The organism is Marinobacter flavimaris (genome assembly GCF_002933295.1).
GTDB classification, from domain to species: domain Bacteria; phylum Pseudomonadota; class Gammaproteobacteria; order Pseudomonadales; family Oleiphilaceae; genus Marinobacter; species Marinobacter flavimaris.
Map to the genome: position 1 here is coordinate 336,997 of NZ_PSSW01000002.1, position 57,671 is coordinate 394,667.

The window sequence follows — 57,671 nt, forward strand, 5'->3', positions numbered from 1 at the left end:
AAGGCGCCAATCGCCGCACCTATGAGAAAGCCCGGGAATTTGCCAAAGGCGTAGCCAATCAGACCGCCAATTATGATTGCAAACAGCATTAATAAGTCCTTAACAGGAATGAATCAGCCCATAGAATATACGTGTTTTTCAGCCCGGCTTCATGAACAGGCTTTCATCGACCTGTGAAAAAGCCACGTAAGCTATTAGATTAAATCATTTATGAGGGGGCAGTAGTCATGACCCAAGACCTGTTTTCTAACCTGCCACCGGAACAGACAGTCGAGCCTCTGATGGATGGCGCGGTGGTGCTGCGGCAGTTCGCGCTCCCGAACGCCGAATCACTCATGGCCGGCATTGAAACGGTTACCTCAGAAGCGCCGTTCAGACACATGAAGACCCCTGGTGGCCATGCCATGTCTGCGGCCATGAGCTGCTGCGGGGATCTTGGCTGGGTTACCGATAGCAGGGGTTACCGGTATCAGGCGGAGGATCCGGAATCCGGCCGGCCTTGGCCCGCCATGCCTGCGGCTTTCCGGGAACTGGCCAGAAGCGCCGCCGAAACCGCTGGTTTTGAGGGATTTGAACCGGACGCCTGTCTGATCAATCGATACCAGCCCGGGGCAAGAATGGGGCTGCATCAGGACAAGGACGAGCAGGACTTCACGCAGCCCATCGTGTCGGTTTCTCTGGGCCTGCCGATGGTGTTCCAGTTTGGTGGTCTCAAACGCAGCGAGCGCCCCATCCGGGTGCCACTGGGCCATGGTGACGTGGTGGTCTGGGGCGGCCCTGCCCGAATGCGTTACCACGGAGTGTTAACCCTCAAGGCCGGTGAGCACCCGCAGACGGGCGGGTACCGCTACAACCTGACGTTCCGGCGGGCGAGGTAAGGGGTTATTGCAGCCAGGCGACCAGCAGTCCCGCGCCCAGCGAGAGCACCATGGGGATGCCAACCAGCAACCCGGTCTGGCGGTTGCCGATAAAGCCCGCCAGCGCGGACTTCACCAGATTGTTGGTGGCGGCGGCGATAACAATACCGATCACGGCAGTGCTCGTGGCCAGGTTGTTATTGGACATGCGGGTGAGGGAGAGGGTAATGGCGTCTACGTCAGCAATGCCGGAGGTTGCTGCCAGAACATAGATGCCGGCGTCGCCCAGCCAGTTGCCCAGAAATTCGCCCAGCAGAAGGATCGCGGTCAGCAACACGCCGAATACCAGCGCCGAGGTCAAATCCAGCGGGTTCTGGTTGAGGGTTGGTTGGCTTACCTGAAGCTCTCGGTCATTTTTCCGCCAGATAAAGAGCGCGGGCCCGTAGAGCAGGGCGGTCATCACCAGCACGGGCCAGATCAGACTGGGCAACAGATCGGGATTGATCACCAGGCAATAAACCAGGATACGGGGGAACATAGTGCCGCAGGCAATCAGGATACCGGTGGCGAACTGGGCGTTGAGCTGCGGAGTTTTCGAGGCCTGGCGGGCGAAGTGCAGCGTGAGGGCAGTGGACGAGCTCAACCCGGCGAATAGGCTGGTAAACAGGATGCCTTTGCGGGTACCGGCGACCCTTATGGCGAAATAGCCGACAAAGGAAATGGAGGCGATCATCACCACCATCCACCAGATCTCCCTGGGGTTGAGAACGCCGCCCGGCCCCATCTTTTCGTTCGGCAATAACGGCAGCATGACCACGGAAATCAGCAGCAGTTTGAGAGCGGCATCCAGTTCATGTTCCTTCAGTTTGTTCACCCAGCCATGAATTTCCTGCTTGTTGTCCAGGATGATAGCGGTCACAACAGCGGCTGCTGTGGCGATAACCGGGTCCACAGCCACCGCCACTGCTCCGAAACAGAAGGTTAGAACCATGCCAACCATACCGGTGATACTGAAGTTGCGGATATGCTCCAGGCGTTCGCTGTAGGCCACGATGGCCATGGCGACGACACTGACCAGAAGCACTGGAAACGCCCACTCCGTTATTTCCTGCGCCAGTACCGCCGAAATACCGCCAAGCAGGCCGACCAGAGCAAAGGTGCGGATGCCGGCAATGCGCTCGCCGGATTTCTGCTCTCGCGCGTCCCAGCCCCGCTCAAGGCCGATGATGGCGCCAAGCAGAAGAGCAACGGCGAGATTAAGGGTGGTCTGGTTTCCAGCGAGAAACTGGGCGGCAACGTCGTCCATGGGGCTATGCAAGCTCCTGTAAATCAATGATGTTCTGATAATAGCAGTAGAGGGCGCTGGTCGTTAGACGTCTAAGAACTTACCGCTAGCGACCTTACTTTCCTGTAAGGGGGCTGATAAGCTTCGCGACCTTTGAATTCGTAGCAAGCTGGAACCCCGAAATCATGGTGAATTCCCTTAAAGCCAACTGGCTTTCGAACATTCGTGGCGATGTACTCGCAGGTATCGTTGTGGCGCTGGCACTGATTCCGGAGGCCATTGCCTTCTCGATCATTGCCGGAGTCGATCCCAAAGTGGGGCTGTATGCCTCCTTCTGTATTGCCGTGATCATCGCTTTCGTGGGCGGGCGCCCCGGGATGATTTCTGCCGCAACCGCAGCCATGGCGGTGTTGATGGTGACGCTGGTGAAAGAGCATGGCCTGCAGTACCTGCTGGCCGCAACCCTGATGACAGGCGTGCTGCAGCTGATTGCCGGTTATCTGAAGCTTGGCAGCCTGATGCGCTTCGTGTCTCGCTCGGTGGTGACCGGTTTCGTGAACGCCCTGGCCATTCTCATCTTTATGGCGCAGTTGCCCGAGCTGACCAACGTCACCTGGCACGTTTACGCAATGACAGCCGCGGGTCTGGGAATTATCTATCTGTTTCCCCTGCTACCCGTTGTGGGCAAGGTTCTGCCTTCGCCCCTGGTGTGCATCGTCGTTCTGACGGCCGTTGCCGTGGTTACCGGAATGGACATCCGGACGGTTGGGGACATGGGCGATTTGCCGGATACCCTGCCGGTATTCCTGTGGCCGGATGTGCCTCTGAACCTGGAAACCCTGATGATCATCCTGCCGTACTCGATTCCGCTGGCCATTGTGGGGCTTTTGGAATCCATGATGACGGCCACCATCGTGGACGACCTGACGGACACTACCAGCGACCGTAACCGTGAATGCAAGGGTCAGGGCATTGCCAACATCGGCTCCGGCCTGATCGGTGGTATGGCCGGCTGTGCCATGATCGGCCAGTCCATTATCAACGTGAAATCCGGCGGCCGGACCCGGCTTTCCACCCTCACGGCCGGTCTCTTCCTGCTGGTTATGGTGCTGCTATTGGATAGCGTGTTGGTCCAGATCCCCATGGCGGCCCTCGTAGCGGTGATGATTATGGTGTCGATTGGTACCTTCTCCTGGGATTCGATTCGTAATCTGCGTGAGCATCCGCTTTCCACCAACATCGTGATGCTGGTAACCGTTATTGTCGTGGTTGCCACCCATAACCTGGCCTTCGGTGTTCTGGCCGGCGTGCTGCTGGCGGCGTTGTTCTTTGCCAACAAGGTGGGCCACTACATGCTGGTGACCTCCGAGCTGGATGAAACCACCGACACCCGCACCTACCGCGTTGTGGGTCAGGTGTTCTTCAGCTCCTCGGAAAAATTCATGGAATCCTTTGATTTCAAGGAAGCAGTCGATAATGTGGTGATCGACCTGAGTCGCGCGCATTTCTGGGATATCACCGCAGTGGGTGCCCTGGACAAGGCCGTGATCAAGTTTCGCCGTGAAGGCTCGGAGGTTGAGGTGATCGGGCTGAATGAAGCCAGTGCCACGATCGTTGACCGCTTTGGCGTGCACGACAAGCCGGACGCCGTTGACCAGCTGATGGGGCACTGACATGACACAGACCAGGGAATCCAACAGCGATCGCAGTCAGAATAAAAATCACAAGGATCATGAAGGCGAGGTTGAGATGTTACGAGTAGTTGCCTGTATTGATGGCTCCCAGGCCGCTCCCGCAGTTTGCGATTACGCCAGCTGGGCCAGCAAGCACATGGAAACCCCCATGATGCTGTTGCACGTGCTTGATGAAGAGCGTTATCCGGCAGAGCCGGATCTGGCCGGAAGCATCGGCCTTGGCAGTCGTGAACAGCTGCTGGAGGACCTCGCAGAGCTGGATCGAAAACGTGCCAAGCTGGCCCTCGAACACGGGCATTACATGCTGGATGAAGCCAAAAAGCGGGTTGGCGAAGCGGGCATCTCAGACGTGGTGCAGAGACAGCGACATGGGGACCTGACCGAGTCCCTGCTGGCGCTGGAGAATCAGACCCGGCTGCTGGTCATGGGGCTGCACGGTGAGAGCAGCTCGGAGCGTGACACTCACATTGGCAGCCAGCTGGAGACGGTGATTCGCAGCATGCATCGCCCGATTCTCCTGGTGCCGGATGAGTACACCCAGCCTCGCAGTGCCATGCTGGCATTCGACGGCAGTGCCACGGCCTTCAAGGGTGTGGAATTGTTGGCCGGCAGCCCGGTTCTCAAAGGCATGCCACTGCATCTGGTGATGGTTGGAGCGGATACCAATGACCGTTGGGAGCAGCTCAAAAAAGCCGAGAAAATGCTGGCGGGGCTGGAATCCGAGATCACTCTGGCGATCCGCGCCGGTGATGTGGAACCCACATTGCACGCTTACCAGGAAGAACATGATATCGACATTCTGGTGATGGGCGCCTACGGGCACTCCCGCATCCGTCAGTTCCTGGTGGGCAGTACAACCACCAGGATGCTGGAAACCGCCAGAAAGCCCCTGGTCGTCCTTCGCTAGGCCACTTCCTGGGCCAATTCCGCAAGATAGGCCATCGCGGCGCGGTGGCCTTGCTGATACCCCAGATCCAGTTTGTTGAGGTCGGTCGTTAAACGGCTTACCGGAAAATCTTCCGGTGGCGCAATGATCCGAAGCCGGCAGTCGTCCGGCGGATTTTGAATGAACGACAGCGTCTCATTGTATCGTTCGCCCCGATGGATCAGTGCCTCGGCAAGTCCCGGTTGCTCCCGAAACATACGCCTGGTGAGCGCCGGAAACGCCAACGGCTTTTTCTCATAGCCCAGCGGCCGGGATAGCACGACGGTGATGTCCCGCGAACCCCGGCGGTAGGCCTCTACAACCGGAATGGAATCAGCGATTCCGCCATCACTCATGGGCTCGTTGTCGACGCTCGGATAGTCACGGTAGGCCAGGGGAATGGAGCATGAGGCCGTGAGCACATCGTGGATGTTGTGATCGTCGACGCAAAAATACCGGGCCTCGCCCGTCATGACCGACGTGGTTGCTACCCAGAGTTTTGTGGTGCCAGACAGGTAATGGTCCAGATCAAGTGGCACCTCCTGGTAGGACTGGTGCCAGAGCCAGTTAACATCGCACAAATGCCCGCCCTGGAAGAATCGCCCCCAGTTTATAAACTCCGGCCGACAGGCGTGGTCGGTAATCACCCTGTGATTCCGGCCGTGATGGCCGCAGAGGTAACCAATCAGGTTGGTTGAACCGGCGGAGACGCCCCAGGCTTCGGTGAAAGGCTGGTACCGCTTTTCAAGAAAGGCATCAAGTACACCTGCGGCGAAGATGCCGCGCATGGCGCCGCCTTCGACGACAAGGGCGTTGCTGGTGGTATTATTGGTATTCTGGAGCATCCGTTCCCCCTGTCTGTCGTGTTCTCCGGCAAGGCCAATACATGGACTCAGGTTACCAGTTCTACGGCCGGATTGTGGAGTCGGATGAACGGTCAGGCGCTGCTGCCGGCCGCCACACCCGATGCCCAGGCCCACTGGAAGTTGTGCCCACCGAGGTGTCCGGTGACATCCACTACCTCACCGATAAAATACAGGTTTGGACGTTCCAGCACCGCCATGGTCTTGGATGACAGCTGGCGCGTATCGACGCCGCCAAGGGTAACCTCTGCCGTTCGGTAACCTTCGGTTCCAGCCGGCTTGATCGACCATTGGCCCAGAACGTCGGCAACCTGTTCAATATCGCTGTTCTTGTAGCCCTGCAACGGGCCGGTCCAGCCGTGTAGTTCGTTAAGGGCCTGGGCAAACCGTTTTGGCAGGTGCTGGGCCAGGTAGTGCCCAACGGTGGATTGTGGCCGGGTTTTCCGCAGGTCCAAAAGGTCGTCCTTGATCTGACAGGCCGGCAGCAGGTTGATGGCCAGGCTGTCGCCCGGCTCCCAGAAACTGGAAATCTGGAGCATGGCCGGGCCGCTGAGCCCGCGATGGGTGACCAGCATGGGTTCCCGGAAGTGCTGGTCGTGGCATTGGACATCGACAGGGCAGCTGACACCGGACAATGGTGCGAGCTGTTCTTTCAATTCCGGCTGCAGGGTAAAGGGCACAAGTCCAGGGCGGGTAGGAAGGATTTCCAGGCCGAACTGCTCGGCTACCCGGTAGCCAAACGCTGTGGCGCCCATGGTAGGAATCGACAGGCCTCCGGTGGCGATCACCAGGGATTCACAGGTGAGGTCACCGGAGCCGACGCGCAAGCGGTAGCCGCTGTCGGTTTCGGTGATGCGGTCGACCGCTGTCTTCATTCTCACGTCCGCGCCCGCCCACTCACATTCGGTCAGCAGCATATTGAGAATGTCCTTGGCGCTGTCTTTGCAGAACAACTGACCAGGGGTTTTTTCCTCATGTTCAATGCCGTGGCGGTCTACAAGTTCCAGAAAGTCCTGGGGGGTATAGCGCTTTAGCGCAGAAATGCAGTAGTGCGGGTTATCCGAAAGGAAGTTGGCCGGCGTACTGTTCAGGTTTGTGAAATTGCAGCGTCCGCCGCCGGACATCAGGATTTTCTTGCCGGGTTTATTGGCGTGGTCCAACACCAGCACGCTGCGGCCGCGATAGCCCGCAGTGGCCGCGCACATCAGGCCTGCTGCGCCAGCGCCGATAATAATGACATCGTAGTGTGAAGGCATGGGGTAACCACAAACCGGGTACGAACATTGAGTGGGCGAATTATACGGATATGGGGGGCTGGCGTCTGTGGTGCCGGGGTAACCACGTATGAAGTGGCGGGATGAGAAGGAATCAGAGACCGGGCCCGTGGGGCCCGGTCGCCTTTGCAGTTACCCGTTTTTCAGGGTGTGCATATCGATCACGAAGCGATACTTCACATCGCCTTTTTTCATGCGCTCGTAGGCCTCATTGAGGTTGTTTATATCAAGCATCTCCACGTCGCAGCTGATGTCGTGTTCTGCGCAGAAATCCAGAACTTCCTGGGTTTCCGGCATGCCACCGATCAGCGACCCGGCCAGAACACGGCGCTTGAATACCAGGGCGCCAGCCTCTACGGGTGGCTCTACCGGCTCCAGCAGGCCAACCAGTATGTGAGTGCCATCGTGCTTCAGGCAGTTGAGGTAAGGGTTCAGATCGTGCTGGACCGGAACCGTGTCCAGCATGAAATCAAAGGTTTCAGCGGCTGCGGCCATCTGATCTTCATCGGTGGAGATCACTACATGATCGGCACCCTGCTTTTTCGCTTCCGCAACCTTGCTCTCGGAGCGGGTGAAAATGGTCACCTCCGCGCCAAGTGCCCGGGCGAATTTAACACCCATGTGACCGAGGCCGCCCATGCCGATAACACCGACCTTGTGGCCCGCTTTGACGCCATAATGGCGCAGCGGCGAGTAGGTGGTGATGCCGGCGCAAAGCAGAGGCGCAGCGGCCTTGATATCCAGCTTTTCCGGAATGCGAACGACAAACCGTTCGCTGACGGTGATACGCTCGGAATAGCCGCCAAAGGTGATGGAGTGATCGTGGCGGTCCTGGCCGTTGTAGGTGGAAGTCATGCCTTCGCTGCAGTACTGCTCCAGACCTGCTTCACAAGCTGAGCAGGTACGGCAGGAATCCACCATGCACCCGACGCCGACGACATCGCCTACGTTAAAGCTTTTGACCTCGGGGCCAACGGCCGTGACCCGCCCCACAATTTCGTGGCCGGGGACAACCGGATACTCGGTGATCCCCCAGTCGTTTTGTGCAAAATGAATGTCGGTATGGCAGACCCCGCAGTAGTCGATCTCGATCGCAACGTCATCGGGACGTGGATCCCGGCGGTCTATGGTATGAGGTGCCATGCCGGACGTTGGTGACTGTGCTGCAAATGCTTTGGTTGCTGTCATCACTTCGCCTCTGATTAAGAATTGAGGATAAGTTTACGAAACTGACCGTCAGAGCTATCACCGGCGACCATGTCGGTTTTTTCATTTGCACTCTGCAAGTGTGCCTCACAAATGAATGGCGCCTTCCATAAAGAAGGCTGCCTGGCCGGCAATGTCGACGCGATCCCCCTTTAACTCGCAGCGAAGTACACCGCCCCGGGCAGAAATCTGCCGAGCCTCAAGCTCGGTTTTGCCCAGTTGTTCGGACCAGTAAGGCACCAGCACGCTGTGAATGGAACCGGTAACCGGGTCCTCATCAATGCCGGCGCCAGGCGCGAAATAGCGGCTGACAAAATCGCAGTTGTTGCCAGGTGCGGTGATGATCAGCCCCTGGTTGCCCAGTTGCTTTAATTTGCGCAGATCCGGTTGCGCAGACCGCACAGCGTCTTCGTCCTTCAGGACCACCATGTAATTGGTGTCGTTTGGAACAAAAAACGCTGTATCAGGCGCGCTTTCCAGAGCTTCCCGAATCAGGGCCGGCGTGGGCTGTTTCTCGTAGGCCAGATTCGGGAAATCGAGTACCAGCCAGCCGTCGTCGGATTGCCGGACGGAGAGTGGGCCGCTTTTGGAGCGTAAACGGATTTGCTCTCTGTCCCAGCCGAGTTTGTTGAAGATGATCCAGGCGCTGGCCAGGGTGGCATGGCCGCACAGTGGTACCTCTGTGCCCGGAGTAAACCAGCGGATATGGAAATCCGCGTCCTCGCCGGCCGGAAGAGGCACGAAAAAGGCTGTTTCGGAGAGGTTGTTCTCCGCGGCAAGCGAGAGCATGAGGTTATCTGGCAGCCACTGGTCCAGCGGCATGACCGCGGCCGGGTTGCCACCGAACACCTCGCTGGTGAACGCATCAACCTGATAGATGGGTAAAGTCACGGTCTCTTCTCCTATTTTAAAGCGCTGGCCTGTTTGGAAATATCATCTGATTTCGAGCCTATTGTAGGAAAAGATCTGACTGCCATAACAGATTCAGATAATCTGGTTTTGAACCGGTACAGAATGCATTTGGTGAGATCTGTACTGGTCATATCGGAAGCAATCTGTACTGCACCGAACAGCTCGGGTTCTGGTGCAATAGATCATTATCACGATGAAGCTTCGCAGGCGAGGGCGGGCAATGGGCATTCTCTACAACCAGGTCGCGGATCAGCTTCAGGGGCTGATTCATGAAGGCGTGTACCGGGACGGCGAACGGCTACCGGGCGTGCGACAGTTGAGCCGGCAGTTCGGGGTTAGCATCTCGACCATCCTCCAGGCACACCAGACGCTGGAGGCGCGGGGTTTTCTGCAGGCCCGTGAACGTAGCGGCTACTTCGTACGGCTGCCCACTGTGGACGCCCCCGAGCCTGTTATGCGCCGGCACCGAAGCCGTCCGGTTCCAGTCAGTGCCAGGGAGATGGCCCTGGACCTGTGCGCGGACGAACAGAAGCGCATGGTACCGCTGGCCACGGCGATCCCCCACCCGGATTACCTGCCGCTCCGCCAGATCCAGCACAGCACGCTCTGGGCGGCACGCCGGGGTCTGGAAACCCTGGACTATGCCTTTCCCGGCAAGGAATCGTTCCGCCGGCAGATCGCCCAGCGGATGGCCACCCTCGGTGTGCCGGTGACGCCAGACGACGTACTTGCCACCAATGGCGCCCAGGAGGCGATCATACTGGCGCTGAGAGCGGTAACCCAGCCCGGAGATATTGTGGCCGTAGAATCGCCGTCTTTCCCGGGCATTCTTCAGGCTCTGGAAGTGGTCGGGCTGAAGGTCATTGAAATTCCAACGCATCCTTCCGAGGGTCTGAGCCTTGAAGGCCTGCAACTGGCCCTGGAACAGTGGCCCCTCAAAGCCTGTGTGGTCGTGACCAATCACAGCAACCCCATGGGTGCGCAAATGTCCGACGAGCGCAAGAAGCAGCTGGTCTCCATGCTGGCGGCAGCGGCTGTTCCGCTGATCGAGGACGACATCTACGGCGACCTTCATCACACCGGGGACCGGCCGAAACCGGCCAAGGCCTTTGATCGGGCGGACAATGTGATTTATTGCAGTTCGTTTTCGAAGACTATTTCACCGGGCCTCCGGCTGGGCTGGATGGTGCCGGGGCGGCATATGGCCAGCGCCAGGCAGCACAAGTATTTCGTCAATCTGGCCACGTCATCGATTCCACAGATGGCGGTAGCGCATTTTCTGGAGCAGGGCGGCTATGATCGCTACCTCCGTTCAGCCCGGCAGCACTATCGCGAAGCCACCGAACGGATGCGGACTGCTGTGGCCAGGGCCTTCCCGGAAGGTACGGCTGTGAGCCGTCCCCAGGGTGGGTTTGTGCTATGGGTCCAGTTGCCCGACGGCGTTTCCGGCACCGAGGTTTACCACAGGGCCAGGGCGGAGGATATCAACGTGGCGCCGGGGCTGATGTTCTCAACCGCCGACAAATACGACAATTGCCTGAGACTGAACAGCGCCAACCCCTGGAGTGAGCGCATCGAGCATGCCGTGGCCAGGCTGGGTGTGCTGGCGCACGACGTCCAGTCTGCGGCGCGTTAGTGCCGTTCAGGTTTTCTCGCCACGCATGTCCAGCGGATCGAGAAGGCCGGCGGCAATGGCGGTGCCGGTCACATCCGGCAAGCGATCGGCGCCCAGGCGTTTCATGACTCGTGCCCGGTAGAGATCAATCGTCTTGACACTGACATCCAGCTGTTCTGCGATTTCCCGGCTCGTGTAGCCCTGGGCCAGTGGCAGGAACACGTCCCGTTCACGGCGGGTGAGGGTGGCCAGCAGGGCTTCGGTTGCCTCATCACCCTGCAACTCTGGAGCGGACTGCTGATGTTCCTGCAGCGCCTGTTGGACGCTGTCCAGGAGCAGTTGTTCATTGAACGGCTTCTCGATGAAATCGAAGGCCCCGGACTTGAACGCCCTCACCACAATGGGAACGTCGGCGTGCCCGGAGACAAAGATGATCGGCAGGTCCAGCCCCCGCTTCTGAAGCTCCTCCTGAACGTTCAGGCCGCCCAGCCCGGGCATCCGCACATCCAGAACCACGCAGCCCGCTTTCTTGTTGCCAACCGCATCCAGGAATTTCCGGCCGTCGCTGTAGGCTTCCACGTTCAACCCGACCGATTCCAGCAACCACTGGGTGGATTCCAGCATGCCGGCGTCGTCGTCAACCACATAGACGGTGGTGGCTTCCGGTGTCGCTTGATCACTCATCTGGCTGCATCTCCGTGTTCGAGGTTCTGTTCTTGTGGCCCGGGCTGGCCGGGAAACGGCAGATCAGGGAGAGTCCGCCCGTTGCTGCCGGCCTGGCGTCCAGGAAGCCTCCAAAGCCTTCGATAATCGAACGGCTCATCGAGAGCCCCAGGCCAAGCCCCTGGGGCTTGCTGGTATAGAACGGCTGGAACATCTGGCGAATGCCCTGCGCGTCGAGCCCCGGGCCTTCGTCGATGACCTCAATCAGGGTTTCGTTCTGATCGTTGATGCAGGTCGTTATGGCGATCTGCGAGTGTGGGCCCGGGTTGTCCTCACCGCGAGCCTCAACAGTGGCTTCGATACCGTTGCGGATCAGATTGATCAGCACCTGTTCCAGCAGCACCGGGTCGGCGGTGATGACGGGCGCACAACAGGCCAGATTCTCTCGGATCTGCACCTTGTTTTTCTCGGCCTCCCATTGGCAAAGACGGGCGACATTGCTGACGACTTCGTTCAGTGCGATTGGTGCGGTCCGCTTCTGGCCCTTGCGCAGGAAAGCTCGCAAACGTTTGATGACCTCCGAGGCCCGGTTGGCGTGGTGAACAATCTTCTGGAGGCCGTCGTCCACTCGATCGAGGCATTCGGGATTGGTTCGGGCGCCTTTGAGATAGCGCTGGCTGGCGCTGGCAAAGTTCACGATGGTGGCCAATGGCTGGTTCATCTCGTGGGCAATGCTTGAGGCAAGCTCCCCCAGAGTGGCGAGCCTGGCGGTGTGGGCGAGTTCGTCGGCCAGCCTGCGGTTGTTCTCCTCGGACTCTACCCGGGCGGTGATATCCCGGGATACGCTGATGACCTCAATCACAGCGCCAGTGTAGGTTTCCCGAATGGCCCTGCTGGCAATCTCGAACCAGCGGCGGGAACCGTCCCGGTGAATAATCTCCAGAGTCATGGTGGCGTAGCCGTCGTCCCGTAGCTGGTTGCGGGTTTCAGCCAGCTTCTGAACCACCTGATCGCCCCGGAAAATTTCTTCCAGGGGCTTACCCCTCAGTTCTTCCGGCCAGTAGCCCAGCAGCCGCCAGGATGCGGGCGTGGCATCGATAAACCGTCCGTCCGGGGCATGGCGGGAAATGAGGTCGGTGGTGTTCTCGGTAATCAGCCGGTAAAGACGGTTGGAGCGGGTCGCTTCTTCCCGGTTGATGATTTCGTCTGTAGCGTCTCTGGCCCGCGCCAGAACCGTCGAGCTCCCGATATCGGGGACGAACGTCCACACCAGGAAACGCTCGGTGGTGTCTGCCGGAATTCTGGCTTCCACATTCTCGATCGATCGTTCCTGCTCCAGGGACGACTTCACAAGCGCCTGAACGTTGACCGGCAGCAGATGGAACAGCGAGGTCAGGTTGGCGTTCTGGCAAAGATGATGGCTGGCCAGGTTGCCCTCCAGAACGCTGCCTGTCGCATCCAGGATCAATCCGGGTTGCGGGTCGGCGTCGTGCAAACTAAATACACTTGGAGTGGAAGAATCGTTCATGGCTTATCGTTATAGTAAATTAACTATAATACGTTGGTATAGTTTCTAGTATTTATGCTATCCAATACTATTCTGGCCAGCCCGAAGTATAGCTAGTTTAGCGATATTCCTGAATACGCCATAAGAACAACAGTACTCAAGAGGACCACGCAATGACCTCGATATTTGATCAAGGCCTGGCGCCCGTTGACGCCAACTACGCCGTTCAATCCCCCATCGATTTTATCGAACGTTCCGCCACGGTTTACCCGGAGTATCCCGCCGTTATTCACGGGGCGATCCGTTACACCTGGGCGCAGACTTACGAGCGTTGCCGCCGTCTGGCCTCGGCCCTCAAAGGGCGCGGCATCGGCCGTGGTGATACCGTTGCCGTCATGCTGCCGAACATTCCCGCCATGGTGGAGGCCCATTTCGGGGTGCCCATGATCGGTGCGGTGTTAAACACCCTGAATGTTCGCCTCGATGCCGAGGCCATTGCCTTCATGCTGGAACACGGTGAGGCCAAGGTTGTAATTGCCGACCGGGAATTCGGAGAGGTGATCAAAGACGCCGTAAGCCGGCTGGACACCAAGCCACTGGTGATTGATGTGGACGATCCCGAGTACGGCGAGGGCGTTCAGGTCAGCGATCTGGATTACGATGCCTTCCTGCAGGAGGGGGATCCGGCGTTCCAATGGAGCTTCCCCGACAACGAGTGGGATGCCATCTCCCTGAACTACACATCCGGCACGACCGGGAACCCGAAGGGCGTGGTTTACCACCATCGTGGCGCCTACATCAATGCCATCGGCAACCAGGCAGTCTGGTCCATGGACATGCACCCGGTGTACCTGTGGACCTTGCCGATGTTCCACTGCAACGGCTGGTGCTTCCCCTGGACCATCACCGCCATGGCAGGAACCCACGTCTGCCTGCGCCGGGTTGATCCCGAGAAGATTCTGCAGCTGATCCGGGATCATCAGGTTACCCACATGTGTGGCGCCCCGATTGTGCTTAACGCATTGCTGAACGTGCCGGAATCCGCCAAGGCCGGCATTGATCACGACGTGAAGTCCATGACAGCAGGCGCGGCACCCCCCGCCCAGGTCATTGGTGCCATCGAGGAAATGGGCATCCAGGTGACTCACGTTTACGGTCTGACCGAAGTCTATGGCCCGGTAACCGTTTGTGCCTGGAAATCCGAGTGGGATGCGCTGCCACTGCATGATCGTGCCCGGAAAAAGGCCCGTCAGGGCGTTCGTTATCACACTCTGGCAGGCACGATGGTCGGCGACCCGAACACCATGGAGCCAGTGCCCAAAGACGGCAAAACCATCGGTGAGATTTTCCTGCGCGGCAATACGGTGATGAAGGGCTATCTGAAGAACCCCAAAGCCACCGAAGAGGCCTTCCGGGGTGGCTGGTTCCACACCGGGGACCTGGCTGTATGGCACGAAGACGGCTACATGGAGATCAAGGACCGGCTGAAGGACATTATCATCTCCGGTGGTGAGAACATTTCCACCATTGAGGTTGAGGATACCCTTTACCGCCACCCGGCTGTGCTTGAGGCAGCTGTGGTTGCCCGGCCGGACGAAAAGTGGGGCGAAACCCCCTGCGCCTTTGTGACCCTGAAGCCGGAAGCCGGTCAAGTCAGCGAGGAAGACATCATCAACTTCTGCCGCGAGCACCTGGCCCGGTTCAAGGTACCCAAGACCATCGTCTTCTCGGAGCTGCCCAAAACCTCCACGGGTAAGATCCAGAAGTTCGTGCTGAGGGATCAGGCCAAAGAACTGGACTGATTCCCCGATCGGCTGCGCCGGCCCCGGCGCAGCCGAATTAAACCAGAAAAAACAACGCTGTCAGGCACACGCGCCGCGTGAGCCCGGAGACCTTTTTATGCAAATGTTTCACCGAAAGAACGGGGAAGAGCAGCCGTTCTGGCCGGCCGGTCCCTTCAAGGTTCGTCTGCCGTTCGTTCATTACCGCTGGGAGTTCGCGGAGATGGTGCAGGCTCTGATCATGTTCGTGGTCAGCCTGGCCATGATTCCCCTTCTTGAGAAATACCTGGGTGTGCCCTACGACGTGGCTCTGGCTTACGTGGTGATCTGTGGCATCGGTTTCATGCTGCCGGCACTGCTGGGTGTTCCCCTGGTGCCGGGCTGGATTACGCCAGGGATTCCTGTGGTTCTGCTGTTCCTGAGCGACTACGAGCCGGGCCCCGAGGCGATTCAGGCGCTGTTCGCGCTGCAGTTCCTGGTGTTCATTATCTTCCTGGTTCTGGGTATTACACGCCTGGGCAGCAAACTGGTGGAGCTGATTCCCCGTTCCATGAAAGGCGGGATTATCATCGGTGCCGGTATCGCCGCCCTGATGGGTGAGATTGAGGCAGGCGGCCGTCTCGCCAACACGCCGATCTCCCTGATCATCGGTGGCCTGGTGTGCCTCTACCTGATGTTCTCGGTATCGTTCAAAGGTTTTGTGGAAAGCAATTCAATCGCCCGCAAGATTGCCAACTACGGCATGGTGCCGGGTATGGTGGTTGCGATCCTGGTTGGCTTTGCAACTGGCGAATACGAGGTGCCCAATGTGGAGTGGGGCATCACCAAACCCGCGTTTGATGAGCTGTGGAACTACCTGCCGTTCGCCGTCGGATTCCCGGATGCCAACGTCTTCCTGTACGCCATTCCCACGGCGGTGATCGCCTACGTGATTGCCTTCGGCGATATCGTGGTCGGCCAGTCATTGATGAACCGCGTTGATCATCTGCGCAAAGACGAAGATATCGATAACAGCATCGACCGGGTGCATCTGGTAACCGCTATCCGCAATGGTGGCCACGCGTTCTTCGCACCCTATCCGGGGCTGGCGGGCCCGATCTGGACGGCTGTCACTGCCACCATGGCCGAGCGCTACAAGTACGGTCGTAACGCCATGGACTCCATCTACAGTGGCGGCGGTACTTTCTGGATTACGGGTTTTATTGCCCTTTTCGTTCTGCCGCTGGTGAGCTTCTTCCAACCGGTGCTGCCGATTGCCCTGTCACTGACACTGCTGCTGACCGGCTATATCTGCCTGATGGTAGGGCTGGAGCAGCTGGAGAATAACACCGAGCGTGGCATTGCCGGCACCATGGGTGTTGTTCTGGCCGTCTATGGCGCTGGCTGGGGCCTGGCCACCGGCGCCGTCCTCTATTTCCTGATTGAACGTACCAAATTGCTTGGCTTTACCGCCGACCCGGAAGCGCCGGGCGTGAAAGCCGCGGAAGAGCACTAAACCTGCGTCTTCCGGCTCTGCACCGGAAGGCGTTGACCCCCTGTGTGTCCTTGGGAGGCCTCGTGCCTCCCTTTTTTATGCCTGAATGTTTCCCTGAGCATGGGCGTTGACAGAATGTCATTTCGTGACAATTTGTCTAATTTTTCCTCCTGAAGTATTCCTTCCGCGCGGTTTCCGGGTTTAAACTGCCAGAACTGATGAAATTTTGTCCGCTGTTCAATACTGATAACAACACTACAAAAACAGGAGGCAGTCATGACCATCAGCTCCACGCCCGAGGGGGTGTCCGTTGAGCCGAGACATCTGCGGTTCGATGTCAGCGAGGATCTGAAAACGCTCTGGCATGGCAACGATGCTTTCCGGACCGCGTTCTTCAACGCCCTTTCCCTGCAATTTCCCGATGGCGAGCAGCAGTTTATCAATGCCGTAAGGCTCTATCGGGACAAGATCGAGGATCCAAAGCTTAAAGCGGAGATCCGCGGATTTATTGGCCAGGAAGCCCTGCACAGCAGGGAGCACAAGGATTACAACGAGGCCCTGAAGGCCCGGGGCTACGATATTGATGCCCTGGACCAACGGTTCCGCAAGCATATGGAGTGGGTGGGTAAACTGCCACCAAGCCGCCAACTGGCAGGTACCTGTGGCGCCGAGCACTACACCGCCGTCCTGGCCAATGCCATCCTGAGCCACCCGGAGTGGATGGAAGGCGCCACGCCGACCATGGCAAAGCTCTGGAGATGGCATGCGATTGAGGAAACCGAACACAAATCCGTCGCCTTTGATGTTTACCGGGAATGTGTCGGCAATGAACAGCTTCGCCGGATCGTCTTCCTCTTTGTTACCTGGAATTTCTTCAAGTACACCTTTTTGAATACCTGTAGCCTGCTGAAGGCCGATGGCAAACTCTGGAGCCTGCGCACCTGGGTTGGCGGGTTTAATTTTCTCTGGGGCAAGCCCGGAGTGCTCCGCAAGTGTCTGCCGGAATTCCTGGCGTATTTCCGTAAAGGCTTTCACCCCTGGCAGCAGGATAACCGCGAACTGCTCGAGCAGAATCTCCGTGAGCTGGATATGACATCGGCAGCACGATAGGGCCGGGTTGCTGAAATTCTGATCGCGGTGTGTAAAACTGTGCGGCACAAAGAATAACGACAATAAAGGGGGCTTCCGTTCGAGAAGCTACCCGGAGCTGGAGGCCCACCATGCGAGTTGGTTTGATCGTCGATTCTGCGTGCGACTTACCCTATGAGTTCAGCCGCAAGCACGACCTGTTCGTGCTGCCGGTAACCGCTGTAATCGATGGCCAGACCTACATAGACAAGCATGATCCGGTTCGGACCCAGGAGTTCTATCAGAGCGGCCTGTTGCAGAAAGGACATCAGGCGGAAACCCGCGCCTTCACCGCAGAGCAGATACACGATCTGTTCATGGAGAAGATCGTCACCCAGTTCGATATTGCTATCTGCGAGACGGTCACGAAATCCCGAAGCCTGATTTTCCAGAATGCCACCGAGGCTATGAACAGTGTCCTGGCGAATTACGAAGGTGCGCGGGAAGCCGCCGGTCGTGATGGCCGGTTCTTTATGCGTGTGATCGACAGTAAACAGATTTTTGCCGGCCAGGGCCTGCTGGCAGCCCACACGCTCAAGCTGATCGGCCAGAATGTGTCCAAGAATGCCCTGCGCCATGAGGTGGAAACCTTCAGCGACAAGATCTACACCTGCGTCATTCCGAGGGATCTGCACTACATCCGTGAACGGGCACGGCGGCGTGGCGACAAGAGTGTATCGGCGCTGGTTGCCTTCCTGGGCAAAGCACTGAACATTACGCCGGTTATCTTCGGGCAAGGGGCCGAGGGCCAGCCCGCGGCCAAAACCCGGAGTTTCGACGTGGCCGTGGAAAAGGTGATGAACTATGCCGCTGCCCGTGTCGAAGCCGGGCTTCTGACACCCTATGTAAGCCTGTCCTGTGGTCTTACCTGGACGGAGATCGAGGATTTGCCCGGGCTCAACCGACTGCGCGATGCTTGCGAACGCAATGGTGTGGAACTGCTGCTCTCCCAGATGGGGATTACCAGCAGCATCTACGTTGGCCCCGGCAGTCTTTGCCTCGCACTTGCTGCGGAACCCCACACCTTCAACGATTTTCAGTAACTCCTTCTCAGAGTGCGTGACTGAATCATACTGGCCCGGCCGCGCCTCTCCACCTGTAGTTTTGGCAAACCTGCCAGCGTTTCGTTCGTGTTAGCCTCTGGCCTGTGTGTTTCATTTCTTCAACAGGACAACTGACGCCATGACCAAAGGCAAAACGGATCTCGCCAACCAACTGCTTGAGCAGCATGTGAAACATGAGCTGGCTTCTCTAAAGGGCGCAAAGCTGCGCAAGTTCCTGGAGCAGGAGCTCGATGAGCTCTGGCATTATGCCGGCGAGATAACCCTTGGCCGGATAACCTCGGAAGAGCAGGTGATGGGCGTTATCCAGCGTATCGTTATGGACATGGAACTGGATGCAGGCATTCCGGAACTGGCTGCGGAGATGGCCACCGAGGTGCTCAATGCCGATGTGCAGTCAAAGACCACCCTGGGCGAGATCATCACCCGCGAACAGGCCACGGGCTTTCTGGAGGAAGCTCTGGAGCTCCGGCAGCAACGTGAACGGGTGATCAGCGAGATCATGGCGCACCCGGTCTATCAGGAGCTGGTGTCCAATGTGGTGTACCACGGCCTGGTGAACTACCTGTACGAGGATAACCTGATCACCAAGTCTGTGCCGGGCGTTGGTTCGATGATGAAATTTGGCAAGCGGATGGCCAACCGGGCGGTGCCGGGGCTGGATGAAACCTTTGAGCGTCGACTGAAAGCCTGGTTGTCTGACAGCCTGCCCGGTTTGATCAGCCGCAGTGAGCAATTCCTGCACAGTGCCCTGTCTGATGAGGAGCTGCGCGACAGTGTGATGGCCGCCTGGGTGTCTTTGGAGGATCGCACCATTGCCGAGCTTCACGAGGGGCTCGGAGACGTGCAGCTGCAGGAGTTTGTGGTGCTTGGCTATGAGTTCTGGCTGCAGTTTCGCAAGACCGGATACTTTGAGAACTGTGCCCGGGCCGTGGTTTCCCACCTGTTCGACAAATATGGCGAGCGCCCGCTTACAGACCTGCTGGGCGATATGGGGGTAAGCCGTGAGGTTGTTATGGCGGAGATAGATGCCTACGCAATTCCGGTTATAGACGTGTTACGTGAAGAGGGCTATGTTGAGGCCCTGGTTCGTCGGCGGCTTGCGCCATTTTACAAGTCCGCCGCTGCGCGTAAGATTCTCCAGCAGGAGGCCTGAGTCTGAGATTGTCGGCAGGGCCCCGGGGAAGGTTTCGTTCAGGATTTTGAGAGGGCATGACGTTGATATCGGATCTGTTCTGGGCCTATCTGGTTGCCATTACATTGCTCACCATCACGCCCGGTGTGGATACCCTGCTGGTGATGCGTAATACCGGCCGGGGCGGTTTGCGGGATGGGTGCGTGACCAGTGTCGGCATCTGTAGCGGCCTGTTCATTCATGCCACGCTCTCGGCGCTGGGCATCTCCCTCCTGTTGGTGGAAACCGCCTGGGCATTTTCTGCATTGAAGTGGGCCGGCGCTTGCTACCTGGTCTGGCTCGGCATCGGTTCGTTGCGCCAGGCCCTTCGCCGGGGTGACGCGCCTGCGGCAAAGGACGTAGCGGTCGCCCGCCGGAAGGTTGGCTTGGCGGTGTCCTTTCGTGAGGGCCTGCTATCCAACGTTCTTAATCCCAAAACCGCCCTGTTCTACATGGCTTTGCTGCCACAGTTTGTGGATCCGGCAGGCAACGCCTTTCAGCAATCGCTGATGCTGGCCGGTGTGCATTTTCTGCTGGCAATGCTCTGGCAGTGTGGTCTGGCCTGGGTGGTGGTTACGTTTCGGAGTCTTGGTGTAAACGCGCGTGTAAAGCGAACGCTGAACGGCCTGACGGGAGGGTTTTTCGTGGCCATGGGCGCCAAGCTGGCCAGCACCTGACGCAATCACGGAACTTCAGGCAAAGAAAAAGGGAAGCCTCGGCTTCCCTTTTTTGTTCCAGTTCCGGATGATTACTTTTCCAGATACTGAAGCTTGTTCGGCTTGCCATCCCACTCTTCAGCGTCTGGCAGTGGATCTTTCTTTTCGGTGATGTTCGGCCATTTGGCGGCCAGATCGGCATTCAGCTCAACAAACTGGACCTGATCGGCCGGCAGTTCGTCTTCCGAGAAAATGGCTTCGGCCGGGCACTCTGGCTCGCACAGGGCGCAGTCGATACATTCGTCCGGGTCGATTACCAGAAAGTTCGGTCCCTCGTAGAAGCAGTCTACCGGACAGACTTCCACGCAGTCTGTGTACTTACACTTGATGCAGTTATCAGTAACGATAAACGCCATAGTCAGATCCCTGGTCCAGTGGTCGGTCAGTCTCATCAGGAGCGCCGTCGGGCGCTGCCGTTATATTTTGGTGCGCGATATTGTAGGGAGCGACCCGCACAGCCGCAAGCGTTCGACTGCTATAACCTTATTACACAGATCAATTCTTCGCTATTTCTTCATCAACGCCTTCAGTTCGTAAAGCTGATTCATGGCATCCCGGGGGGTTAGTCCGTCGAGGTCCATGTCTTTAAGTGCCTCTTCCACGGCGCTGGGCTCCAGGCTGGCGAACATGTCGCCCTGGTAAACGGATTCATTTACCTTTGCTGCCGGCTTGGCCAGGGATGCGTTGTTGCCCTGTTCGGCGGCCGAGGCTGCCGGCGCCGCTGGCGAAGCGCTGCCCTCCAGGTGGGAGAGCTGGGTTTTGGCGTTACGGATCACATCCTGTGGCACGCCTGCCAGCTTTGCTACCTGCAGACCGTAGCTCTGGCTTGCCGGGCCATCATGCACGTTGTGCAGGAACACGATGCTGTCATCGTGTTCGGTGGCCGTCAGATGGACGTTTACGGCATGTTGCAGCTCATCGGCCAGCTGGGTCAGCTCGAAATAGTGGGTGGCAAACAGCGTGTAGCAGCGTATCTCCCGGGCAAGGTGTTCGGCAGTAGCCCAGGCCAGGGACAGGCCATCAAAGGTGCTGGTGCCACGACCAACCTCGTCCATCAACACCAGACTGTGCTCGGTGGCGTTGTGCAGGATGTTGGCGGTTTCGGTCATTTCCACCATGAAGGTGGAGCGGCCGCCGGCGATATCGTCCGAGGAACCCATGCGGGTAAAAATCCGGTCCACGGGGCCGATCACTGCCCGGTTGGCGGGCACGAAACTGCCGGTGTAGGCGAGCAGCGCAATCAGCGCGGCCTGACGCATATAGGTGGATTTACCGCCCATGTTCGGGCCGGTTATCACCAGCATGCGGCGCTGGGTGTCCATTAGCAGATCGTTCGGTACGAAGGGCTCGTCCAGCAACTGTTCAACCACCGGATGGCGCCCTTCCTCAATGTCAAAACCCGGGGATTCGCTGAACTCCGGCGCGGAAAAGCGCAGAGAGGTGGCGCGCTCGGCAAAATTACTCAGCACATCCAGTTCTGCCAGTGCCTGCGCGGCATCCTGAAGTGGCGCAAGTTGCCCGGCGACGGTTTCCAGTACGTCATCGTAAAGGCCTTTCTCACGGGCCAGGGCCCGGCTCTTGGCACTCAGGGCCTTGTCCTCGAACTCCTTGAGTTCCGGCGTGATGAATCGCTCGGCGTTTTTCAGGGTCTGCCGGCGAATATAATCCACCGGCGCCTGATCGGACTGGGCCCGGCTTATTTCGATGTAGTAGCCGTGGACCCGGTTGTAACCTACTTTGAGGGTGCTGATACCGGTGCGATCCCGCTCCCGGGTTTCGACATCCAGCAGATACTGGCCGGCGTTTTCGCTGATGTTGCGCAGCTCGTCCAGCTCCTCGTCGAAGCCTTCCCGGATGACCCCGCCTTCACGGATCACGACCGGGGGATTGTCGATGATGGCGCGCTCCAGCAGATCCGCCAGTTCCGGGTATTCCCCAATGATGGTCGCCAGCCTGACGACGTGGTGGGAATTGACCGGTTTCAGGGTTTCCTGCAGGTCCGGCAGGGCCTGGAAGGCATCCCGAAGCCGCGCCAGGTCTCTTGGGCGGGCCGAACGAAGGGCGACCCGTGCGAGCACGCGCTCAATGTCGCCAACAGCTTTCAGCAGATCGTGCACCGGCTCATAGTGGAACCCGTCCAGCAGTGCCGATACCGCCTGCTGACGCTGGCGGACGATTTCCACATCCCGAAGCGGCCGATTCAGCCAGCGCCGGAGTTCCCGTCCACCCATGGATGTGGCGGTGCGGTCCATGACCCAGGCGAGGGTATACTGGTGGCCGCCCATGAGATTGGTGTCAATTTCCAGATTGCGACGGCTGGCCGCGTCCAGGATGACTGCTTCATCGCGCCGTTCGCGGGTCAGCTTGCGAATATGGGGCAGGGCGGTACGCTGGGTTTCCTTGGCATACTGCAGCAGGCAGCCCGCGGCACAGACGGCGAGATTGAGTTCCTCGCAGCCGAAACCTGTCAGGTCCCTGACCTGAAGCTGATGGGTAATAACCCTGCGGGCCGTATCGGATTCGAAGAGCCAGGGCCCCTGACGGCGTATTCCGGTGAAACCCTCCAGAACGTCCTCGTAGGGAAAATCCTCGCTGATCAGGATTTCCGCCGGACGCAGGCGCTGCAGTTCGCCCTGCAGGGCCTCCAGGTTTTCCAGCTCCGACACGGCAAAACGGCCGCTGGAAATATCGAGCGAGGCAAAACCGAACTGCTCCCGATGGTTATAGATAGCCACCAGTAGATTGTCCCGTCGATCCTCCAGGTAGGCGTCGTCGCTCAGGGTCCCCGGTGTGACGATCCTCACCACCTGTCGCTCAACCGGACCCTTGCTGGTGGCAGGATCTCCGATCTGTTCGCAGATGGCGATGGATTGACCTGCCCGAACCAGCCGGGCAATGTAGCCCTCAGAAGAGTGATAGGGGATGCCGGCCATGGGGATCGGATTGCCGCCAGATTGGCCCCGGGCGGTGAGGGTAATACCCATCAGCTCGGCCGCTTTCTTGGCATCTTCGTAGAACAGTTCGTAAAAGTCCCCCATGCGGTAAAAAACCAGTTCATTGGGGTGCTGGCCCTTGATCTTCAGGTACTGCTGCATCATTGGGGTGTGCTTGGAAAGATCGGTCTGAGCTGCTGACATGAACGGGTCCGGTAGCCTTGCTTTGGATGAAGGCGTGAATTGTAAGAAAATAACCGCCGTGATGAAACGAAGGAGGTCATTATGCTGGCCAGCGATCAGGAATTGGAAGATGCAGGCAACCGCCTTGGTGAACGACTGCTGACAACCGGCCGTACCGTTGCGACGGCGGAGAGTTGCACCGGCGGCTGGGTTGCGAAGGTACTGACCGATCGTGCCGGTTCTTCGGCCTACGTGCTGGGTGGCCTGGTCACGTACAGCAATGAGGCCAAGCAGGGGCTTCTGGGCGTAACCCGGAAATCGCTGGATGAACACGGTGCGGTCAGCGAACCGGTGGTGCGGGAAATGGTTGCCGGTGCCCTGGTGGCGACAGATGCTGACGTTGCCGTGGCTATCAGTGGTGTTGCCGGGCCCGGCGGTGGCAGCGATGACAAGCCTGTGGGCACCGTCTGGTTTGCCTGGGGTAGCAGCCCGGCCTCCACCGTGGCCGTGGTAAAACACTTTGAGGGTGATCGTGATCAGGTCCGCAGGCAGGCCGTTCTCTTTGCCCTTCAAGGGGTTAACAATTTTGTGGACGAAGTCTGACGGCTTTCACATCCGGAGGGGTTGGTCTCCTCTGCGGGTTATGTTTTAATACTGTTCAAATATACAGGGAATGGGCTGTTCGAGCTGTACAGATTCCCGATTCACTATTTCGCTGCCAGCCTTTTCCTGAGGGTGGCGGCCCAGGCGACAGAGGGTTTGCACTGATGGAAGACAACCGCAAGAAAGCATTGAGCGCAGCACTTGGGCAGATTGAGCGCCAGTTCGGCAAGGGCGCCGTGATGAAAATGGGCGATCAGCCCCGCGAAGCCATTCCTGCGGTCTCCACCGGTTCCCTTGGCCTGGACGTTGCCCTGGGTATTGGCGGTCTTCCATATGGTCGAATTTGCGAAATCTACGGTCCGGAAAGTTCCGGTAAGACGACGCTCACCCTCCAGGTAATTGCCGAAGCACAAAAAGCCGGCAAAACCTGTGCATTCGTGGATGCCGAGCACGCGCTCGATCCGGTTTACGCCGAAAAGCTGGGCGTCAATGTGGACGACCTTCTGGTGTCCCAGCCGGATACCGGTGAGCAGGCCCTGGAAATTGCCGACATGCTGGTTCGTTCCAATGCGGTAGACGTGATCATCGTGGACTCCGTGGCGGCCCTGACCCCGAAAGCGGAAATCGAGGGTGAAATGGGCGACAGCCACGTGGGTCTGCAGGCGCGACTGATGTCCCAGGCGCTTCGCAAGCTGACCGGTAATGTCAAACACGCTAACTGCCTGATGATTTTCATCAACCAGATCCGTATGAAAATCGGGGTTATGTTTGGCTCGCCCGAAACCACCACCGGTGGTAACGCGCTGAAATTCTACTCCTCCGTTCGCCTTGATATCCGCCGCATTGGTGCCGTGAAAGATGGTGACGAAGTGGTCGGTAACGAGACCCGCGTGAAAGTAGTCAAGAACAAAGTATCGCCGCCGTTCAAGCAGGCCGAGTTCCAGATTATGTACGGTAAGGGCATTTACCACATGGCGGAAGTGCTGGATATGGGCGTCAAGGAAGGCTTTGTCGACAAGTCCGGAGCCTGGTACGCCTACAATGGCGACAAGATCGGTCAGGGCAAGGCCAACGCCTGCAAGTTCCTGGAAGAAAACATGGACATTGCCAACGAGATCGAAGCCAAGGTTCGGGACAAGTTGATGCCCAAGCCTGAACCCAAGAAAGACGCAAAAGAAGAGCCCGCAGAAGCCAACGGCGAGCTGCTCTAAACCTTACCAGGCGAAGACGATAGGGGCGGCAGGCGTAAATTAAGGCCTGTCGCGCCCTTGCTACCTTCGCTTTTCTTTTCAGGTATGAACTTTTCTTCCAACTCCCGCCGAAAGTGACCCGGTTCAGCGCCAATATCGACCTCGAGCCGCTCCAGGTAATCTGCTCCGCCTGCCTGCTGCAACTGGCTTTTGATCCAGCTCCTGTATCTTAGTCGACGATAGAGTGCCTTTAGTTTTTTTCCGTTGAGATAACGCATCGACTTCTCCTCCTTTCGCGGTTCACCTTCTAATCCATGGTAAGCAGAAGTCTTTGCAAGGTATCGGTTCAGATCGTTTAAAAGTCCTAGTAACAGATCGACTATTTTTGCCTCCGTGGTGCTCAAATAATGAGCATCTGTGCTTGCTGCGTCTTCCTCCGGTTTGAGCTGGCCTAAGAATGAATCCATACTCTCCAGGTGCCCAAATTCTTTGCTCTTCAGCTACAAATCAGGGTCGGTATGGAAGCAAGAAAGAGATTATTGATAGTCGCTCATGCACCTTCCCCAAATACTCTCAAGCTTCGGGAGGCGGCCGAGCAGGGGGCGCACCATGAAGACATCGAAAGCGTAGAGGTAAAGGTGCTGGCGCCCCTGGACGCCGGTCCCGAAGACGTTCTTGCCTGCGACGCCATTATTCTGGGCACCACTGAGAATCTCGGGTATATGAGTGGTGCTTTAAAAGACTTCTTCGATCGCAGCTACTATCCCTGCCTCGAGAAAACCCAGGGGCTGCCTTTTGCCTATTACATTCGCGCCGGCCATGACGGCACGGGCACCAAGCGGGCAATAGAAAGCATTACTACCGGGCTACGCTGGAAGCTGGTCCAGGAGCCTTTGATCTGCCGGGGTGAATACCGGGAAGAGTTTGAAGATCAGTGTCGGGAGCTGGGGATGTATGTTGCGGCCAGCCTTGACGCCGGGCTGGTTTGATTCCGAAGGCCTGGCTCAGCTGGCAAACCGGTTGTAGAAGCCTTCAATCCGCGACAGGGCATTGTCGACAGTTCGTGAATAGCCCTTCTTGTCCAGGCAATAGCTGAACTGGACACTGACGCGATAGCCGGTCTGGAAGGGCTGGCATTCCACCACCCGGGCACAAACCCGCGATTCGCTGATGTACTTGCCGTCAAAATCCATGAACAGACGGGCGCCCGGCTCTACTGGTCGGGGGCATAGCACTGCCATTCCGTACCGGTTGAGGTCCAGGCAGGTAACCGGCGTGGGGTGTTTGCCACGACCAAGGAAGCTACGCTCCCGGAGCTGGACCTTCAGGCAGGAGGCGGGGTAACGATCCTTGATTCTGCGCTCTGCGGAATCATTGGTCATACGCTGGCGTCCGTTGCGTGCATTGTTTTTATGGTTGGGACATGAAGTGTAGTTCCGGAAAGGCTGGCTGAAAAATGAGCGGCGGCGGAATTGTGAACTGCCTAACAAAATCCCGCGCACTGTGCGCGACTCCAGAAATCTTCGTGCTGAACGCGACAGAGCCGACCGCAGAATCTACAATGACCGGCCAATGTGTTAACCGTTACAGGACCAAACCTTGAAGTCACTGCCTCTGCACCAGCTTTACAAAGCCTGTGTTCTGAAAGATCTGCCGTTCAAAACCACCAAGCAACTGGAGCCCCTGGCTGAAATCGTTGGCCAGAACCGTGCCCAGGAGGCTGTGCGTTTTGCTCTGGCAATGCCCCATGGCGGTTACAACGTCTATGCCGTTGGCCGTAATGGCCTGGGTAAGCGCACCATGATGCTGCGTTACCTTGAGCATCATGTGGATACGGATCAGCAGAGCCATGACTGGTGCTACGTGGCCAACTTCGAGGAGCCGCGCATTCCGAAGCTGTTGCAGCTCCCGGCCGGGAAGGGTACCCAGCTCAAACAGGATATGGAAAAGCTGATGAGTCGCCTGGTCAAGGTTATTCCCCAGACCTTTGACAGCGACAGCTTTCTTGAGCGCTCGGAACAGTTGAAAAACGAATACGGCAAAAAGCAGGAAGACGAGCTGGAGAAGGTGGCGGCCCAGGCCAAGCGCAAAAAAGTCAGCCTCACTGTGACAACCCCGGGCGGTTATCGGTTGGTGGCCATGAATGGCGACGAACCCCACACTGCGGAATCTTTCCAGGCTCTGACTGATGAGCAGCGCGACAAGTTCGAAGATGCCATCAACAAGCTTGAGAAAAAGCTCAGGCAGGCGCTCCGCAAACTGGCGGACTGGGAACAGGAATACGCTGATAAACAGCAAGCCCTGAACCAGGAGACCCTCGAGAGTATCTCAGGCCATCAGATCGATGAGCTGATCGAGAAATACAAGGATCTGCCGGACGTGGTCGCCTTCTTTGAGGCGGTTCGGGCGGACCTGGTTGAAAATCTCGAGATTTTCCTCGATGACAACGAGGAACAGGCAGCGATTGCGTATGCGTCCCTCGACAAGAAGATGCCCCGCCGTTACCTCGTCAATGTTCTGGTGCACCAGAAAACCAACGAAGTACCAATGGTGGTGGAGGATAACCCCACCTACCACAACCTGTTCGGTTACGTTGAGAACGTCACCTTCAAGGGCACCGTGTTCACGGATTTCTCCCTGATTCGCCCTGGCAGCCTGCACAGGGCCAACGGTGGCTATCTGTTGATGGACGCCATCAAGGTTCTGGAGCAACCGTTCGTATGGGATGGCCTCAAGCGTGCGCTGCGTTCGAAGTCCATACAGATAAATTCCCTGGAACGGGAACTGACGCTGTCCGGAACCATCTCAATTGAACCGGAATCGGTGCCCCTGGACGTCAAGATTGTTCTGTTCGGCGACCGTGAAACCTGGATGTTGCTGCAGGAATACGATTCTGAATTCGCCGAGCTGTTTCGAGTCACGGCGGATTTCGAGAACGAAATGTACCGTTCCGATGACAGTCAGCTGCTATATGCCAAGTTCATCGCCAGCCTGGTGAGCGAGAAGAAGCTACTGCACTGTTCGAACAAGGCGGTTGCCCGGGTGATTGAACACAGTGCCCGTATGGCCGAGCATCAGGATCGACTGTCCCTGCACGCGGCCGATATTGCCAACCTGCTGCGGGAATCCGATTTCTGGGCCCGTCAGGCCGGTGCCAAGCTGATCCAGGACCTGCACGTTGAGCGCGCGCTGGAAAGCGCGAAATACCGCAGCAGCCGGATCCGGGATCAGTTCTATGATTCCATCCGTGACGGCACAACGCTCGTAACTACAAGTGGCACGTGTGTTGGCCAGGTTAATGCACTCTCGGTGCTGTCCACGGGTGGATTTGAGTTCGGTCTTTCCAACCGTGTCACCGCTACCTGCTATTATGGAGATGGCGCGGTCATGGATATTGAGCGAGATGTAAAGCTTGGTGGCAATCTGCACTCCAAGGGCGTGATGATCCTGAGCTCCTGGCTAGCCTCCCATTTTGCGGTCAACGATCCGATGCACCTGTCGGCCAGTCTGACCTTCGAGCAGAACTACGGTGAAGTGGACGGAGACAGTGCGTCTCTGGCAGAGCTGTGCGCGCTGATTTCGTCCCTTTCCGGTATACCGGTTCGGCAGGATCTTGCGATTACGGGGTCGGTCAACCAGTTTGGTGAGGTTCAGCCCATTGGCGGTGTCAACGAAAAAGTGGAAGGCTTTTTTACCACCTGCCAGCTCAAGGGTGGGCTTTCAGGCAGCCAGGGTGTCATCGTGCCATCCACCAATGTGCAGAACCTGATGCTTGACAGCGAAGTGGTGCAGGCAGTGCGCGGGGGGCAGTTTGCGGTGTACGCGGTCGCCCGTGTTGAAGAGGCCATCACGCTGCTGCTTGGAAAGCCTGCGGGCAAGGCCGATGACAAAGGCAGGTACCCGAAGCAGAGCGTTTTTGGCATTATCCAGCAACGGCTAGAAAAAATGCGGGAACACGAGCGTCAGGAACATGCCCGTGACGACCATAAAGACCCGTCAATTCACTGACCGGCGATCATAAGAAAACGGACAGGAGAGAACACACCCATGACTGATATCCAGCAAACCGTGTACGTTGTTGAGGACGATGAAGCAGTCCGCGATTCCCTGGAGCTGCTGCTGAAATCCGACGGCAAGCCGGTAAAGACCTATGAGAGTGCAACCGCTTTCCTGAAGGACTACTCCGACAAGATGGCAGGCTGCATTGTGCTGGATATTCGCATGCCGGGCATGGACGGTATGGAGCTCCAGAAAAAGCTCAATGAAAAACACTCCATATTGCCGATTATCTTTGTGACGGGTCACGGTGACGTCCCCATGGCCGTCGACGCCATGAAAGAGGGCGCTGTGGACTTCATTCAGAAGCCCTACCGTGAGGAGGCACTGCTGGAGAAAATTGAGGCAGCCCTCAAACAGGATCTTGAGCAGCGCAAGTCTCTGGACGAGAAGCAGGAGATCATTCGCCGCATCAAGAGCCTGACCCCCCGGGAACACGAGATCATGGACCGTATGATTGCCGGTCAGGCCAACAAGGTGATTGCCATTGAGCTGGAAATCAGCCAGCGCACGGTCGAGATCCACCGTTCCCGCGTTATGCACAAGATGGGGACCCATTCCCTGGCACATCTCGTTCGTATGGTCCTGTCCGTAAAGGACCTTATCGACGCAGGGTGATCCCGGCGGCATCATACGGTTACTTTTCTAACCGGCCCGACATTTATGACTGAAGCTGTCAGCGAGAACTCGGAGGTGACGGTTCTGCTCGTGGATGACAATCCGCAGAACCTCAAAGTCCTCTATGAGACCCTGAAAGACAAAGGTTACCGGCTACTCATTGCCAACGAGGGCGAAAAGGCCCTCGACCTTGCCCACCGCCATCAGCCCGAAGTGATTCTCCTCGATATCATGATGCCGGAGATGGACGGCTATGAAGTCTGCGAGCGCCTCAAGGCCGCCCCGCAGACGGCCGACTGTGCCGTCGTCTTTCTGTCTGCGCTGGACGACCTGCAGGCAAAGGTGAAGGGCTTTTCACTCGGCGGTGCCGACTACATCTCCAAGCCGTTCCAGTCCCAGGAAGTGATCGCTCGCGTGAAAACCCACGCCAGCGTTATTCGTCTTGAAAGAGAGTTGCAGGCCCGCAACCGGGAGCTGCAAAGTGACCAGGCCCGGATTCTGAACTCCATCAGCGAAGGCATCTACGGCCTCGATGAGAACGGCATTATTGAATTTGCCAATCCGGCGGCGGCATCAATTGTTGGCTGCCCGGTGGAAGAGCTGATTGGTCGTGATTTCTTCGAAACCCACTTCGCGACTGCCGGTGACAATCTGGACGGACTGCCGGTGAAGGCGACCTGTCAGCAGGGTGTGGCCGAGAACCAGCGGGATATCCGAATGCTAAGGGCCGACGGAACCGGCTTTCCGGCGGAGTACCGCTCAACCCCGAAACTGGACTCTGACGAGCTCCACGGTGCCGTTGTTGTATTCCGGGATATCACCGCCGAACTGGACAATGAAAAGGCGCTGGAGGATGCCCGGCAACTGGTTCAGGAACAGCGCGATCAGCTTGCCCATACCTCGCGCCTGACCACCATGGGTGAAATGGCCGCCGGCGTTGCCCATGAAGTGAACCAGCCGCTGACCGCCATCACCAATTATGCTCGGGTCGCCAAGCGGATGATGGCAAAGGAAAGCCCTGATATGGGGCTGCTCCAGGAGACCCTCGACAAGATCGAGGCACAGTCCCACCGCGCCAGTGAAATCATCCGACGCATTCGTCGATTCATGAAAAAACCGGCGACGGGCAAGGAAGTACTGTCGGTGCCTGCGTTGCTGGAAGACACCCGGCAGTTTGCCGAGGTGGATATGCGTAATAACAAGGGCGCTATTGAGCTGTCCGTGCCTGAGGATATGCCTGAGGTTCTGGCCGATCCGGTTCAGGTACAGCAGGTCGCCCTGAATCTGATTCGCAACGCTCTGGAAGCGACCAGCAGTATTGATTCCAGCGCGCCGGTAGAAGTGAGTGCCAGTGTGCAGGGTGGCACCTGTGTTCGAATCCAGGTGCGGGATCACGGCATCGGCCTCTCGGAAGATGCCGAAGACAAACTGTTCCTGCCGTTCTTCACGACCAAGGATGAAGGGATGGGGATTGGTCTTTCAACCTGCCGTTCCCTCATACAGGCGCAGGGTGGCGACATCGGTTTCGAGCGGCCGGAAGGCGGTGGTGCCTGTTTCTATTTCACGTTGCCCGTTGCCGGCGCCCAGGGTTCCCCCTGCGCACCGGATGGCAAGCCTGCCTAAAACCAGTCGACGCGCCCGGTCAGATGGGGCGCATCGCCTTTGGCATTCAGCACCTGGTAGTCCCACCCCGTTTCTCCGGTGTTCCAGTTCAGCTGGGCTGTACCAGGCAGAAGCAGCGGTTTCTTGAACTGGCAGCTGATGCTGAGGGCACTGGCTTGCCAGCCTTCCTGTTGTTCCAGTAGCGCCAGTGCGTGGGCTTTGGTCCACATACCGTGGGCGATTGCCCGTGGAAAGCCGAACGCTTTGGCGCTCAGGGCATGCATGTGGATCGGGTTGCTGTCGCCGGATACCCGGGCGTATTGCCGGCCAATCGATTCGGGCGCCTTGAAATTTTCGGTGTTTGGATAACGTTCCAGCTCTGGCGGTGTTTTTTTGCCGGACGACTTGCTCTCGCCATCCGGTTGTCGGAACAACGTCGTGCTCGCTTCTTCCCAGACCAATTTGCCAGCCGAGCGAGCCTCGGTGATGAGATCAAACTCCACGCCCCGGTCACTTTTTACGGTATTCCCCAGTCGTACAGATAAATCCAGGTTCTCCCCGGTGCCGATCGGCCGGTGCTGGGTAATGGTGTTTCGCAGGTGCACCAGGCCCAGCAGCGGCAGGGGAAAGGCCTTCTCGGTGAGCAGTTTCAGGTGCAGTGGAAAAGCCAGCACATGGGGCCAGGTAACGGGCAGATGACTACCCGCCGCGAAGCCACAGACCTGCTGGTAGCGCTTGAGGTTCTTGCCGGCAGTACTGACGCCAAGCAGGCTGGCAGACAACTCCGGGATGCTGACGTCACCGCCGGTTTGCTTTTGTTTCGGCAGCAGTGTTCTGCCATACATGGGCAATAAGGCGGGTGGTGTCGTGTGGTAAACGAGGGTCTCTGGCATGGATGTTCTCCTTTATAGCCTCGACCGGAAATGCCGGCGCTGCCTGAGTAAAAGCGTAGTAGCAGAGGATATGCTTTTTTTTACATTTTGGTACAACTCGGCGTTCGTGGCCTGATATGCTCTAATATAAGACGATTGTCTAACAGGGTGCCTTTTCTGGGCCCTCTGGATCTGACAAACCTCTGGAGTGTGGCAAACCCTGCCAGATCAGGCATTGACCTGGCGAGCCCCGGCGACTGTCCGGCCGGCCAAAGTAGAAGTCAACAAATAAGAAAACGGGATCTTATGCAGGAACTTCGTGACGCGGGAGTGATGTTGCGCCTGATTTATGAGGCGATGAAAAAGAAGGGAATCGATACCAATGCGATTTTCAGCCGTCTGGGTGTGGATGAAAATTACGTTTATACCGAACAGCTTCGAACTCCCCACAGTGCGCAGATGTACTTCTGGCAGGCTGTTGAGGATGTTTCCGGCGATCCGGATGTTGGCCTGCATCTGGGACAGTTGCTGCCAGCGTATAAGGGGCAGGTGCTGGAATACCTCTTTCTGAGCAGCCCAACCTTCGGCGAGGGCCTGCGTCGGGCCCAGAACTATCAGCGTCTGCTGAGTGATGCTGCTAACACCGATTTCTTCATTGAGGGCGACGATGCCTGCATGGTTCTGGATGCAGCGTCTGATGATGTACGTCGTTTACGGCATTTCAATGAATGTTTCGTGCTGGGACTGATTACCTTTTTCCGCTCCATCACCGATGGCAACTTTTACCCGTCACGCATCGAGTTCGAGCATGAGCGTGCCGAGGGCCAGGATCATGTTCGCGAGGTGCTGGGGTGCGACGTCACCTTCGGTGCGCCGGAAAACCGGCTGTATTTCCCGGCCAAGCTGCTTTCCCATGCCTCGCCGCATGCCGAGCCGGAGCTGCTGGATCTGCACGAGCGGTTTGCCAGCGAACAGGTTGCCCGGTTGGAGAAGAAAGACATCGTTGGTCAGGTGGAGCGGATTGTCGCAGAGCTCCTCGATAGTGGAGAGGTCACCCTCGATGCCGTGGCCGAGCGGCTCGGCATCAAGCCGAGGACCCTGCGTACCCGGTTGACAGAGGCCGAGACCAGTTTCAATCAGGTACTCGCGGATTTTCGCTATCGCCTGGCCCGTCAGTTGCTGGCAACCACCGATGAATCCATTGATGAGATTGTCTACCTGACCGGCTTTTCTGAGCCCAGCACTTTTTATCGCGCATTCAAACGCTGGTCCGGAATGACACCTATCGAATACCGCAAAACCGCCCAGGGCAAGGACGCCATGGTCGATGCCATGTAACAGAACGCTTTTTCTGAAAATATTTTAGGAAAAGCGTTGACATAACAGGGCGCCTCTTTATAATGCGCCCTCGTTGTCACAGAGCAATCACACCCTTGATTGCCAAGCCTTTTCGAGGCGAGCTGTGATGACCCGCACGGAGCGGTAGTTCAGTTGGTTAGAATACCGGCCTGTCACGCCGGGGGTCGCGGGTTCGAGTCCCGTCCGCTCCGCCATTTTTTCCCCTCGTTTTACCTTTCACGTTATCCGACTTCTCCAGTTGCATTACATTCAACGCCAAGCTTCATTGTCATCGTTCTGTCATTGAGAACTTCTAGGCTATTTCTGAAAATTCAGGAATCAGGAAGGCTGTGATGCGGGATTACGAAGAAGAGTTGATTGAAAACCAGTTCGAAGAATATGAAGACGATGATGGCTGGGACGACGCCATGGAGTTATAGGCAAGGGATGAAACCATCACCGATGTCATCCATGCCTGATCTGCTTTCGGTGCTCCCCGGGGCTTAGATTGAACCAGCGCCGGTAGGCCTTGTGGAAGGCCGCAGGATTGGCAAAACCCAGAAGCCAGGCAATCTCTGCCAGTGATGTCTCTGTCTCCCGAATATAATCCCGCGCTAACTGTTTTCGCGTTTCATCCACCAGTTCCCTGAATCCGGTTCCCTCGGCGGCCAGTTGTCTCTGGAGCGTCCATGGCGCAATCCCCAGTTTAACTGCAATGGTTTCCAGGCTGGGTGTCTCGCCCCGAAACAGGGGTGTGAGAAGGTTTTTTACGCGGTCGCCTGTGGTCCACCCCCGTCGTATCTGCTGCAGTTCCCGTTCGCAGAGATCCGAAAGCTTTTCATGCATGGCGGGCTGAGCCTGCTGGCTGGCGCTTTCCCAAATGTCCTGACGAACGGTAAGGCTGTTGCTCGAAGCTCCAAACTGCACGGGGCAGCGGAACCAGCTCTCGAACAAATCATCCTGGCCGATTGATCGGTATTCGATAGTGACCTTCTCCAGAACGTCATAACGGCCCGTAACGGTCCTGAGAAACTGGGTCCACGCGGCAAGAACAGAATCCACCACGAAGTAGTTGAAGCCGTTATAGGGACGAATCGAGTAGAACTTTGCTTGCCGGGTTTCCGGTTGGACCGTTGGAACGCCACGGCTATTGCGGCTGGTTAGCAGAGCGTATCGAATCAGCGTGGCGAGTGCTGCGCCAGCGGTGCCGGCGGTTTCTCCGGCCAGCCCTGCAATACCCGCGTCGACAGGGCGTGATAGCGCACCCATCCTCAGCCCGAGAGCCGGGTTGCCGGTCTCGTTGATCGCGGCATGCCCCAGACGCATAAACCGCGGGATGCTGATGCGCGCTTCCGGTGATGTCAGGGTCTGATGGTCAAGCTGGAAACGGGATGCCAGTTCTGCGCTGCTGGCGCCTTCGGCTTCGGCGGCCCGCAAAAGAGCCGACACATAGAGAACACTGATGTCCCCGAGTGAGTTTCGGTTTTTTGACGGGCTGGAGAGGTGGGCGTTCATTGAAGCCTTTGTCTGACATGTTATGCAAAGATAATAAAATGTTATCCCTGGATATTGTCGATGGCAAGATGCGCGGGTAGTTTAAGGCTCAACAATGAACGGAGCCCTGTCATTTACAGGCGTTCCGCCCGAGATCACGATGAGGAGAGCAAACATGACCGCGAGCACGACGCCAGGCGTTGCCAAGTACCCGAACCTGCTTGAGCCACTGGACCTTGGTTTTACCAAACTGCGTAACCGCACCCTGATGGGCTCCATGCACACCGGCCTGGAAGAGGCCAAAAATGGCTTCGAACGCCTTGCGGCATTCTATGCAGAGCGTGCCAGAGGCGGTGCCGGCCTGATCGTGACTGGCGGTATTGCTCCGAATGTGGAGGGGGGCGTTTTCCAGCACGCCGCCAAGATGACCACCGAAGAGGAAGTCGAGAAGCACAGGGTCATTACCGATGCGGTGCATGGAGCTGATGGCAAGATCTGCATGCAGATCCTCCACGCTGGCCGCTACGCCTATTCTCCGGAGCTGGTGGCACCCTCGGCCATTCAGGCGCCAATCAATCCGTTCAAGCCCCGGGAGCTGGATGAAGACGGCATCGAGAAGCAGATCCAGGACTATGCGGAGTGCGCCGCACTGGCACAAAGCGCCGGTTATGACGGCGTTGAAGTGATGGGGTCAGAGGGTTACTTCATTAACCAGTTCATTGTGTCTCACACTAACCATCGGACTGACCGTTGGGGTGGCAGTTACGAAAACCGCATTCGTCTGCCCATCGAAATCGTTCGCCGGGTTCGTGAACGAGTGGGCGAGAACTTTATCCTGATCTACCGCCTGTCCATGCTGGATCTGATTGAAGACGGCAGTACCTGGGAAGAGGTGGTGCATCTGGCCAAGGAAATCGAGAAGGCGGGTGCAACCATCATCAATACGGGTATTGGCTGGCATGAGGCCCGCGTACCTACCATTGCCACCTCAGTTCCCCGGGGCGCATTTACCAAGGTGACCGCGCGCTTGAAAGGTGAAGTGAGCATTCCTCTGGTCACCACCAACCGGATTAACATGCCGGACGTGGCCGAGAAGATTCTGGCCGAGGGCGATGCCGATATGGTGTCCATGGCCCGGCCGTTCCTCGCAGACGCCGATCTGGTTCTGAAGGCGGCGGAAGATCGCGCGGAGGAGATCAACACTTGCATCGGCTGTAATCAGGCCTGCCTTGATCACACCTTCAGTGGCAAGCTGACGTCCTGCCTGGTCAATCCCCGCGCCTGTCATGAAACCGAGCTGACCTACGTGAAGACCGCGAAGCCCAAATCCATCGCGGTGGTTGGTGCCGGCCCGGCAGGACTGGCTTTTGCTTCCGTGGCGGCAGAGCGTGGCCATAAGGTGACACTGTTTGACGCCGGCAGCGAGATTGGTGGCCAGTTCAACGTTGCCAAGCTGATTCCTGGCAAGGAAGAGTTTTACGAGACGTTGCGTTATTTCCGGGTGATGCTCGACAAGCATCAGGTCGATGTACGCCTGAACACCCGGGTTAGCGCTGACGACCTGAAAGCCGGTGGCTTTGACGAAGTGATTCTGGCCACGGGCGTAAAGCCGCGTACGCCGGAAATCGAGGGTATCGATCATCCCAAAGTGATCGGTTATCTGGACGCGCTGCTGGAGCGCAAGCCGGTTGGCCAGAAAGTGGCCGTGATCGGCGCCGGCGGTATCGGTTTCGATGTCTCCGAGTTTATCGTCCACAAGGGCACGTCAGCTGCTTTGGATACCGATCACTTCATGCGTGAGTGGGGTGTGGATCTCAGTGTTGAGCATCGTGGTGGCATCCAGGGCGTTGAGCCCCAGGTACCGGAGCCGGCCCGGGAAGTCTACCTGCTTCAGCGCAAGGCCTCGAAAGTGGGCAAGAACCTGGGCAAGACCACCGGCTGGATTCACCGGACTTCCCTGAAAAACCGTCAGGTTCAGATGGTGCCCGGTGTGACCTATCGTAAAATCGATGATGAGGGGCTGCATATAACGGTCACGCCGAAAGGCGCAGAGCAGGGCGAAGATCGTGTGCTGCCCGTGGATACCATTATCGTCTGCGCGGGCCAGGAGCCGCTGCGCGAACTGCAAAGCGAACTCCAGGCAGCGGGCCTGCCAGTTCACCTGATTGGTGGCTCGGATGTGGCGGCTGAACTCGATGCCAAGCGAGCGATCAACCAGGGCAGTCGCCTGGCAGCAGAGCTTTAAGCGCAAACACGATCACAAATCGTTGCACTTTTTCCCTGTGCAGAAACGATTGTCTGGCTAGACTAATAGCTTTGAGTCTGTCAGCTTGCGTCTTCGCCCCGGCTCCGGGAGGCTGGGGTTGAAGAGGCCGGCACCACGATCGGATGGAACATCTCTCAGTGTTCTGTCGTGTGGTGTCGAGTCGTTGAACTTTGGAGAACGTGCAATGGTGTCTGCCGACCAGGCAACCGATGGTTATTCGGCGGTATTTTTTGTGGAAGGAAGCCAGGTGGCTCGCGAAATGCGGGCCACGGAATTCGGCGCTTTCCTGGATGGCTATGTTGGGCTGTCCGATCTTGCCGAAACCGATGTCAGGGCTGTTCTGGTTGAGTTGAGTCCCGATCTTCGGGTTCAGGCACTCGTGTTCTTCCGAATCTGGTTTGATGAGGAGGGCAGGGCAGACAGTCACTGGAACCTGCCGATTGAAGAGCTCGCCAGGCAAGGCGCCAAGGGGCCGGACATGGGCGGTGGTCCGATCCGGCTGGTTTGCCGAAGCCAATGCCCCGATCCCAAGTTCAAGGAGGATCTTTGGGACCCGGACATGACCCCGGGTAATAATCATTTCCAGGCCATTCGCAAGGCCGTAGAGGCCAATAGCCTTAAATTCCGCAAAGTTGAGCCGGTACAGGAAGAGAATATTCCGGTTCTGAGTGAGCAGGCAGAAGATTCTTCGGAGCGCGAAGAGGCCGCAGCCGCCGCCGACCGTTCCCGCCTGGCGCAGTTGATTCGTGAGCAACGCCTGCGGATCAAGACCCTCCAGAGTGTCCACCGCGATGCGCTTTCGGATATCCAGCGAGAGCACCGGCTGGAGGTCCAGGGGTTACGCAGTGATATTGCGGATCTCGAGCAGAAATACGAACGCCAGCGCCTCAGTAATGAGCAGCTCAAGAAGCGACTTTCCGAAAGAAACGAGCAGTACCTCGCCATGCAGGAGCAGATGGCCGCGGTAGGTGAGGAGAAACAGCGGGAGGATTCAAACGCGGGTGCCGAGCTCCTGCTCCTCAGGGAGCAGCTGGAGCGGCGTCAGCGTGAACTCGAGCTGAGAGACGAGAAGATTGTCGCTCTCGAGGAAGAGAACCACGAGCTGAGAAACCGCGAACCTCCGGAAGACTCCATCATGGACCACCTGCAGCGCCAGACGGTGTTCCTGGTGGCCTACCAGCCAGGCGTCGGTCACGTAACGCTGCCCTTCAAGGACATTGAGACCTACTTCAGCAACCCCACCGCCTATGCCGCGGAACGCTGCGGCATGAATGAACCCGCCTATCGTGAATGGCTGGATCACTATGAAAATCCTGTGTGCACCCACAAGGGCAACGATGGCAAACCCTGTGGTGAGCCGATCCTGCGGGTAAGCCAGCCCTCGGAATTCCGCCCGGGCGTTGACGATCGGTGTGAGAAACACCAGGCCTGAGGTTCGAACTTTTTCAGTATCGGGGTGACTTTCGTTAAACTGTACGCCAGATTGTCACCGGGGTAACGGTTTCGTTGGTCCCCGCCGCAACCCGACATCACAGGAAACTTCATGGATCAGTTCAGGAACATTGGTGTAATTGGCCGAATGGGCAGTGTGAAAGTGGTTGAATCACTGCGCCAGCTCAAACAGTACCTGATCACCAACAATTACCACGTCATTCTTGAAGAAGACACAGCCAGCATGCTGCCAGGGCATGGCCTGCAGGTGGCCAGCAAAAAGCTTCTGGGCGAAATCTGTGATCTGGTCATCGTGGTTGGCGGGGATGGCAGCCTTCTGGGCGCCGCCCGGGAGTTGGCCAAGTCCAAGATTCCCCTGCTTGGGGTGAACCGTGGGCGGTTGGGCTTCCTGACTGACATTTCGCCGTCCGATCTTGAGGAGCGCCTCGGCAAGGTTCTGGAAGGCGAGTACATGGAGGAGACGCGGTTCCTGCTGGATGGCAATGTTGAGCGCAACGGCCAGCCCCTGGGGTTTGGTACGGCCCTGAACGATGTCGTACTGCATCCCGGTAAATCCACCCGGATGATTGGCTTTGACCTCTTCATCGACGGCCATTTCGTCTACAGCCAGCGTTCGGATGGCCTGATTGTCTCTACGCCGACAGGGTCTACCGCCTATTCGCTGTCTGCCGGTGGTCCGATTATGCACCCGAAGCTGGACGCCATTGTTCTGGTGCCCATGTTTCCCCACACTCTCAGTAGCCGGCCGATCGTTGTCGATGGCAAGAGTGAAATCAAACTGGTGATCGGGGAGACCAATGAAACCTATCCGCAAATCAGCTTTGACGGCCAGATGAACATTGCCTGCGCGCCAGGCGATATCATTCGCATTACCAAAAAGCCGTTCAAGATCCGGTTGATTCACCCCACAGACCATAATTTCTACGCCACCTGCCGTGACAAGCTTGGCTGGGCTAGTGAAATATCAGCGAGTTGATCATGGCTGCTACAAAACCGACCGCAAACCGCGGTTACGACATCATTGGCGACATTCACGGCTGTGCCAATACCCTGGCCCGATTGCTGGACCAGATGGGCTATCGGAAGATCAACGGGGTCTACCAGCACCCCCGTCGTCAGGCGATCTTCATCGGCGATATCATTGATCGTGGCCCACGCATCCGTGAAGCCCTGCACCTTGTGCGCGATATGGTGGAACATGGTTCGGCCCGAATTGTCATGGGCAACCATGAGTACAATGCCCTCGGTTACTGTACGCGGGCGCGCCCGGGCAGCGGCAAAACCTTCCTGCGCGAGCACAACGCGCGTCACGACCGCCTGATCCGCGAGACTCTCGAGCAGTTCGAAGCGCACCCCTACGAGTGGAATGAGTTTCTCGAGTGGTTCTACACCATACCGCTGTTCATCGACGACGAGGATTTCCGCGTTGTGCACGCGTGTTGGGATGGCGACCTGATCGAGAAATTCAAGCAGTCGCAGGGTGGTGCGTGCATTGATGAGGATTTCCTGCACGCCTCTGCCGCCATCGAGTCTTTTGCCGGGCAGGTTATGGATACCCTTTTGAGGGGGACGGATCTGCGGCTCCCCCGGGGAATGACCATCACCGGTCGGGATGGCTATGTGCGCGAGTTTTTCCGAACCAAGTTCTGGGCCGACGATCCTCATACCTATGCCGATGTTGTCTTCCAGCCGGACCCGTTGCCACCGGAAGTGGCAAGCCGCGTATTGACGGAAAGCGAGCGAAAGCAGCTGATCAGTTATCCTCTCGATGCGCCCCCGGTTTTTGTCGGGCATTACTGGATGGAAGGAGAGCCGGCGCCGCTCAAATCCAATGTCGCGTGCATCGACTACAGTGCCGTGAAGTACGGGCGGTTGGTCGCTTACCGAATGGATGGTGAGCGGGCACTTTCCCGGGACAAATTTGTCTGGGTTGATGTGGAAAGACCGGAGCAAGCGGATTATCCCAATAGCGAGGACAGTCTTGCACGCTAGACCGAGCGTTGTGGCTGAATCATTTCCGGAGGCGGAGTAAGCGGTGTACCGAGTCAAGCAATTGGATACCACGGTAAACCTGGCGGGTTTCAGCCGTTGGCTGAACGGCCAGGGTGTGACCCACCGCATCACGGAAGAGGGCGGGTTCCAGGTGCTCTGGCTGGAAGATCCCGCCCATGCGGAACCCGTGCTCTCGGCCCTTGACCGTTTTATGGCGGAACCGGAAATCAGGGAAGCGGTGGATCGTCAGAACCGCTCACCGGTGTTTGTTGGTGGCCGCTGGCAACCTTCTCCACGTCATGCGCCGCTGGTGCTGGGGATTATCGTGTTTGCCGTAACCATGGTCTGGCTCACGGCCATGGGGCAGAATGAGCTGGCGGCCAGCCTGATGGTGATCGACCCCCGGGATTACGACTGGAGCACCATGGCCGGCCGCATTGAAGCGCTGACAGCGACGCTGGCAAGCGGCCAGGTCTGGCGGCTGCTGACGCCGGATTTTCTGCACTTCAGCTGGACCCACATCATTTTCAATTCGGTCATGCTCTGGTTTCTGGGTAGCCAGATCGAGTGGTTTGATGGTCGCGCCCGGCTAATCATGCTGTTTGTGATCACCAGCCTGATTTCCAACGGCCTGCAGTATTTTGTCTCGGGTCCGCTGTTCGGTGGGCTATCGGGAGTGGTTTATGGGATTCTGGGTTATTGCTGGCTCAGCCAGCGATCGGCACCGAGGTTTCAGTTTCCACCTGCGTTGGTAACCTTTGCCGTTGCGTGGATGGTCATCGGATTTACCCCGCTGCCCGAAATGATCGGGCTCGGGCGTATGGCCAACGAGGCGCACCTGGGCGGGTTTGTTGCCGGCCTGGCCCTTGCGGTGGTTTTGCCCGTAAAAGGCAGAAGGGGCGGATAAAAAAGCCCCGCCAGAGGCGGGGCGTTAAAAGAGCTTTTAGCTCCTGATGAGAGAGACCAAATGATACGACCGTCGTCATTTGGTGAAGTAATGATAATCATTATCGTTTGATGCTGTCAAACGGTTCCGCCATATTTTTAATGAACGTTTTTTCAGGAGAGCGGGATGACTTACGAAGAACTGATCGAGCGACTGGATCCCAATGTCTACCGGAGCCTCCGGCAGTCAATTGAACTCGGCAAATGGCCTGATGGCCGAAAACTGACGCCCGAACAGCGTGAAATCAGCCTGGAAGCGGTGATCTACTACGAGAACCTTCACAACATTCCTGAAGAAGAGCGTACTGGCTACCTGGATCGGGGCAGCAAAGCCGGTACCGCCTGCGATCCTTCGGTGCAGCGCAAGCAGGATAAAGACGATATGGACCCCAGCCAGTTTGTCGAGGTCAAGTCTTGAGCGAACTGATTGATGTCACCGGCCGGCTCCGGAAAATGCCGGCGGAGGCCGGAAACCCGGTGGCCTATTCCATTGCCGTTGGCGATACCCGTATCCCTCTGAATGATCTGATCGGCAGGCCTTTGCGCCTGGATTTTGATGGCGTGATTCGCTGTATCCATTGCGACAGGAAAACCAACAAAAGCTTTAATCAGGGCTTTTGTTACCCCTGTTTCCGCAAGCTTGCCGCTTGTGACAGCTGCATCATGAGTCCGGAGAAGTGCCACTATCATCTTGGTACCTGCCGTGAGCCCGAGTGGGGTGAAACCCATTGCATGGTGGAGCATGTGGTGTACCTTGCGAACTCGTCGGGTCTCAAGGTTGGTATTACCCGGGCGTCCCAGGTGCCAACACGGTGGATTGATCAGGGGGCTGTTGACGCTATCCCGATGGTGCGAGTTGCAACGCGATACCTCGCAGGCCTTGTGGAAGTTGCCTGTAAGGCTCACGTCGCCGATCGGACCAACTGGCGGGCCATGCTCAAGGGCGATGTCCCGGAACTCGATCTGGTGGATGAGCGGCAGCGGATGCTTGGGCTGATATCCGACGACCTTGAGTCGCTCAGGCAGGCCCACGGCCAGGACTCCATTCGGGAAGTTGACGAGCAGGGGCTTGGCCTGAGCTATCCTGTCCAGGTCTGGCCAGCCAAGATCAAAACCCATAACCTCGACAAATCGCCGGAGGTCGAAGGCGTACTTGAGGGCATCAAGGGGCAGTACCTTATTCTGGATACCGGTGTGATCAATATTCGGAAGTTCACCGGTTATGAAGTCCGCTTCCGGGTCATGGAAGGCTGATAGCGCCTTTCCCGGCAAATCTTGTCATGCCTGTGGGTACTGTACGCCAGTGCCCACAGGCCGCGAATTCTGGAGAAAACCCATGCGTACCAGCCAGCCACAAACCATTTATCTGAGCGATTACAAGGTACCTGCGTATCTGGTCGACACTGTAGACCTGCGATTCGAGCTTTTTGAGGATGGCGCACGGGTGCACAGCACCCTCGAACTCCGCCGGAACCCGGAATCGGATGAGACGGCGGCGCCTCTGGAGCTCGATGGTGATAGCCTGACGCTCGAGTCTGTCGCTCTGAACGGCGCTGAGCTGGCCGCGGGTGATTATGAAGATCGGGGCGATCAATTGGTGGTTCGCTCGGTGCCGGAACAGTTCACTTTGACGGTCGTCACCTGGATCGAGCCGCAGAACAATACCCGTCTGGAAGGGCTTTACAAGTCCTCGGGCATGTTCTGCACCCAGTGCGAGGCTGAAGGGTTCCGCTGCATCACATTCTTCCCGGACCGCCCGGACGTGATGGCGCGTTTCCGCACTCGCATAGAAGCCAACAAGGACGCCTATCCGGTTCTCCTCTCCAACGGTAATGACGTTGAAAAAGGCGAGCTGGAAAACGGCCGTCATTTTGTTACCTGGGAAGATCCGTTCCCCAAGCCCTGTTACCTCTTCGCCCTGGTGGCCGGAGATCTGGTTGAGAAACGGGACACGTTTTCCACGTGCTCTGGCCGCGACATCGATCTGCGCATGTATGTGGAGCCCCGCAACGCCGAGAAATGCGATCACGCCATGGACTCGCTGAAGCGTTCCATGCGCTGGGATGAGGAAGTCTATGGTCGAGAATACGACCTCGATATTTTCATGATTGTGGCGGTAGACGACTTCAACATGGGCGCCATGGAGAACAAGGGGCTCAACATCTTCAACTCGTCCTGTGTTCTGGCCAGCCAGGAAACCGCTACGGACTTGGCGTTCCAGCGCATTGAGGCCATCGTCGCCCACGAATATTTCCACAACTGGTCAGGTAACCGGGTCACCTGCCGCGACTGGTTTCAGCTCAGCCTGAAAGAGGGCTTTACCGTTTTCCGGGATTCCCAGTTCTCGGCAGACATGGGTTCGCCGACTGTGAAGCGGATTGAGGATGTCACGCTGCTGCGTACCGCCCAGTTTGCTGAAGACGGAGGCCCGATGTCGCATCCGGTGCGGCCGGCTTCCTATATGGAAATCTCTAACTTCTACACCCTGACCATTTATGAGAAAGGTGCAGAGGTCGTACGCATGATCCATACCCTGCTGGGGCCGGACATGTTCCGCAAGGGCAGTGACCTGTATTTCAAGCGCCACGATGGCCAGGCCGTCACAACCGATGATTTTGTAAAAGCCATGGAGGATGCCTCCGGCCGTGATCTGAGCCAGTTCCGTCTGTGGTACGAGCAGGCCGGCACGCCGGTGTTGGCCATTTCGGACGACTTTGACGCGGAGACAGGTGTGTACCGCCTGACTATTGAGCAAAGCATTCCGGATACCCCGGGCCAGACCAACAAAAAACCCCAGCACATCCCGTTTGCGCTGGGTCTGCTTGGACAGGATGGCCAGCCCCTGCCGTTGCAGCTTGAATCCGGAGATTCGGGTGCGCCGACGGAGCGGGTGCTTGAGCTGACCGAAGCTGTCCACACGTTCGAATTCCATGGCGTCGAGTCCAGACCCGTGCCATCACTTTTGCGGCACTTCTCCGCGCCGGTTCGGGTTCGCTACAACTGGACCCGCGAGCAACTGCTGTTCCTGATGAGCCATGATCCGGACGGGTTCAATCGTTGGGATGCGGGTCAGAGACTGGCGGTCGATGTTATTCAATCGCTGGTTAATGCGCCCGATGATGCCGAGATTGACCCGAGACTGGTTGAGGCCTATCGCAAGCTGATTTCCGACGCCGATCTTGACCAGGCACTGGTTGCGAAAATGCTGCAGTTGCCATCTGAAGCCTACCTGATTGAACTGACAGACAAGGCCGATGTACCGGCGATCCATCGTGCTCGCGAGGCCGTGCTTCGGCATCTGGCAGGTGCCCTGAAAGGCGAGTTGCTGGGCTGTTACCAGCGGCATCAGGGCAGTGGCCCTTACGAGGTGACACCGGAGGCCATTGCCCGTCGTAGTCTGCGCAATACTGCTTTGGCCTGGTTGCTGATGATTGATGACGAGGAGGGTCGGGGCCTGGCTGTGAGCCAGTTGAACGCTGCTGACAATATGACCGATCGCATGGGTGCCTTGCGTGCGCTCGTCAATTCGGGCTATGAGGCTGATCGCCAGAAGGCGCTTGATCACTTCTACGATCGGTTCCAGGACGATCCGCAGGTTGTTGAACAGTGGTTCTCTGTGCAGGCGTCCAGTGATCAGGCCGGGCAGTTGGCGGACATCCGTAAGCTTCTGGAGCATCCGGCGTTCGACTGGAAAAACCCCAACAAGATTCGCTCTGTGGTGGGTGCGTTTGCGGGTCAGAATCTGGCTGCTTTCCACAAGCCTGACGGTTCGGGTTACGAATTCCTGGCGGATCAGGTCTGCCGCCTGGACGACAGTAACCCGCAGATTGCTGCGCGCCTGGCGACGCCGCTCACCCGATGGAGAAAGTTTGCGCCCGCGTACAGCGCTCAGATGAAATCTGCCCTGGAGCGTATTCGCGACAAATCCGGATTGTCCCGGGATGTTTATGAGGTGGTGCACAAGAGCCTTGCGGAGTGAAGCCAGATACAAAATCGCACTTTCGGTCGATAGACTTTAGTCTGGGATCGGGTAATCTGGAATAAGGTCTGTAATTCCATCAGACGACAATAAAAAAGCCTCCGCAGAGGCTTCCAGACGCACTTAAGGTTTCACAATGATGTATAACAAAAATGCGATTCTCGGCGGCCTGCTGGCTCTCTCCGTGGCATCAGCGCCTGCGTGGGCGGCGGTCTCCGCCAGTGAAGCGGCCCGTCTGGGCCAAGAGTTGACACCCTTTGGCTCGCCCAAGGCCGGCAACAGTGCCGGCACCATCCCGGCCTGGACCGGAGGGCTGACAGAACCGCCTCCCGGCTATGAGGGCAGCGGACAGCACCACATTAATCCGTTCCCGGATGATGAAGTCCTTTTTACCATTACGCCTGCCAACATGGATCAGTATGAGGAGTACCTCACTGACGGTGTGAAGGCGATGCTCGAAACCTACCCGACCACATTCCGTGTGCCCGTTTACCAGTCCCGTCGTACCCATGCGGTCCCTGATTGGGTGGCTGAGAATACCCGTGAAAACGCGGTAAGCGCGGAGATTGTTGGCCAGGGCGAGGGCCTGGACGGAGCCTTTGGCGGTTACCCGTTCCCGATCCTGCACGGCAATGACGAGCAGAAGGCCTGGCAGGCGGTCTGGAACCACCTGACCCGCTGGCGGGGCGTGAATATAACCCGTCGTTCCAGTGAGGTGGCAGTCCAGACCAACGGTGACTACTCGCTGGTTACCTCTCAACAGGAAGCCTTCTTCAACTACTACAACCCGGAAGGCGGTGAAGAAGATCTGGATAACGTGATCTTCTACTACCTGTCGTTTACCCAGTCACCACCCCGCCTTGCCGGTGGCGCCATTCTGATTCATGAGACCCTGAATCAGATCATCAATCCCCGGAATGGTTGGGGCTACAACGCCGGCCAGCGTCGGGTACGTCGGGCGCCAAACCTGGGGTACGACTCCCCGATTGCAGCGGCTGACAACCTCCGGACCGCAGATGATACCGATATCTTCAACGGGGCCCTGGATCGCTATAACTGGAATTACGAAGGCAAGCGGGAAATCTACATCCCCTACAACAATTACCGAATTGGGGAAAAAGGTCTTCCTTACGAGGAAATCCTCGGTATCTCCCATCTAAATCCGGACCTCACCCGCTGGGAGCTTCACCGTGTGCACGTGGTAGAAGCCACACTGAAAGACGGTGAGCGCCATATCTATGGCAAGCGCCGCTTCTATATCGACGAGGACAGCTGGAACACGGTTCTGCTGGATCAATACGACGGTCGGGGCGAACTCTGGCGTGTCACGATGGGGCTGCCGAAAAATTATTATGAACTTCCGGGTGTGTGGACGGTTCTTGACGTCTATCATGACCTTCAGGCCCGTCGTTATCATGTACTCGGTTTGGACACAGAAGAGGCCAATACCCGCGTGTTCACCAATGAGGTCCCGAACAAGCGTTACTTCTCGCCGGCTTCCCTGCGCCGCAGGAGTGTTCGCTAACGCACTGTTGGCCGAGGGATGCGTCCCCCCGCCCACAGGAAGTGGCGACCCGACATACCGGCAATCGTAAGGTTGCCGGTATGTTTACAGTTATTCCCGGCTTTGCCGGTCAGAGACACAGTTCAATACAACATAATAGGCAATCTGAATGGCTAAAAGGTTGATGTGCAAGACTCTGGGCGCTGCCTGCCTTGGACTTTCCATGGTCTGGTCTGCCCCTGCAGCGTTTGCGCTTGCAGATATCATCGAAACCCCGGCCCGGCCGACGGATCTGGCCCCGGAAAATCTTCTCACCGATGCGACCCGGGTTGGGGATCGCATTGTGGCCGTGGGAGAACGCGGCCATATCATCTACTCGGATGATGAGGGGAAAACCTGGGTTCAGGGTGAGGTACCTGTTTCTGTGACCCTGACAGGGATCGATTTTGGCTCCGACAGCCATGGCTGGGCCGTGGGCCACAGCGGCGTTGTCCTCCATACCAGCGACGCCGGGGCCACCTGGGACCTTCAGATTGACGGTATCCGCGCCATGGAACTGGCCATTGAGAGCCGGGAAGAGCAGATTGCCGCCATGGAGGAGCGCATCGAAGAAGCGCCCGAAGAAGAGAAAGAGGATCTCGAGTGGGCACTGGACGACCTTTACTTTGCCCTCGAGAACATTCAGGCGGATATGGACATTGGTCCAGTTAACCCGCTGCTGGATGTCTGGTTTGAAAACGAGAACCGCGGTTTTGTGGTAGGCGCTTACGGTATGTTCCTGCGCACCATGGACGGTGGTGAGACCTGGAAAGACTGGGCGCCAAGAATTGATAACCGGCAGAACTTCCATCTCAATGGCATTACCCGGATCACGGGTGGTGCACTGGTGGTCGTTGGTGAAGCCGGTCAGATACATGTCTCTGTAGACGGTGGTGAGACCTTTGAGCGCCGTGAGGCGCCTTATGAAGGCTCCCTGTTCGGTGTCATCGGTACAGGCCAGGTGAACGAGATGCTCGCCTTCGGCCTTCGTGGCAACATGCTGTTCTCTTCAGACCTCGGCAGAAGCTGGCGGATGGTCCCCAATTCAGCTGGGGCTACGCTCAACGACGGCGTCGTTTCGGAAGATGGTCGTATCACCCTGGTAGGTAATAGTGGTGCGGTACTGATGAGCACCAATGGCGCCGAAACCTTCCGCGAGCATTTCAGAAGTGATCGTGAAGGTGTCATGAGCGCGGTGCCTATCTCAGGAACAGACCTGCTGATTGTCGGCGAAGGTGGCGTAAAAATCACAGACGCCCGTGGAAGAAACCTTCAATAACGCCCTGATGTGGCAACAACCGAACGAATAATAGAGGGGCTTTTGAATGTCCAACCCTAAGCATGACAAGGGCGAGCACTATCTGACCACGCCCAAGGCGGAACCCTTTCTCGAGAGGCTGATCTTCAATAATCGGCCAATCATTCTTGTCGTCTTCGCCGTGTTGACGCTGTTTCTGGGGTATAACGCCGTCAAGATCCAGCCGGATGCCAGCTTCGAGCGAATGATTCCGCTTGAGCATCCCTACATTGTAAATATGCTTGAGCACCGGGATGATCTTGAAAACCTCGGTAACTTCGTTCGTATCGCCGTCGAGGTAGAAGAGGGCGATATTTTCACCCAAGAGTACATGGAAACCCTGAAGCAGATCACCGACGAGGTTTTTTATCTCAACGGCGTGGATCGTTCGGGTCTCAAATCCCTCTGGACGTCGAATGTCCGCTGGGTTGAGGTTACCGAACAGGGTTTTCAGGGTGGCACTGTCATACCGGACGGCTATGACGGCTCCCGGGACAGTCTGGAGAAGCTTCGCCAGAACGTTCTTCGTTCCAACGAAGTCGGGCGCCTGATCTCTGATAACTTCCAATCAACGATCGTTTACGCGCCGCTGTACGAGAAGAATCCGGAGACCGGTGAGGCTCTGGACTACGGCGAATTTTCCCGTCAGCTTGAAGAAAAGATTCGTGAAAAGTACGAAGAACAGAACCCGAACATCAAGATTCATATAGTCGGTTTCGCCAAGAAGGTCGGCGATCTGATTGAGGGGATTGGTTCTATTGCCTGGTTTGCAGGGATTACCATTCTGCTGACCACGCTGCTTCTGTTCTGGTACTCGCGGGCTATTGCCGGCACCCTGGTTCCTGTCTTTACCTCAATCATTGCAGTGTTCCTGCAGTTGGGTACGCTTCGGCTGCTGGGCTACGGGCTGGATCCTTATTCGGTGCTGGTGCCATTCCTGGTGTTTGCGATTGGTATCAGTCACGGCGTTCAGATTGTGAATGCCATGGCGGTTGAAGCTGCCAAGGGCTTTGATGCGGTGACCGCTGCGCGCCTGGCTTTCCGTGCTCTTTACATTCCGGGCATGCTGGCTCTGATTTCGGATGCCTTTGGTTTCCTGACCCTGTTCTTTATCGAGATCGACGTTATCCGGGACCTGGCTGTTGCCGCAGGTATTGGTGTGGCGTTCGTGATCTTCACCAACCTGGTTTTGCATGTATTGATTATGTCCTATGTCGGTATCTCCAAAGGGGGTATTCGTCACGTGCAGAATCACGGCGAAAAACAGGATCGGAAATGGCGTGTTTTGTCCTACTTCTCCCATCCGGGCGTTGCGCCAATTTCGTTGTTGATTGCTGTAATTGGTCTCGGTCTTGGTCTTTATTACAAGCAGGACCTGAAGATTGGCGACCTGGATCAGGGTGCGCCTGAGCTTCGTGCGGACTCCCGCTACAACAAGGACAATGCCTACATCATCAATAATTACTCGACCAGTGCGGATGTATTGGTGGTGATGGTCAAAACACCGGAAGAGCAGTGCACGCAGTATAATGTGCTGCGGGCCATGGATACTCTGCAGTGGGAGCTTCAGAACACGCCGGGCGTTCAGTCTTCGGTATCACTTGCAGATGTTTCCAAGATGGTGACCAAGGCTCTGAACGAGGGCAACTGGAAGTGGTATGAGATCTCCCGCAACCAGACCATTATCAATGCGTCCATTCGTGAGGCGCCTGCCGGGTTGATCAACACTGATTGCAGCCTGACGCCAGTACTGGTCTTCCTTGAGGACCACAAGGCAGAAACTCTGGAAACCGTCGTTGAGCGCGTCGAACAGTTTGCCGGGAACAACAGCACTGATGAGCACAGGTTCCTGCTAGCGGCGGGTAACGCCGGTGTCGAGGCCGCTACTAACGAGGTTATCTCCGGCGCCAAGGATAAGATGCTGATCCTCGTTTACAGTGTGGTGAGTTTGCTGTGCTTCGCGACCTTCCGTTCGATCCGTGCGGTGCTGTGTATCGTGATACCTCTGGGACTGACTTCGATCCTCTGTGAGGCAATCATGGCGGTATCCGGCATTGGTATCAAAGTGGCGACCCTGCCGGTTATTGCCCTGGGTGTCGGTATAGGTGTCGACTACGGCATTTATATCTACAGCAAGCTGGAGAAATACCTGCTTGAAGGCAAAACGCTTCAGGAGGCTTACTACGAGACCCTGCGCTCCACTGGTAAGGCGGTTATGTTTACCGGTGTGACTCTGGGTCTGGGTGTTGTCACCTGGATATTCTCGCCAATCAAGTTCCAGGCCGACATGGGCTTCCTGCTGTTCTTCATGTTCCTCTGGAACATGGTTGGAGCCATCTGGCTGTTGCCGGCCCTGGCCCGGTTCCTGCTGCGGCCGGATCAGATGCTTGCCAAGGCTCGAGCTGCGAAATAACATTCGCACCGACCTGCAAAAAAGCCCGCTTTGCGGGCTTTTTTGTTGTCTGGTCAACCGGTTAGCGAGCTAATCCATACTTTATTTATGGTGTGAAGTGGTCTATGTTTTATGGTGATCGTACGTCTTGCCCGCTCCCGAAGCGGGCGCCGAATTACAATGAACAGAAAAAAGGAAGAACTCACATGACACTGAAACTTAAAGCCTCCGCATTCGCTGTCGCTGCCGCAGTCAGCCTGGGCGCTGCTTCAACCTCCGTTTCCGCCCAGGAGCAGCGCTTCGTGACCATCGGCACCGGCGGTGTAACCGGCGTTTATTACCCGGCTGGCGGTGCTATCTGTCGTCTGGTGAACATGGACCGTAAAGAGCACGGTATTCGCTGCTCTGTGGAGAGTACCGGTGGTTCCGTCTACAACCTGAATGCCATCCGCCAGGGCGAGCTCGATCTGGCAGTTGCCCAGTCCGACTGGCAGTACCATGCCTACAATGGCACCAGCCAGTTCAAGGATGATGGTGCTAACAAAGATCTCCGCGCGGTCTTTTCTCTGCATCCGGAACCGTTCACTGTTGTTGCCAGCAAGGGCTCAGGCATCAAAACCTTTGAAGACCTGGAAGGCAAGCGGGTATCTGTCGGCAACCCCGGTTCAGGGCAGCGCGCCACTGCTGAAGTCCTGATGGATGAGATGGGCTGGACGCTGGACAAGTTCTCACTGGCTGCCGAAATCAAGGCCGCGGAGCAGTCCCAGGCCCTGTGTGACGGTAACATTGATGCCTTCTTCTACACGGTTGGCCACCCCTCTGGTGCAATCAAGGAAGCGACCACCTCCTGTGACAGTGTACTGGTTAACGTTGATAACGCTGCCACACAGAAGCTGATCGACGAAAACCCGTACTATCGTAAGGCAGTCATCCCTGGTGGCATGTATCGTGGCAGTGACGATGACGTTACCACCTTCGGCGTTGCGGCAACCTTTGTGTCATCCACTGATGTGCCCGATGACGTTGTTTACGCGGTTGTGAAGGCTGTTTTCGAGAACTTCGACAGCTTCAAGCGCCTGCATCCTGCATTTGCCAACCTGAACAAGGAAGAAATGGTCTCTGATGCCCTGAGTGCGCCTCTGCACCCGGGTGCTGCCAAGTACTACAAAGAAGCTGGTCTGATCGACTGATCTGCCTGCACTCCGTCACAGCGGGCTCAAGCCCGCTGTGACGCCCTTTCAGAGATTGATTTTTACGTACGGGACTAATTTATGGCGACGAGCGATCCGGCTAACGGAGCTGGTGCTGGTGGTAGCAGTAATGTAGACCAGATCCTGCAGACTGAAACCGGGGGCAGGGCGACCAGCGGATATGCTGCGGTTATTCTTTTTATCGTTCCCCTGGTGTGGTCGTTGTTTCAGCTCTGGATTGCGTCACCGCTGCCCTATATCTTCAATTTCGCAATCTTTAATTCCACGGAAGCGCGCTCGATCCATCTTGCGTTTGCCGTTTTCCTGGCGTTTTCTGCCTTCCCGATGATCAAGGGGCGGCATGTAAATATCGTCCCCATCTATGACTGGATTCTGGCGCTTGTTGCCGCTTTCTGCGCCTCATACCTCTACGTTTTTTACGAAGAGCTTTCAACGCGGCCCGGCGCGCCGATCACCCAGGATCTGTGGGTTGCGCTTATCGGTCTCGTGCTTTTGCTGGAAGCCACGCGTAGGTCGCTCGGGCTCCCGCTGACTATCGTTGCTGCGGTCTTCATCACATACTCGATTGCCGGCCCCTATATGCCGGATGTGATTGCCCATAAAGGCGTGAGCCTCAGTAAGCTGGCGTCGCACCAGTGGTTGGGCACTGAGGGCGTGTTTGGCGTTGCACTTGGGGTTTCCACGAGCTTCGTCTTTCTGTTCGTGTTGTTTGGCGCGCTGCTTGAGAGAGCAGGCGCCGGTAATTACTTTATTAAAGTCGCCTATGCCATGTTGGGGCATATGCGTGGTGGTCCCGCCAAAGCTGCGGTGGTTTCCAGTGGTTTAAGCGGCGTTATTTCCGGTTCGTCTATTGCCAACGTCGTCACTACCGGCACGTTCACCATTCCGCTGATGAAGCGGGTTGGTTTTCCGGCTACCAAGGCCGGCGCAGTGGAAGTGGCCGCATCAACCAACGGCCAGCTGACACCTCCCATCATGGGCGCGGCCGCTTTCCTGATGGTCGAATATGTGGGTATCTCCTACCTGGAGGTCATCAAGCACGCCATCCTCCCTGCGATGATTTCCTATGTGGCACTGATTTATATCGTGCACCTTGAGGCCTGCAAGCTGAACATGCAGGGCATTGAGCGTCTCAACAAGCCGACTCTTGCCCAGCGGATGCTGAATTGGGTCGTTATCCTCATCGGCCTGAGTGTGCTGACCCTGGTGGTGTATTACGGGATCGGCTGGACGAAAACGCTTTTCGGTGAAGCGGCGATGTGGGTGTTGGCACCTTTGCTGGTGCTGATCTATATCGGCCTGGTTGGCTATGCCACCCGATTTCCGGAACTCGAGGAAGACGATCCGGATAAGGACATGGGCGAATTGCCGCCGGTTGGCCCAACTGTAAAGACCGGGCTGTACTTTCTTCTGCCCGTTGTAGTGCTGGTCTGGTGCCTTACTGTTGAGCGTTTCTCGCCACAGCTGTCGGCGTTCTGGGCCACGCTGTTCATGATTTTCATTGTTGTTACACAGCGACCGTTGAAGGCCTTTTTCTACAAGCACGGCAACTTCCTCACTGCGTTCAAGGATGGCGTGTTTGATCTTGCGCATTCGCTCGCCACCGGTGCCCGAAACATGGTGGGTATTGGCGTGGCAACTGCCACCGCCGGTATCGTGGTGGGTACGGTTACCCTGACCGGTATTGGCCTGGTGATGACCGAATTTGTCGAGTTCCTGTCTGGCGGCAACCTGCTGCTGATGCTGATCTTCACGGCCATTATCAGCCTGATCCTCGGCATGGGTTTGCCGACCACTGCCAACTACATCGTTGTGTCCACGCTGATGGCGCCGGTAATCGTCACTCTGGGCGCCCAGAATGGGCTGATCGTGCCGCTGATTGCGGTGCATCTGTTTGTGTTCTACTTTGGCATTCTGGCGGACGATACGCCGCCCGTGGGGTTGGCGGCTTATGCCGCCGCTGCCATATCCGGCGCCGATCCCATACGAACGGGTATCCAGGGCTTCACCTACGACATCCGTACGGCGATCCTCCCGTTCATGTTTATTTTCAATACCCAGTTGTTGCTCATTGGGTTGACCGGATGGTTTGACCTGCTGGTTACGATCTTCAGTGCAGTCACTGCGATGCTGGTCTTTTCCGCGGCCACGCAGGGGTTCTGGTTTACCAAGAGCTATAAGTGGGAATCGCTGTTATTGCTGCTGATTACGTTCACCATGTTCCGGCCCGGCTTCTGGTGGGATATGGTTTACCCGCCCACGGCAGATCGGCCCGGCGCCGAGATCATGGAGTATGTTGAGGATGTGCCAGCAGACAAACCGATTGTCCTGAAGGCTTCCGGGATGACGATTGACGGCGACGAGGTGACCACCTATGTGCGGCTTGAGATTCCCGCTGGCGACACGCCCGAGCAACGTCTGATGGACGCCGGCCTTGAACTCAGCCCGGATGGCGAAAAGATGGCGGTAGACTTCGTTGGTTTCGGTAGCCCGGCGGAGGATGCTGGCATCCAGTTTGGCTGGACCATCGATGCCGTGCAGGTTGACCTGGAACGGCCGCCAAAAGAGCTGATGTTCATTCCTGCTCTGGTGTTACTCGGCCTTCTGGCGTTTGGTCAGTTGCGTCGGCGGGCCAGGGAGGAAGCCGCCGGCCAGCCAGCCTGACGCCACACCTGTCCGTGCAAACCCGGCATTAACCTGCCGGGTTTTTTTCTGTTAGACTTCGCCTCGAAGCGGCCCGCGGTTTGTATCGCGCCGTGCCGTCACCATGTGGTCTCTGGTATAGATCACCGCTGAGTAACCAACAGGAGCCTTTCATGCCCGTCGTAACCCTGCCCGATGGTAGCCATCGCAGTTTTGCCGAACCCGTAACCGTTCATGATGTCGCCGCCGATATCGGCGCTGGCCTTGCCAAAGCCGCCCTTGCCGGAAAGGTGGATGGCCAGCTCGTGGACACCAGTTATCGCATCGAAAACGATGCCGAGCTGGCAATCGTCACCGAGCGTGATGAAGACGGCGTTGATATCATTCGCCATTCTACGGCGCACTTGATGGCCATGGCTGTCCAGGAACTGTTTCCAGGAGCCCAGGTCACCATTGGCCCGGTTATCGACAATGGCTTCTACTACGACTTCAAGTACGACCGCCCGTTCACCAATGAGGATCTGGCGCGGATCGAGAAGCGGATGGAAGAGCTCTCCAAACAGGACTTGCCGGTTTCTCGCTCCATCATGTCCCGCGATGAGGCGATCAAGCTCTTTGAGGATATGGGCGAAGAATACAAGGTCCGTATCATTCAGGACATTCCCGGCGATGAGGACCTTTCATTTTACAGCCAGGGCGATTTTATCGACCTGTGCCGCGGTCCCCACGTTCCCAGCACCGGCAAGCTGAAGGCCTTCAAACTGACCAAGGTGGCCGGCGCGTATTGGCGTGGCGACACCAGCAATGAGCAGCTTCAGCGCGTGTACGGAACCGCCTGGGGTAACAAGAAAGATCTCAAAGCCTATTTGCACCGTCTGGAAGAGGCCGAGAAGCGGGATCACCGGAAGGTCGGCAAGAAGCTTGGCTTGTTCCATATGCAGGAAGAAGCACCGGGCATGGTTTTCTGGCACCCGGATGGCTGGTCGCTGTATCAGGAAGTTGAGCAATACATGCGCCGCAAGCAGCAGGAGCATGGCTACAAGGAGATCAAGACACCACAGGTGGTGTCACGGACCCTGTGGGAGAAGTCAGGGCACTGGGACAAGTTCAAGGACGACATGTTCACCACCGAGTCGGAGAAGCACGACTACGCCATCAAGCCCATGAACTGTCCCTGCCACGTGCAGGTCTTCAACCAGGGTCTGAAAAGCTACAAGGATCTGCCCCTGAGACTGGCGGAATTCGGCTCCTGCCACCGGAACGAGGCCTCCGGGGCGCTGCATGGACTGATGCGTGTTCGGGGCTTTACCCAGGACGATGCCCACATTTTCTGCGAAGAAGATTCTATTCAGCAGGAAGTCTCGGCATTTATTGAAATGCTGCACGAGATCTACACAGACTTCGGGTTTACCGAAATCCTGTACAAGCTCTCAACCCGTCCGGAAAAACGGGTTGGCTCCGATGAGGTCTGGGACAAGGCGGAAGCCGCCCTGGAAGAAGCGTTGAATCGCGAAGGGGTAGACTGGGAATTGCTGCCAGGCGAAGGCGCCTTCTACGGACCCAAAATCGAGTTCTCGCTGAAAGACTGTATCGGACGGGTATGGCAGTGTGGCACTATTCAGGTGGACTTCTCGATGCCGGGTCGTCTGGGTGCGCAGTATGTTGCCGATAATTCCGAGCGGAAGACCCCGGTCATGCTGCACAGGGCGGTATTGGGATCCTTTGAACGTTTTATTGGTATCCTGATCGAGGAATACGAAGGTGCATTCCCGACCTGGCTGGCGCCGACTCAGGTGGCTATCCTCAATATCACCGATAATCAGCGTGATTATTGTCAGAATCTGGCGAAAAAGTGGGATTCTTTGGGCTATAGGGTTAATGCTGACTTGAGAAACGAGAAGATCGGCTTTAAAATCCGCGAGCATACTCTTAACAAGGTTCCCTACCTTGTCGTTGTCGGTGACAAAGAAGTCGACAACAACGCCGTTGCGGTGAGAACCCGCAAGGGCGAAGATTTGGGAACTTTATCGCTTGAAGCGTTTGAGCAATTCTTAAGTGAAGATGTTGAACGCAAGGGCAAAACAAAGACGGAGATCTGATTATTAAACAGCGAGCGAATCGGGGTGGGCGCACACCAAAGGCGCCTATCAATGAGAATATTGACGCAACCGAAGTCCGACTGATTGACGCAGAAGGCAATCAGGTCGGTGTAGTACCAATAGAGGATGCTCTCAAGCAAGCAGAAGAGGCATCTCTTGACCTGGTCCAGGTTACGGATTCCGATCCGATCGTCTGTAAGATAATGGACTACGGCAAGAAAATCTTCGACGAGAAGAAGGCCAAGGCGGCTGCCAAGAAAAAGCAGAAGCAGACGCAGGTCAAAGAGCTTAAGTTCCGTCCAGGAACTGAAGAAGGGGATTATCAGGTCAAACTACGCAACCTGGTACGTTTCCTTGAAAACGGGGACCGCGGCAAAATCACTATCCGCTTCCGTGGCCGTGAGATGGCACACCAGGAAATTGGTATGCAGCTCATGCAGCGCATAGAAGCAGATATTGAAGAGCTTGCCCAGGTAGAGATGCGGCCGAAAATGGAAGGCCGGCAGATGACCATGGTTGTGGCGCCCCGCAAGAAGAAGTGAACCTGATCGGGTGCTTGTCCCCCGCGCATGCGGGGGATTTGTCGTTCAGGGGCACATTATTGTTTATTTAAAAATAGAATGCGGAGTTTTAAAAAATGCCTAAGATGAAAACCAAAAGCGGAGCCACCAAGCGGTTCAAGAAAACCGCCACCGGCTTCAAGCACAAGCAGTCCTTCACCAGTCACATCCTGACCAAGAAGAGCCCGAAGCGTAAGCGTCAGCTGCGCGGCACCAAGCTCATCGCCAAGTCGGATGTTGCATCTATCAAGCGTATGACCGCGTGCTG

Annotated in this window: 47 protein-coding genes and 1 tRNA gene (2 of these 48 only partly in view); 34 read left to right on the plus strand and 14 right to left on the minus strand. The window is 57.1% G+C overall.

Features of this window, described 5'->3' with window-relative positions; genetic code table 11:
• Window positions 1-89: the beginning of a co-chaperone DjlA gene (gene djlA / locus MDHKLMBL_RS05230; RefSeq protein ID WP_008170569.1), read on the minus strand. 691 nt of this gene lie to the left of the window's left edge; only the first 89 of its 780 coding nucleotides appear in the window; its start codon is at window positions 87-89; its stop codon lies beyond the left edge, outside the window.
• A gap of 138 nt (window positions 90-227) precedes the next feature.
• Here djlA and alkB point away from each other — a divergent pair, with 138 nt between their 5' ends.
• Window positions 228-878, plus strand: a complete 651-nt coding sequence (gene alkB / locus MDHKLMBL_RS05235) for a DNA oxidative demethylase AlkB (protein ID WP_092031480.1) — start codon at window positions 228-230, stop codon at window positions 876-878.
• 4 nt (window positions 879-882) lie between these two features.
• On the opposite strand, the gene MDHKLMBL_RS05240 is transcribed toward alkB, so the two are convergent.
• Window positions 883-2,163 carry an MgtC/SapB family protein gene (locus MDHKLMBL_RS05240; protein WP_104270272.1) on the minus strand — a complete coding sequence of 427 codons (1,281 nt, stop codon included), beginning with the start codon at window positions 2,161-2,163 and terminating at the stop codon, window positions 883-885.
• 164 nt (window positions 2,164-2,327) lie between these two features.
• On the opposite strand from MDHKLMBL_RS05240, the gene MDHKLMBL_RS05245 reads away from it, so the two are divergent.
• Both MDHKLMBL_RS05245 and MDHKLMBL_RS05250 read left to right on the plus strand, forming a co-directional pair.
• Window positions 2,328-3,815: a SulP family inorganic anion transporter gene (locus MDHKLMBL_RS05245; protein WP_008170564.1), complete on the plus strand. Its 1,488-nt coding sequence runs from the start codon at window positions 2,328-2,330 to the stop codon at window positions 3,813-3,815.
• 1 nt (window position 3,816) lies between these two features.
• Complete coding sequence (locus tag MDHKLMBL_RS05250) at window positions 3,817-4,743, plus strand: universal stress protein (RefSeq protein WP_104270273.1); 927 nt, start codon at window positions 3,817-3,819, stop codon at window positions 4,741-4,743.
• Here MDHKLMBL_RS05250 and MDHKLMBL_RS05255 read toward each other — a convergent pair.
• The 4 genes from MDHKLMBL_RS05255 to MDHKLMBL_RS05270 form a co-directional block, all read right to left on the minus strand.
• Entirely contained in the window at window positions 4,740-5,606 is an 867-nt protein-coding gene (locus MDHKLMBL_RS05255; RefSeq protein WP_104270274.1) for a patatin-like phospholipase family protein, read from the minus strand. The two genes, MDHKLMBL_RS05250 and MDHKLMBL_RS05255, sit on opposite strands and share 4 nt — an antisense overlap.
• 92 nt (window positions 5,607-5,698) lie before the next feature.
• Window positions 5,699-6,880, minus strand: a complete 1,182-nt coding sequence (locus tag MDHKLMBL_RS05260) for a BaiN/RdsA family NAD(P)/FAD-dependent oxidoreductase (protein ID WP_104270275.1) — start codon at window positions 6,878-6,880, stop codon at window positions 5,699-5,701.
• Between the two features lie 150 nt (window positions 6,881-7,030).
• Window positions 7,031-8,086 carry an NAD(P)-dependent alcohol dehydrogenase gene (locus MDHKLMBL_RS05265; RefSeq protein ID WP_053114768.1) on the minus strand — a complete coding sequence of 352 codons (1,056 nt, stop codon included), beginning with the start codon at window positions 8,084-8,086 and terminating at the stop codon, window positions 7,031-7,033.
• A 105-nt stretch (window positions 8,087-8,191) separates the two neighbouring features.
• The gene (locus MDHKLMBL_RS05270; RefSeq protein WP_104270276.1) at window positions 8,192-8,995 is read right to left on the minus strand and encodes a PhzF family phenazine biosynthesis protein; all 804 of its coding nucleotides are present in this window, start codon (window positions 8,993-8,995) and stop codon (window positions 8,192-8,194) included.
• 241 nt (window positions 8,996-9,236) lie between these two features.
• Between MDHKLMBL_RS05270 and MDHKLMBL_RS05275 the strand changes: the two genes are divergently transcribed.
• The gene (locus tag MDHKLMBL_RS05275) at window positions 9,237-10,652 is read left to right on the plus strand and encodes an aminotransferase-like domain-containing protein (protein WP_053114770.1); all 1,416 of its coding nucleotides are present in this window, start codon (window positions 9,237-9,239) and stop codon (window positions 10,650-10,652) included.
• A 6-nt stretch (window positions 10,653-10,658) separates the two neighbouring features.
• Here the strand turns inward: MDHKLMBL_RS05275 and MDHKLMBL_RS05280 are convergent, their stop codons facing one another.
• Both MDHKLMBL_RS05280 and MDHKLMBL_RS05285 read right to left on the minus strand, forming a co-directional pair.
• Window positions 10,659-11,315: a response regulator transcription factor gene (locus MDHKLMBL_RS05280; protein ID WP_053114771.1), complete on the minus strand. Its 657-nt coding sequence runs from the start codon at window positions 11,313-11,315 to the stop codon at window positions 10,659-10,661.
• Window positions 11,308-12,822, minus strand: coding sequence for a PAS domain-containing sensor histidine kinase (locus MDHKLMBL_RS05285; RefSeq protein WP_104270277.1), 1,515 nt, complete (start codon window positions 12,820-12,822; stop codon window positions 11,308-11,310). Before MDHKLMBL_RS05285 ends, MDHKLMBL_RS05280 begins: the two co-directional genes overlap by 8 nt.
• Before the next feature lie 152 nt (window positions 12,823-12,974).
• Here MDHKLMBL_RS05285 and MDHKLMBL_RS05290 point away from each other — a divergent pair, with 152 nt between their 5' ends.
• From MDHKLMBL_RS05290 to MDHKLMBL_RS05320, 6 genes are all read left to right on the plus strand, one after another.
• Entirely contained in the window at window positions 12,975-14,603 is a 1,629-nt protein-coding gene (locus MDHKLMBL_RS05290; RefSeq protein ID WP_104270278.1) for an acyl-CoA synthetase, read from the plus strand.
• A gap of 97 nt (window positions 14,604-14,700) precedes the next feature.
• A complete protein-coding gene (locus tag MDHKLMBL_RS05295) occupies window positions 14,701-16,077 on the plus strand; it encodes a solute carrier family 23 protein (RefSeq protein WP_041645090.1) in 1,377 nt (458 codons plus the stop codon).
• A 255-nt stretch (window positions 16,078-16,332) separates the two neighbouring features.
• Window positions 16,333-17,166, plus strand: a complete 834-nt coding sequence (locus tag MDHKLMBL_RS05305; RefSeq protein ID WP_008170545.1) for a metal-dependent hydrolase — start codon at window positions 16,333-16,335, stop codon at window positions 17,164-17,166.
• A 110-nt stretch (window positions 17,167-17,276) separates the two neighbouring features.
• A complete protein-coding gene (locus MDHKLMBL_RS05310; protein WP_008170544.1) occupies window positions 17,277-18,227 on the plus strand; it encodes a DegV family protein in 951 nt (316 codons plus the stop codon).
• 139 nt (window positions 18,228-18,366) lie between these two features.
• Window positions 18,367-19,401, plus strand: a complete 1,035-nt coding sequence (locus MDHKLMBL_RS05315) for a hypothetical protein (RefSeq protein ID WP_008170543.1) — start codon at window positions 18,367-18,369, stop codon at window positions 19,399-19,401.
• A 56-nt stretch (window positions 19,402-19,457) separates the two neighbouring features.
• Window positions 19,458-20,096 carry a LysE family translocator gene (locus MDHKLMBL_RS05320; protein WP_104270279.1) on the plus strand — a complete coding sequence of 213 codons (639 nt, stop codon included), beginning with the start codon at window positions 19,458-19,460 and terminating at the stop codon, window positions 20,094-20,096.
• A 71-nt stretch (window positions 20,097-20,167) separates the two neighbouring features.
• On the opposite strand, the gene fdxA is transcribed toward MDHKLMBL_RS05320, so the two are convergent.
• The gene (gene fdxA / locus MDHKLMBL_RS05325) at window positions 20,168-20,491 is read right to left on the minus strand and encodes a ferredoxin FdxA (protein ID WP_008170541.1); all 324 of its coding nucleotides are present in this window, start codon (window positions 20,489-20,491) and stop codon (window positions 20,168-20,170) included.
• A gap of 150 nt (window positions 20,492-20,641) precedes the next feature.
• Entirely contained in the window at window positions 20,642-23,272 is a 2,631-nt protein-coding gene (gene mutS, locus MDHKLMBL_RS05330; protein ID WP_104270280.1) for a DNA mismatch repair protein MutS, read from the minus strand.
• Window positions 23,273-23,353: 81 nt separating this feature from the next.
• On the opposite strand from mutS, the gene pncC reads away from it, so the two are divergent.
• Together pncC and recA are read left to right on the plus strand one after the other, a co-directional pair.
• Window positions 23,354-23,854: a nicotinamide-nucleotide amidase gene (gene pncC, locus MDHKLMBL_RS05335; protein WP_104270281.1), complete on the plus strand. Its 501-nt coding sequence runs from the start codon at window positions 23,354-23,356 to the stop codon at window positions 23,852-23,854.
• A 164-nt stretch (window positions 23,855-24,018) separates the two neighbouring features.
• On the plus strand, window positions 24,019-25,065 hold the full coding sequence (recA, locus tag MDHKLMBL_RS05340; RefSeq protein WP_008170534.1) for a recombinase RecA: 1,047 nt from the start codon (window positions 24,019-24,021) through the stop codon (window positions 25,063-25,065).
• On the opposite strand, the gene MDHKLMBL_RS05345 is transcribed toward recA, so the two are convergent.
• Entirely contained in the window at window positions 25,062-25,511 is a 450-nt protein-coding gene (locus MDHKLMBL_RS05345; protein ID WP_104270282.1) for a hypothetical protein, read from the minus strand. The two genes, recA and MDHKLMBL_RS05345, sit on opposite strands and share 4 nt — an antisense overlap.
• A 51-nt stretch (window positions 25,512-25,562) precedes the next feature.
• Here MDHKLMBL_RS05345 and MDHKLMBL_RS05350 point away from each other — a divergent pair, with 51 nt between their 5' ends.
• Window positions 25,563-26,033 carry a flavodoxin family protein gene (locus MDHKLMBL_RS05350; protein WP_104270283.1) on the plus strand — a complete coding sequence of 157 codons (471 nt, stop codon included), beginning with the start codon at window positions 25,563-25,565 and terminating at the stop codon, window positions 26,031-26,033.
• A gap of 15 nt (window positions 26,034-26,048) precedes the next feature.
• Here MDHKLMBL_RS05350 and MDHKLMBL_RS05355 read toward each other — a convergent pair whose 3' ends face one another.
• Complete coding sequence (locus MDHKLMBL_RS05355; protein WP_008170530.1) at window positions 26,049-26,426, minus strand: PilZ domain-containing protein; 378 nt, start codon at window positions 26,424-26,426, stop codon at window positions 26,049-26,051.
• A 217-nt stretch (window positions 26,427-26,643) separates the two neighbouring features.
• Between MDHKLMBL_RS05355 and MDHKLMBL_RS05360 the strand changes: the two genes are divergently transcribed.
• From MDHKLMBL_RS05360 to MDHKLMBL_RS05370, 3 genes are read left to right on the plus strand one after another with little or no spacing between them, the layout of a single operon-like run.
• Window positions 26,644-29,052 carry an ATP-binding protein gene (locus MDHKLMBL_RS05360; RefSeq protein ID WP_008170528.1) on the plus strand — a complete coding sequence of 803 codons (2,409 nt, stop codon included), beginning with the start codon at window positions 26,644-26,646 and terminating at the stop codon, window positions 29,050-29,052.
• A gap of 39 nt (window positions 29,053-29,091) precedes the next feature.
• Window positions 29,092-29,718: a response regulator FixJ gene (gene fixJ, locus MDHKLMBL_RS05365; protein ID WP_008170525.1), complete on the plus strand. Its 627-nt coding sequence runs from the start codon at window positions 29,092-29,094 to the stop codon at window positions 29,716-29,718.
• 45 nt (window positions 29,719-29,763) lie between these two features.
• Window positions 29,764-31,341 (plus strand): ATP-binding response regulator, encoded by a 1,578-nt coding sequence (locus MDHKLMBL_RS05370; protein ID WP_104270284.1) that lies wholly within the window; start codon window positions 29,764-29,766, stop codon window positions 31,339-31,341.
• On the opposite strand, the gene MDHKLMBL_RS05375 is transcribed toward MDHKLMBL_RS05370, so the two are convergent.
• Window positions 31,338-32,213, minus strand: coding sequence for a MaoC family dehydratase (locus MDHKLMBL_RS05375; protein ID WP_104270285.1), 876 nt, complete (start codon window positions 32,211-32,213; stop codon window positions 31,338-31,340). The two genes, MDHKLMBL_RS05370 and MDHKLMBL_RS05375, sit on opposite strands and share 4 nt — an antisense overlap.
• 285 nt (window positions 32,214-32,498) lie before the next feature.
• Here MDHKLMBL_RS05375 and MDHKLMBL_RS05380 point away from each other — a divergent pair, with 285 nt between their 5' ends.
• The gene (locus MDHKLMBL_RS05380) at window positions 32,499-33,530 is read left to right on the plus strand and encodes an AraC family transcriptional regulator (protein WP_008170520.1); all 1,032 of its coding nucleotides are present in this window, start codon (window positions 32,499-32,501) and stop codon (window positions 33,528-33,530) included.
• Between the two features lie 138 nt (window positions 33,531-33,668).
• Window positions 33,669-33,745: transfer RNA gene (locus MDHKLMBL_RS05385), tRNA-Asp, on the plus strand.
• 250 nt (window positions 33,746-33,995) lie between these two features.
• On the opposite strand, the gene MDHKLMBL_RS05390 is transcribed toward MDHKLMBL_RS05385, so the two are convergent.
• Window positions 33,996-35,045 (minus strand): AraC family transcriptional regulator, encoded by a 1,050-nt coding sequence (locus MDHKLMBL_RS05390; protein ID WP_008170518.1) that lies wholly within the window; start codon window positions 35,043-35,045, stop codon window positions 33,996-33,998.
• Between the two features lie 154 nt (window positions 35,046-35,199).
• Between MDHKLMBL_RS05390 and MDHKLMBL_RS05395 the strand changes: the two genes are divergently transcribed.
• The 16 genes from MDHKLMBL_RS05395 to rpmI form a co-directional block, all read left to right on the plus strand.
• Window positions 35,200-37,269: an oxidoreductase gene (locus MDHKLMBL_RS05395; protein ID WP_104270286.1), complete on the plus strand. Its 2,070-nt coding sequence runs from the start codon at window positions 35,200-35,202 to the stop codon at window positions 37,267-37,269.
• 205 nt (window positions 37,270-37,474) lie between these two features.
• On the plus strand, window positions 37,475-38,722 hold the full coding sequence (locus tag MDHKLMBL_RS05400; protein ID WP_092031546.1) for a DNA repair protein: 1,248 nt from the start codon (window positions 37,475-37,477) through the stop codon (window positions 38,720-38,722).
• Between the two features lie 111 nt (window positions 38,723-38,833).
• Window positions 38,834-39,718: an NAD(+) kinase gene (locus tag MDHKLMBL_RS05405; protein ID WP_008170512.1), complete on the plus strand. Its 885-nt coding sequence runs from the start codon at window positions 38,834-38,836 to the stop codon at window positions 39,716-39,718.
• Window positions 39,719-39,720: 2 nt separating this feature from the next.
• On the plus strand, window positions 39,721-40,734 hold the full coding sequence (locus tag MDHKLMBL_RS05410) for a metallophosphoesterase (protein WP_008170510.1): 1,014 nt from the start codon (window positions 39,721-39,723) through the stop codon (window positions 40,732-40,734).
• A gap of 43 nt (window positions 40,735-40,777) precedes the next feature.
• Window positions 40,778-41,641 carry a rhomboid family intramembrane serine protease gene (locus tag MDHKLMBL_RS05415; protein ID WP_104270287.1) on the plus strand — a complete coding sequence of 288 codons (864 nt, stop codon included), beginning with the start codon at window positions 40,778-40,780 and terminating at the stop codon, window positions 41,639-41,641.
• A gap of 165 nt (window positions 41,642-41,806) precedes the next feature.
• A complete protein-coding gene (locus MDHKLMBL_RS05420) occupies window positions 41,807-42,097 on the plus strand; it encodes a YeaC family protein (RefSeq protein ID WP_008170505.1) in 291 nt (96 codons plus the stop codon).
• On the plus strand, window positions 42,094-42,933 hold the full coding sequence (locus MDHKLMBL_RS05425) for a DUF2797 domain-containing protein (protein WP_008170503.1): 840 nt from the start codon (window positions 42,094-42,096) through the stop codon (window positions 42,931-42,933). Before MDHKLMBL_RS05420 ends, MDHKLMBL_RS05425 begins: the two co-directional genes overlap by 4 nt.
• Before the next feature lie 82 nt (window positions 42,934-43,015).
• On the plus strand, window positions 43,016-45,658 hold the full coding sequence (pepN, locus tag MDHKLMBL_RS05430) for an aminopeptidase N (protein ID WP_104270288.1): 2,643 nt from the start codon (window positions 43,016-43,018) through the stop codon (window positions 45,656-45,658).
• Window positions 45,659-45,794: 136 nt separating this feature from the next.
• Window positions 45,795-47,183, plus strand: coding sequence for a DUF1329 domain-containing protein (locus MDHKLMBL_RS05435; protein WP_104270289.1), 1,389 nt, complete (start codon window positions 45,795-45,797; stop codon window positions 47,181-47,183).
• Window positions 47,184-47,331: 148 nt separating this feature from the next.
• On the plus strand, window positions 47,332-48,480 hold the full coding sequence (locus MDHKLMBL_RS05440) for a WD40/YVTN/BNR-like repeat-containing protein (RefSeq protein ID WP_241956179.1): 1,149 nt from the start codon (window positions 47,332-47,334) through the stop codon (window positions 48,478-48,480).
• Between the two features lie 46 nt (window positions 48,481-48,526).
• Entirely contained in the window at window positions 48,527-50,911 is a 2,385-nt protein-coding gene (locus MDHKLMBL_RS05445; RefSeq protein ID WP_008170496.1) for an efflux RND transporter permease subunit, read from the plus strand.
• Between the two features lie 185 nt (window positions 50,912-51,096).
• The gene (locus MDHKLMBL_RS05450) at window positions 51,097-52,080 is read left to right on the plus strand and encodes a TAXI family TRAP transporter solute-binding subunit (RefSeq protein ID WP_008170494.1); all 984 of its coding nucleotides are present in this window, start codon (window positions 51,097-51,099) and stop codon (window positions 52,078-52,080) included.
• 81 nt (window positions 52,081-52,161) lie between these two features.
• Window positions 52,162-54,765, plus strand: a complete 2,604-nt coding sequence (locus MDHKLMBL_RS05455) for a TRAP transporter permease (protein ID WP_008170492.1) — start codon at window positions 52,162-52,164, stop codon at window positions 54,763-54,765.
• A 152-nt stretch (window positions 54,766-54,917) separates the two neighbouring features.
• Complete coding sequence (gene thrS, locus MDHKLMBL_RS05460) at window positions 54,918-56,843, plus strand: threonine--tRNA ligase (RefSeq protein ID WP_008170491.1); 1,926 nt, start codon at window positions 54,918-54,920, stop codon at window positions 56,841-56,843.
• Window positions 56,840-57,385: a translation initiation factor IF-3 gene (gene infC, locus MDHKLMBL_RS05465; protein ID WP_075267677.1), complete on the plus strand. Its 546-nt coding sequence runs from the start codon at window positions 56,840-56,842 to the stop codon at window positions 57,383-57,385. Before thrS ends, infC begins: the two co-directional genes overlap by 4 nt.
• 95 nt (window positions 57,386-57,480) lie before the next feature.
• A protein-coding gene (gene rpmI, locus MDHKLMBL_RS05470) for a 50S ribosomal protein L35 (protein WP_007151842.1) crosses the window boundary here: on the plus strand, window positions 57,481-57,671 show its 5' portion. It continues 1 nt past the right edge of the window; only the first 191 of its 192 coding nucleotides appear in the window; its start codon is at window positions 57,481-57,483; its stop codon straddles the right edge of the window (only 2 of its three bases are visible, at window positions 57,670-57,671).

What these genes read in the sequence shown, in the direction of transcription:
- MDHKLMBL_RS05295 (WP_041645090.1), top strand. Translation starts at nt 14,701, where the DNA reads ATGCAAATGTTTCACCGAAAGAACGGGGAAGAGCAGCCGTTCTGGCCG.
- pepN (WP_104270288.1), top strand. Translation starts at nt 43,016, where the DNA reads ATGCGTACCAGCCAGCCACAAACCATTTATCTGAGCGATTACAAGGTA.
- alkB (WP_092031480.1), top strand. Translation starts at nt 228, where the DNA reads ATGACCCAAGACCTGTTTTCTAACCTGCCACCGGAACAGACAGTCGAG.
- MDHKLMBL_RS05405 (WP_008170512.1), top strand. Translation starts at nt 38,834, where the DNA reads ATGGATCAGTTCAGGAACATTGGTGTAATTGGCCGAATGGGCAGTGTG.
- MDHKLMBL_RS05310 (WP_008170544.1), top strand. Translation starts at nt 17,277, where the DNA reads ATGCGAGTTGGTTTGATCGTCGATTCTGCGTGCGACTTACCCTATGAG.
- MDHKLMBL_RS05315 (WP_008170543.1), top strand. Translation starts at nt 18,367, where the DNA reads ATGACCAAAGGCAAAACGGATCTCGCCAACCAACTGCTTGAGCAGCAT.
- MDHKLMBL_RS05275 (WP_053114770.1), top strand. Translation starts at nt 9,237, where the DNA reads ATGGGCATTCTCTACAACCAGGTCGCGGATCAGCTTCAGGGGCTGATT.
- MDHKLMBL_RS05410 (WP_008170510.1), top strand. Translation starts at nt 39,721, where the DNA reads ATGGCTGCTACAAAACCGACCGCAAACCGCGGTTACGACATCATTGGC.
- MDHKLMBL_RS05395 (WP_104270286.1), top strand. Translation starts at nt 35,200, where the DNA reads ATGACCGCGAGCACGACGCCAGGCGTTGCCAAGTACCCGAACCTGCTT.
- MDHKLMBL_RS05435 (WP_104270289.1), top strand. Translation starts at nt 45,795, where the DNA reads ATGATGTATAACAAAAATGCGATTCTCGGCGGCCTGCTGGCTCTCTCC.
- MDHKLMBL_RS05450 (WP_008170494.1), top strand. Translation starts at nt 51,097, where the DNA reads ATGACACTGAAACTTAAAGCCTCCGCATTCGCTGTCGCTGCCGCAGTC.
- MDHKLMBL_RS05240 (WP_104270272.1), bottom strand. Translation starts at nt 2,163, where the DNA reads ATGGACGACGTTGCCGCCCAGTTTCTCGCTGGAAACCAGACCACCCTT.
- MDHKLMBL_RS05245 (WP_008170564.1), top strand. Translation starts at nt 2,328, where the DNA reads ATGGTGAATTCCCTTAAAGCCAACTGGCTTTCGAACATTCGTGGCGAT.
- MDHKLMBL_RS05420 (WP_008170505.1), top strand. Translation starts at nt 41,807, where the DNA reads ATGACTTACGAAGAACTGATCGAGCGACTGGATCCCAATGTCTACCGG.
- MDHKLMBL_RS05440 (WP_241956179.1), top strand. Translation starts at nt 47,332, where the DNA reads ATGGCTAAAAGGTTGATGTGCAAGACTCTGGGCGCTGCCTGCCTTGGA.
- MDHKLMBL_RS05445 (WP_008170496.1), top strand. Translation starts at nt 48,527, where the DNA reads ATGTCCAACCCTAAGCATGACAAGGGCGAGCACTATCTGACCACGCCC.
- MDHKLMBL_RS05380 (WP_008170520.1), top strand. Translation starts at nt 32,499, where the DNA reads ATGCAGGAACTTCGTGACGCGGGAGTGATGTTGCGCCTGATTTATGAG.
- MDHKLMBL_RS05355 (WP_008170530.1), bottom strand. Translation starts at nt 26,426, where the DNA reads ATGACCAATGATTCCGCAGAGCGCAGAATCAAGGATCGTTACCCCGCC.
- MDHKLMBL_RS05285 (WP_104270277.1), bottom strand. Translation starts at nt 12,822, where the DNA reads ATGAACGATTCTTCCACTCCAAGTGTATTTAGTTTGCACGACGCCGAC.
- fixJ (WP_008170525.1), top strand. Translation starts at nt 29,092, where the DNA reads ATGACTGATATCCAGCAAACCGTGTACGTTGTTGAGGACGATGAAGCA.
- MDHKLMBL_RS05265 (WP_053114768.1), bottom strand. Translation starts at nt 8,086, where the DNA reads ATGACAGCAACCAAAGCATTTGCAGCACAGTCACCAACGTCCGGCATG.
- MDHKLMBL_RS05370 (WP_104270284.1), top strand. Translation starts at nt 29,764, where the DNA reads ATGACTGAAGCTGTCAGCGAGAACTCGGAGGTGACGGTTCTGCTCGTG.
- MDHKLMBL_RS05305 (WP_008170545.1), top strand. Translation starts at nt 16,333, where the DNA reads ATGACCATCAGCTCCACGCCCGAGGGGGTGTCCGTTGAGCCGAGACAT.
- MDHKLMBL_RS05290 (WP_104270278.1), top strand. Translation starts at nt 12,975, where the DNA reads ATGACCTCGATATTTGATCAAGGCCTGGCGCCCGTTGACGCCAACTAC.
- MDHKLMBL_RS05320 (WP_104270279.1), top strand. Translation starts at nt 19,458, where the DNA reads ATGACGTTGATATCGGATCTGTTCTGGGCCTATCTGGTTGCCATTACA.
- MDHKLMBL_RS05280 (WP_053114771.1), bottom strand. Translation starts at nt 11,315, where the DNA reads ATGAGTGATCAAGCGACACCGGAAGCCACCACCGTCTATGTGGTTGAC.
- MDHKLMBL_RS05260 (WP_104270275.1), bottom strand. Translation starts at nt 6,880, where the DNA reads ATGCCTTCACACTACGATGTCATTATTATCGGCGCTGGCGCAGCAGGC.
- MDHKLMBL_RS05250 (WP_104270273.1), top strand. Translation starts at nt 3,817, where the DNA reads ATGACACAGACCAGGGAATCCAACAGCGATCGCAGTCAGAATAAAAAT.
- MDHKLMBL_RS05400 (WP_092031546.1), top strand. Translation starts at nt 37,475, where the DNA reads ATGGTGTCTGCCGACCAGGCAACCGATGGTTATTCGGCGGTATTTTTT.
- pncC (WP_104270281.1), top strand. Translation starts at nt 23,354, where the DNA reads ATGCTGGCCAGCGATCAGGAATTGGAAGATGCAGGCAACCGCCTTGGT.
- recA (WP_008170534.1), top strand. Translation starts at nt 24,019, where the DNA reads ATGGAAGACAACCGCAAGAAAGCATTGAGCGCAGCACTTGGGCAGATT.
- thrS (WP_008170491.1), top strand. Translation starts at nt 54,918, where the DNA reads ATGCCCGTCGTAACCCTGCCCGATGGTAGCCATCGCAGTTTTGCCGAA.
- MDHKLMBL_RS05455 (WP_008170492.1), top strand. Translation starts at nt 52,162, where the DNA reads ATGGCGACGAGCGATCCGGCTAACGGAGCTGGTGCTGGTGGTAGCAGT.
- MDHKLMBL_RS05345 (WP_104270282.1), bottom strand. Translation starts at nt 25,511, where the DNA reads ATGGATTCATTCTTAGGCCAGCTCAAACCGGAGGAAGACGCAGCAAGC.
- MDHKLMBL_RS05375 (WP_104270285.1), bottom strand. Translation starts at nt 32,213, where the DNA reads ATGCCAGAGACCCTCGTTTACCACACGACACCACCCGCCTTATTGCCC.
- MDHKLMBL_RS05350 (WP_104270283.1), top strand. Translation starts at nt 25,563, where the DNA reads ATGGAAGCAAGAAAGAGATTATTGATAGTCGCTCATGCACCTTCCCCA.
- MDHKLMBL_RS05390 (WP_008170518.1), bottom strand. Translation starts at nt 35,045, where the DNA reads ATGAACGCCCACCTCTCCAGCCCGTCAAAAAACCGAAACTCACTCGGG.
- MDHKLMBL_RS05255 (WP_104270274.1), bottom strand. Translation starts at nt 5,606, where the DNA reads ATGCTCCAGAATACCAATAATACCACCAGCAACGCCCTTGTCGTCGAA.
- mutS (WP_104270280.1), bottom strand. Translation starts at nt 23,272, where the DNA reads ATGTCAGCAGCTCAGACCGATCTTTCCAAGCACACCCCAATGATGCAG.
- fdxA (WP_008170541.1), bottom strand. Translation starts at nt 20,491, where the DNA reads ATGGCGTTTATCGTTACTGATAACTGCATCAAGTGTAAGTACACAGAC.